The sequence below is a fragment of the Nocardioides caricicola genome (assembly GCF_039541135.1).
Lineage (GTDB): Bacteria > Actinomycetota > Actinomycetes > Propionibacteriales > Nocardioidaceae > Nocardioides > Nocardioides caricicola.
Window position 1 is genome coordinate 1,013,510 of sequence record NZ_BAABFQ010000003.1, and the last position, 54,997, is coordinate 1,068,506.

The 54,997-nt window shown below is 71.8% G+C and carries 58 protein-coding genes (2 of these 58 cut by a window edge); 12 read left to right on the forward strand and 46 right to left on the reverse strand.

What is annotated here, in order from left to right; genetic code table 11:
• From ABD875_RS06735 to ABD875_RS06770, 8 genes are all read right to left on the reverse strand, one after another.
• A protein-coding gene (locus ABD875_RS06735; RefSeq protein WP_345172507.1) for an FAS1-like dehydratase domain-containing protein crosses the window boundary here: on the reverse strand, positions 1-70 show its start. It extends 428 nt beyond the left edge of the window; the window shows 70 of its 498 coding nt (coding positions 1-70); its start codon is at positions 68-70; its stop codon lies beyond the left edge, outside the window.
• A complete protein-coding gene (locus ABD875_RS06740; RefSeq protein ID WP_345172509.1) occupies positions 67-921 on the reverse strand; it encodes a RidA family protein in 855 nt (284 codons plus the stop codon). Before ABD875_RS06740 ends, ABD875_RS06735 begins: the two co-directional genes overlap by 4 nt.
• Positions 918-2,243 carry an MmgE/PrpD family protein gene (locus tag ABD875_RS06745; protein WP_345172511.1) on the reverse strand — a complete coding sequence of 442 codons (1,326 nt, stop codon included), beginning with the start codon at positions 2,241-2,243 and terminating at the stop codon, positions 918-920. Before ABD875_RS06745 ends, ABD875_RS06740 begins: the two co-directional genes overlap by 4 nt.
• A gap of 70 nt (positions 2,244-2,313) precedes the next feature.
• Positions 2,314-3,507 (reverse strand): CaiB/BaiF CoA transferase family protein, encoded by a 1,194-nt coding sequence (locus ABD875_RS06750; protein ID WP_345172512.1) that lies wholly within the window; start codon positions 3,505-3,507, stop codon positions 2,314-2,316.
• Positions 3,504-4,541 (reverse strand): LLM class flavin-dependent oxidoreductase, encoded by a 1,038-nt coding sequence (locus ABD875_RS06755; RefSeq protein ID WP_345172513.1) that lies wholly within the window; start codon positions 4,539-4,541, stop codon positions 3,504-3,506. Before ABD875_RS06755 ends, ABD875_RS06750 begins: the two co-directional genes overlap by 4 nt.
• Before the next feature lie 7 nt (positions 4,542-4,548).
• Complete coding sequence (locus ABD875_RS06760; protein WP_345172514.1) at positions 4,549-5,070, reverse strand: MaoC family dehydratase; 522 nt, start codon at positions 5,068-5,070, stop codon at positions 4,549-4,551.
• Between the two features lie 14 nt (positions 5,071-5,084).
• Complete coding sequence (locus tag ABD875_RS06765) at positions 5,085-5,726, reverse strand: alpha/beta hydrolase (RefSeq protein WP_345172515.1); 642 nt, start codon at positions 5,724-5,726, stop codon at positions 5,085-5,087.
• The gene (locus ABD875_RS06770; protein WP_345172516.1) at positions 5,723-6,049 is read right to left on the reverse strand and encodes an antibiotic biosynthesis monooxygenase; all 327 of its coding nucleotides are present in this window, start codon (positions 6,047-6,049) and stop codon (positions 5,723-5,725) included. Before ABD875_RS06770 ends, ABD875_RS06765 begins: the two co-directional genes overlap by 4 nt.
• A gap of 61 nt (positions 6,050-6,110) precedes the next feature.
• On the opposite strand from ABD875_RS06770, the gene ABD875_RS06775 reads away from it, so the two are divergent.
• Both ABD875_RS06775 and ABD875_RS06780 read left to right on the forward strand, forming a co-directional pair.
• Entirely contained in the window at positions 6,111-6,938 is an 828-nt protein-coding gene (locus tag ABD875_RS06775) for a hypothetical protein (protein ID WP_345172517.1), read from the forward strand.
• Entirely contained in the window at positions 6,935-7,804 is an 870-nt protein-coding gene (locus ABD875_RS06780) for an NAD-dependent epimerase/dehydratase family protein (RefSeq protein WP_345172518.1), read from the forward strand. The genes ABD875_RS06775 and ABD875_RS06780 overlap by 4 nt, the downstream gene beginning before the upstream one ends.
• Positions 7,805-7,871: 67 nt before the next feature.
• Here the strand turns inward: ABD875_RS06780 and ABD875_RS06785 are convergent, their stop codons facing one another.
• From ABD875_RS06785 to ABD875_RS06820, 8 genes are all read right to left on the reverse strand, one after another.
• A complete protein-coding gene (locus ABD875_RS06785; RefSeq protein ID WP_345172520.1) occupies positions 7,872-8,405 on the reverse strand; it encodes a hypothetical protein in 534 nt (177 codons plus the stop codon).
• 146 nt (positions 8,406-8,551) lie between these two features.
• Positions 8,552-9,088, reverse strand: a complete 537-nt coding sequence (locus tag ABD875_RS06790; RefSeq protein WP_345172522.1) for a hypothetical protein — start codon at positions 9,086-9,088, stop codon at positions 8,552-8,554.
• 41 nt (positions 9,089-9,129) lie between these two features.
• Positions 9,130-10,416, reverse strand: a complete 1,287-nt coding sequence (locus tag ABD875_RS06795) for a hypothetical protein (protein WP_345172524.1) — start codon at positions 10,414-10,416, stop codon at positions 9,130-9,132.
• The gene (locus tag ABD875_RS06800) at positions 10,416-11,036 is read right to left on the reverse strand and encodes a neocarzinostatin apoprotein domain-containing protein (RefSeq protein ID WP_345172525.1); all 621 of its coding nucleotides are present in this window, start codon (positions 11,034-11,036) and stop codon (positions 10,416-10,418) included. The genes ABD875_RS06795 and ABD875_RS06800 overlap by 1 nt, the downstream gene beginning before the upstream one ends.
• Positions 11,037-11,054: 18 nt before the next feature.
• Positions 11,055-13,865 carry an ABC transporter permease subunit gene (locus ABD875_RS06805; RefSeq protein ID WP_345172527.1) on the reverse strand — a complete coding sequence of 937 codons (2,811 nt, stop codon included), beginning with the start codon at positions 13,863-13,865 and terminating at the stop codon, positions 11,055-11,057.
• A complete protein-coding gene (locus tag ABD875_RS06810; protein ID WP_345172529.1) occupies positions 13,865-14,602 on the reverse strand; it encodes an ABC transporter ATP-binding protein in 738 nt (245 codons plus the stop codon). The genes ABD875_RS06805 and ABD875_RS06810 overlap by 1 nt, the downstream gene beginning before the upstream one ends.
• Positions 14,595-15,968, reverse strand: coding sequence for a type 1 periplasmic-binding domain-containing protein (locus ABD875_RS06815; protein WP_345172531.1), 1,374 nt, complete (start codon positions 15,966-15,968; stop codon positions 14,595-14,597). The genes ABD875_RS06810 and ABD875_RS06815 overlap by 8 nt, the downstream gene beginning before the upstream one ends.
• Positions 15,969-16,031: 63 nt before the next feature.
• Positions 16,032-17,972 carry a hypothetical protein gene (locus ABD875_RS06820; RefSeq protein ID WP_345172533.1) on the reverse strand — a complete coding sequence of 647 codons (1,941 nt, stop codon included), beginning with the start codon at positions 17,970-17,972 and terminating at the stop codon, positions 16,032-16,034.
• 79 nt (positions 17,973-18,051) lie between these two features.
• On the opposite strand from ABD875_RS06820, the gene ABD875_RS06825 reads away from it, so the two are divergent.
• From ABD875_RS06825 to ABD875_RS06835, 3 genes are all read left to right on the forward strand, one after another.
• Positions 18,052-18,732 carry a class E sortase gene (locus ABD875_RS06825; protein WP_345172535.1) on the forward strand — a complete coding sequence of 227 codons (681 nt, stop codon included), beginning with the start codon at positions 18,052-18,054 and terminating at the stop codon, positions 18,730-18,732.
• 102 nt (positions 18,733-18,834) lie between these two features.
• Entirely contained in the window at positions 18,835-19,659 is an 825-nt protein-coding gene (locus ABD875_RS06830; RefSeq protein WP_345172704.1) for a pseudouridine synthase, read from the forward strand.
• On the forward strand, positions 19,656-20,219 hold the full coding sequence (locus ABD875_RS06835) for a maleylpyruvate isomerase family mycothiol-dependent enzyme (protein ID WP_345172537.1): 564 nt from the start codon (positions 19,656-19,658) through the stop codon (positions 20,217-20,219). The genes ABD875_RS06830 and ABD875_RS06835 overlap by 4 nt, the downstream gene beginning before the upstream one ends.
• Positions 20,220-20,335: 116 nt before the next feature.
• On the opposite strand, the gene ABD875_RS06840 is transcribed toward ABD875_RS06835, so the two are convergent.
• From ABD875_RS06840 to ABD875_RS06925, 18 genes are all read right to left on the reverse strand, one after another.
• Entirely contained in the window at positions 20,336-21,448 is a 1,113-nt protein-coding gene (locus ABD875_RS06840; protein ID WP_345172539.1) for an HNH endonuclease, read from the reverse strand.
• 242 nt (positions 21,449-21,690) lie between these two features.
• Entirely contained in the window at positions 21,691-22,053 is a 363-nt protein-coding gene (locus ABD875_RS06845; protein WP_345172541.1) for a GatB/YqeY domain-containing protein, read from the reverse strand.
• A gap of 8 nt (positions 22,054-22,061) precedes the next feature.
• Complete coding sequence (locus tag ABD875_RS06850; protein ID WP_345172543.1) at positions 22,062-22,220, reverse strand: hypothetical protein; 159 nt, start codon at positions 22,218-22,220, stop codon at positions 22,062-22,064.
• A 29-nt stretch (positions 22,221-22,249) separates the two neighbouring features.
• Complete coding sequence (locus ABD875_RS06855; protein ID WP_345172545.1) at positions 22,250-22,408, reverse strand: hypothetical protein; 159 nt, start codon at positions 22,406-22,408, stop codon at positions 22,250-22,252.
• Between the two features lie 16 nt (positions 22,409-22,424).
• The gene (locus tag ABD875_RS06860) at positions 22,425-23,171 is read right to left on the reverse strand and encodes a maleate cis-trans isomerase family protein (RefSeq protein ID WP_345172547.1); all 747 of its coding nucleotides are present in this window, start codon (positions 23,169-23,171) and stop codon (positions 22,425-22,427) included.
• A complete protein-coding gene (locus tag ABD875_RS06865; protein WP_345172549.1) occupies positions 23,168-23,848 on the reverse strand; it encodes a hypothetical protein in 681 nt (226 codons plus the stop codon). The genes ABD875_RS06860 and ABD875_RS06865 overlap by 4 nt, the downstream gene beginning before the upstream one ends.
• On the reverse strand, positions 23,848-24,669 hold the full coding sequence (locus ABD875_RS06870; protein ID WP_345172551.1) for an SDR family NAD(P)-dependent oxidoreductase: 822 nt from the start codon (positions 24,667-24,669) through the stop codon (positions 23,848-23,850). The genes ABD875_RS06865 and ABD875_RS06870 overlap by 1 nt, the downstream gene beginning before the upstream one ends.
• Positions 24,666-25,607: a hypothetical protein gene (locus tag ABD875_RS06875; RefSeq protein ID WP_345172553.1), complete on the reverse strand. Its 942-nt coding sequence runs from the start codon at positions 25,605-25,607 to the stop codon at positions 24,666-24,668. The genes ABD875_RS06870 and ABD875_RS06875 overlap by 4 nt, the downstream gene beginning before the upstream one ends.
• Positions 25,604-26,368 (reverse strand): hypothetical protein, encoded by a 765-nt coding sequence (locus ABD875_RS06880; protein WP_345172555.1) that lies wholly within the window; start codon positions 26,366-26,368, stop codon positions 25,604-25,606. Before ABD875_RS06880 ends, ABD875_RS06875 begins: the two co-directional genes overlap by 4 nt.
• Positions 26,365-27,594 carry an aromatic ring-hydroxylating dioxygenase subunit alpha gene (locus ABD875_RS06885; protein WP_345172558.1) on the reverse strand — a complete coding sequence of 410 codons (1,230 nt, stop codon included), beginning with the start codon at positions 27,592-27,594 and terminating at the stop codon, positions 26,365-26,367. The genes ABD875_RS06880 and ABD875_RS06885 overlap by 4 nt, the downstream gene beginning before the upstream one ends.
• Positions 27,595-27,605: 11 nt before the next feature.
• Positions 27,606-28,595, reverse strand: coding sequence for an alpha/beta hydrolase family protein (locus ABD875_RS06890; RefSeq protein WP_345172560.1), 990 nt, complete (start codon positions 28,593-28,595; stop codon positions 27,606-27,608).
• Positions 28,596-28,599: 4 nt separating this feature from the next.
• Positions 28,600-29,415: a hypothetical protein gene (locus ABD875_RS06895; protein ID WP_345172562.1), complete on the reverse strand. Its 816-nt coding sequence runs from the start codon at positions 29,413-29,415 to the stop codon at positions 28,600-28,602.
• Positions 29,416-29,484: 69 nt separating this feature from the next.
• Complete coding sequence (locus ABD875_RS06900; RefSeq protein ID WP_345172564.1) at positions 29,485-30,933, reverse strand: aldehyde dehydrogenase family protein; 1,449 nt, start codon at positions 30,931-30,933, stop codon at positions 29,485-29,487.
• Positions 30,930-32,147, reverse strand: a complete 1,218-nt coding sequence (locus ABD875_RS06905; protein ID WP_345172566.1) for an FAD-dependent oxidoreductase — start codon at positions 32,145-32,147, stop codon at positions 30,930-30,932. Before ABD875_RS06905 ends, ABD875_RS06900 begins: the two co-directional genes overlap by 4 nt.
• Positions 32,144-33,025 (reverse strand): isocitrate lyase/PEP mutase family protein, encoded by an 882-nt coding sequence (locus tag ABD875_RS06910; protein WP_345172568.1) that lies wholly within the window; start codon positions 33,023-33,025, stop codon positions 32,144-32,146. Before ABD875_RS06910 ends, ABD875_RS06905 begins: the two co-directional genes overlap by 4 nt.
• Complete coding sequence (locus ABD875_RS06915) at positions 33,022-34,506, reverse strand: aldehyde dehydrogenase family protein (RefSeq protein WP_345172570.1); 1,485 nt, start codon at positions 34,504-34,506, stop codon at positions 33,022-33,024. The genes ABD875_RS06910 and ABD875_RS06915 overlap by 4 nt, the downstream gene beginning before the upstream one ends.
• A gap of 8 nt (positions 34,507-34,514) precedes the next feature.
• Positions 34,515-35,801: an acyl-CoA dehydrogenase family protein gene (locus tag ABD875_RS06920; RefSeq protein WP_345172572.1), complete on the reverse strand. Its 1,287-nt coding sequence runs from the start codon at positions 35,799-35,801 to the stop codon at positions 34,515-34,517.
• Positions 35,798-37,078 carry a flavin reductase gene (locus ABD875_RS06925; RefSeq protein WP_345172574.1) on the reverse strand — a complete coding sequence of 427 codons (1,281 nt, stop codon included), beginning with the start codon at positions 37,076-37,078 and terminating at the stop codon, positions 35,798-35,800. Before ABD875_RS06925 ends, ABD875_RS06920 begins: the two co-directional genes overlap by 4 nt.
• Positions 37,079-37,224: 146 nt before the next feature.
• Between ABD875_RS06925 and ABD875_RS06930 the strand changes: the two genes are divergently transcribed.
• On the forward strand, positions 37,225-37,923 hold the full coding sequence (locus ABD875_RS06930; RefSeq protein WP_345172576.1) for a GntR family transcriptional regulator: 699 nt from the start codon (positions 37,225-37,227) through the stop codon (positions 37,921-37,923).
• Between the two features lie 8 nt (positions 37,924-37,931).
• Here ABD875_RS06930 and ABD875_RS06935 read toward each other — a convergent pair whose 3' ends face one another.
• Together ABD875_RS06935 and ABD875_RS06940 are read right to left on the reverse strand one after the other, a co-directional pair.
• Positions 37,932-38,300 (reverse strand): nuclear transport factor 2 family protein, encoded by a 369-nt coding sequence (locus tag ABD875_RS06935; RefSeq protein WP_345172578.1) that lies wholly within the window; start codon positions 38,298-38,300, stop codon positions 37,932-37,934.
• The gene (locus ABD875_RS06940; RefSeq protein ID WP_345172580.1) at positions 38,297-39,919 is read right to left on the reverse strand and encodes a nitrilase-related carbon-nitrogen hydrolase; all 1,623 of its coding nucleotides are present in this window, start codon (positions 39,917-39,919) and stop codon (positions 38,297-38,299) included. Before ABD875_RS06940 ends, ABD875_RS06935 begins: the two co-directional genes overlap by 4 nt.
• Positions 39,920-40,022: 103 nt before the next feature.
• Here ABD875_RS06940 and ABD875_RS06945 point away from each other — a divergent pair, with 103 nt between their 5' ends.
• Positions 40,023-41,393, forward strand: a complete 1,371-nt coding sequence (locus ABD875_RS06945) for an MFS transporter (protein WP_345172582.1) — start codon at positions 40,023-40,025, stop codon at positions 41,391-41,393.
• Here ABD875_RS06945 and ABD875_RS06950 read toward each other — a convergent pair.
• Positions 41,390-42,775: a serine hydrolase domain-containing protein gene (locus ABD875_RS06950; RefSeq protein ID WP_345172584.1), complete on the reverse strand. Its 1,386-nt coding sequence runs from the start codon at positions 42,773-42,775 to the stop codon at positions 41,390-41,392. The two genes, ABD875_RS06945 and ABD875_RS06950, sit on opposite strands and share 4 nt — an antisense overlap.
• A 73-nt stretch (positions 42,776-42,848) precedes the next feature.
• On the opposite strand from ABD875_RS06950, the gene ABD875_RS06955 reads away from it, so the two are divergent.
• Positions 42,849-43,448 carry a TetR family transcriptional regulator gene (locus tag ABD875_RS06955; protein ID WP_345172586.1) on the forward strand — a complete coding sequence of 200 codons (600 nt, stop codon included), beginning with the start codon at positions 42,849-42,851 and terminating at the stop codon, positions 43,446-43,448.
• Between the two features lie 57 nt (positions 43,449-43,505).
• Here ABD875_RS06955 and ABD875_RS06960 read toward each other — a convergent pair whose 3' ends face one another.
• The 8 genes from ABD875_RS06960 to ABD875_RS06995 form a co-directional block, all read right to left on the reverse strand.
• Positions 43,506-44,081: a hypothetical protein gene (locus ABD875_RS06960; protein ID WP_345172588.1), complete on the reverse strand. Its 576-nt coding sequence runs from the start codon at positions 44,079-44,081 to the stop codon at positions 43,506-43,508.
• Complete coding sequence (locus ABD875_RS06965) at positions 44,078-44,722, reverse strand: isochorismatase family protein (RefSeq protein ID WP_345172590.1); 645 nt, start codon at positions 44,720-44,722, stop codon at positions 44,078-44,080. The genes ABD875_RS06960 and ABD875_RS06965 overlap by 4 nt, the downstream gene beginning before the upstream one ends.
• Entirely contained in the window at positions 44,722-45,930 is a 1,209-nt protein-coding gene (locus ABD875_RS06970; RefSeq protein ID WP_345172592.1) for a CaiB/BaiF CoA transferase family protein, read from the reverse strand. Before ABD875_RS06970 ends, ABD875_RS06965 begins: the two co-directional genes overlap by 1 nt.
• Positions 45,931-46,046: 116 nt before the next feature.
• Positions 46,047-47,075, reverse strand: a complete 1,029-nt coding sequence (gene ilvC / locus ABD875_RS06975) for a ketol-acid reductoisomerase (protein WP_345172594.1) — start codon at positions 47,073-47,075, stop codon at positions 46,047-46,049.
• Between the two features lie 28 nt (positions 47,076-47,103).
• The gene (gene ilvN / locus ABD875_RS06980; RefSeq protein ID WP_345172596.1) at positions 47,104-47,658 is read right to left on the reverse strand and encodes an acetolactate synthase small subunit; all 555 of its coding nucleotides are present in this window, start codon (positions 47,656-47,658) and stop codon (positions 47,104-47,106) included.
• Positions 47,658-49,409, reverse strand: a complete 1,752-nt coding sequence (locus ABD875_RS06985; RefSeq protein WP_379187634.1) for an acetolactate synthase large subunit — start codon at positions 49,407-49,409, stop codon at positions 47,658-47,660. Before ABD875_RS06985 ends, ilvN begins: the two co-directional genes overlap by 1 nt.
• Before the next feature lie 266 nt (positions 49,410-49,675).
• Positions 49,676-50,353, reverse strand: coding sequence for a 4a-hydroxytetrahydrobiopterin dehydratase (locus tag ABD875_RS06990; RefSeq protein ID WP_345172598.1), 678 nt, complete (start codon positions 50,351-50,353; stop codon positions 49,676-49,678).
• Positions 50,350-50,766 (reverse strand): VOC family protein, encoded by a 417-nt coding sequence (locus tag ABD875_RS06995; RefSeq protein ID WP_345172600.1) that lies wholly within the window; start codon positions 50,764-50,766, stop codon positions 50,350-50,352. The genes ABD875_RS06990 and ABD875_RS06995 overlap by 4 nt, the downstream gene beginning before the upstream one ends.
• Before the next feature lie 121 nt (positions 50,767-50,887).
• Here ABD875_RS06995 and ABD875_RS07000 point away from each other — a divergent pair, with 121 nt between their 5' ends.
• The 3 genes from ABD875_RS07000 to ABD875_RS07010 are packed head-to-tail and all read left to right on the forward strand — an operon-like array spanning position 50,888 to position 54,288.
• Positions 50,888-51,619 (forward strand): hypothetical protein, encoded by a 732-nt coding sequence (locus ABD875_RS07000; protein ID WP_345172602.1) that lies wholly within the window; start codon positions 50,888-50,890, stop codon positions 51,617-51,619.
• Between the two features lie 25 nt (positions 51,620-51,644).
• Positions 51,645-53,648 carry a sensor histidine kinase gene (locus ABD875_RS07005; RefSeq protein ID WP_345172603.1) on the forward strand — a complete coding sequence of 668 codons (2,004 nt, stop codon included), beginning with the start codon at positions 51,645-51,647 and terminating at the stop codon, positions 53,646-53,648.
• Positions 53,641-54,288 carry a response regulator transcription factor gene (locus ABD875_RS07010; protein WP_345172605.1) on the forward strand — a complete coding sequence of 216 codons (648 nt, stop codon included), beginning with the start codon at positions 53,641-53,643 and terminating at the stop codon, positions 54,286-54,288. Before ABD875_RS07005 ends, ABD875_RS07010 begins: the two co-directional genes overlap by 8 nt.
• Here ABD875_RS07010 and ABD875_RS07015 read toward each other — a convergent pair.
• Positions 54,257-54,844, reverse strand: a complete 588-nt coding sequence (locus tag ABD875_RS07015; RefSeq protein WP_345172608.1) for a CPBP family intramembrane glutamic endopeptidase — start codon at positions 54,842-54,844, stop codon at positions 54,257-54,259. The genes ABD875_RS07010 and ABD875_RS07015 overlap by 32 nt on opposite strands.
• A 32-nt stretch (positions 54,845-54,876) precedes the next feature.
• Between ABD875_RS07015 and ABD875_RS07020 the strand changes: the two genes are divergently transcribed.
• Positions 54,877-54,997: the beginning of a UBP-type zinc finger domain-containing protein gene (locus ABD875_RS07020; protein ID WP_345172610.1), read on the forward strand. 239 nt of this gene lie beyond the right edge of the window; only the first 121 of its 360 coding nucleotides appear in the window; it begins with the start codon at positions 54,877-54,879; the stop codon falls past the right edge of the window.

The window sequence follows — 54,997 nt, forward strand, 5'->3', positions numbered from 1 at the left end:
ACGGCTCGGGGGCGGTGTAGACCTTGGTCCTCCCCTCGAGCGCGCGCACCTCCTCGGTCAGCAGGCTCATGCACGCACCGCCAGCGGGAAGACCTCGTACAGGAACTCCGGCCGCAGCAGCCCGGCGCAGCCGGCGACCGAGGCCTGCACGTTCGGGAACATCCGGTCCCGCACGGCGCCGATGCCGGCAGCGTCACCACCCGGGCAGATCAGCTCGAGGACGTGCACGACCTCCTCGGCCGAGAAGCCGGCCTCCTCGACCACCTTCAGCACGGCGGCGTAGGTGAACTCGGCCTGCGCGACCGAGTCGTCGGGGAACAGCGCCTCCTGGGTCTCCATGTCGAGGGCGCCGAAGCCGCTCATGTAGAGCGTGTCGCCGGCGAGCACGCCCGGCATGTAGGTGAGCGTCTCGTAGCGGGTCCAGCCGGGGTTGATGTTCTTGAGCGGCAGTCGCGAGGCGGTGACGTCGAGCGCGACCAGCTGGCCGGGACGGTGCAGCCGCGACATCAGGATGCCGCCGGCGCCGGGGAACACGCCCGCGCCGCCGAGCCGGTTCTTCCGCTCGCGATGCGTACGCCGGTAGACGTCGCGGGTCTCGGGAGTGGAGTAGTCGAACGTCGTGACCGCGGCGTCGAGCGACAGCCCCAGCTCGCGCAGCTGCCGGTCGGCCTCGTCGAGGCACCAGGCGTACTGGCCGACGAAGTCGCCCTCGTGGACGACCTCCCCGCTGGCGTCGACCGGGATCACCGTCGGCAGCACGACCGCTCCCTCACCGACCGGCGGGGTGTCCTGCTCGATCCGGTAGTCCGCGCCGCCCGGCAGGTTCTCGACCACGATGGTGGTCACGGCCTCGTTGCCGGCGCGCAGCTCCTCGTAGCGCTCGAGGGCGGCGACGGCGATGTACTCGGTGGACGTGCTCAACGGTTCTCCTTGGCCAGGCGGTCGGCGAGGGTGATCAGGACGGGCAGGTCGAAGGCCTCGACGGCGGCGGTCAGCTCGGCGGCGTCCTCGGCCGAGCCGACGTTGCCGGCCAGCTTGGCGTCCAGCGCGGCGCCGGCGCTGCGGTCGACGTGGCCGGTCAGCGTCCGGCCGTCGGCGAGCGAGACGGTCACCCGGCTGGGCGCATCGGCGGCGACCCGGGCGTCGGGCACCTCGGTCACCTGCACCCGCGTCGCGAGGGCGCGCACGTCGGCGCGGCCCAGCGACTCCGGCTCGTAGGTGGCGACGGTGACCTCGCCGTCGGTGAGCAGCGCGGCCAGGCTCCACGGGAGCGAGAACTTCGCGTCGTACGCCGTGCGCGGGTCGACCTTGTCGGGGGTGCAGACGATCGCGGCGCTGTCCGGGTGCACCTCGACCGCGATCGCCTCGACGGCGGCCGGGTCGAGCGGCAGCACCTGGCGGCCGGCGTCGAGCGCGGCGTGCATCAGCTGGCACGCCGGGTAGGGCTTGAGGGTGATTCGCGTGGTCTCCCAGCGGACGCCGAGGTCTGCGGTCACCAGGCCTGCGTCGGCGTGGCCGTCCGCGAGGGCGGCGTACAGGCCGCGGTCGCCCTCGATGACGCTGTCGGGGCCGTTGGCGCCGGCGGCGGCGAGCCGTGCGGCGATGATGCCGGCCTGCGAGGCCAGGCCCGGGTGCAGCTGCTTGGTCGACGAGCCCGTCGCGAGGAACTCCAGCAGTCCCCCGGCCGAGCTGCCGGCGATGCCGAGCGCGTCGACGGTCGTCGCCTGGTCGAGCTTCATCAGCCGCGCCGCGACGAGCGCCGAGGAGAACACGCCGCACGCCATCGTCGCGTGCAGGCCGCGGCCGTGGAACGCGTGCGGCGCGGCGCCGGCGATCCGGCAGACCGCCTCGAAGCCGACGACCGCGGCGACCAGCGCCTCGTCGGCGTCGGCGCCGACCTGCTCCCCGACGGCCAGGACCGCCGGGAGCACGACGGCGGTGGCGTGCACGAGCCCCCCGGCGTGGGTGTCGTCGAAGTCCAGCGCGTGCACCAACGTGCCGGTCGCGAGCGCGGCGGCGGGCGCGGAGATCCGCATGCCCCGGCCGAGGAGCGTCGACTCGGGTGGGCCGCCGAGCCCGGCTGCCACGGTGAGCGCGGGCTCGGCGGCACCTCGGCGGGCCGCGGCGACGGCCGTGCCGAGCCCGTCGAGGAGGTGGCGGCGCGCGGTCGCGGCCACCTCCTCGGGCACGTCCTCACGGCGCAGGCCCAGGGCCCACGCCGCGAGGTCAGAGCTGACGGTCATCTTGTGGGGCCCCCGCGGAAGCGTGGGGCGGAGGAGCGAAGCGGAGGAGACACGCTCCTTCGTGGGGTGATCATCCGAAGGCGCCTCGGTCCTGGAGGTCCGAGACGGCCGTGGAGTCATAGCCGAGCAGCTCACCGAGGATCCGGTCCGCGTCCTCGTTGCGCAGCGGCGCGCGGCGGTACGTCGGCAGCTCCGAGCCGACCCGCACGGGCGAGGCGACCTGGCGCACCGTGCCGTAGCGCGGGTGCTCGGTCTCGACCAGCAGGTTGCGGGCGATCGTGTGCGGCTCGGTCATCGCGGCGGCGACGTCGTTGATCCGCGCGGTCGGCACGGCGGCGGCCTGCAGCGGCTCGACCCACTCGGCCACGGTGCGCTGCACGAAGATCTCCTCCAGCAACGGGATCAGGACGTCGCGGTTGCGGTCGCGGTCGGCGAACGTCGCGAACCGCTCGTCCGCGGCCCACTCCGGGCGGTCGATGACCACGGTCAGCCGCTGCCAGAACTTCTCCTTGGCGCAGCCGACGACGAACCAGCCGTCCTTGGCCTCGAACGCCTGGAACGGCACCAGCGACGGGTGCGCGGAGTGCCGGGTGCGGACCGGCGTGAAGCCGGCGTTGAGGTGCCAGGCGGCCGGGTAGGTCAGCAGCCCCATCGCGGTGTCGTACAGGCTGACGTCGCAGTCCATGCCGACGCCGTCGCGGCGCGCGGCGTGGATGCCGGCGAGCAGCGAGATCGCGGCCACGAAGCCGCCGCTGTAGTCGACCATCGACAGGCCGGACTTCGTCGGCGGTCCGTCCGGGTCACCGGTCAGGTCCATCCAGCCCGCGAGCGCCTGCAGCACGTAGTCGTAGCCCGGCTCCTTGCTGCGCGGCCCGGTCATGCCGAAGCCGGTCAGCGAGCAGCACACGATCGCCGGGTTGAGGTGCTTGAGGTCGTCGTAGGTGATCTTGATCTTCGCCGGCACGTCGCCGCGCAGGTTGCTGTAGACCGCGTCGCTGACCTTCACCAGGTCCTCGAACACACCCCGGCCGGCCGGCGTGGCCAGGTCGAGGGAGAGGCTCGACTTGTTGCGGTTGAACGCCTCGAAGAACAGCGAGTCCTCGCCCTCGGCGTACGGCGGCACGTAGCGGCCGACGTCGCCGCCGACGCGCGGGTCCTCGATCTTGATGATCTCCGCCCCGAGGTCGGCGAGGTGCACGCTGCCGAACGGGCCGGCGCCGTACTGCTCGACGGCGACGACACGGACGTCCTCCAACGGCTTCATGCGGTACCTCCGGTGAGCTCGGCGATCAGGCCGATGACTTCGCGCTGGGCGGTCCGGATCTCGTCCGGCGACAGCCCGTGCGTGGGCGGGGTGAGCTTGATGGTGTCGGCGACACCGTCGTACGACGCGATCTGCTCGGCCACCTGGTCGCGGGTGCCGGACAGGGTCAGCGCGTCGACCATCGCGTCCGAGACGTGGCCGGCGAGCTCGCCGGCCGTGGTGGCGCCGGCGAAGGCGTCGATGACCTTCTGCTGGTCCTCGGCGAGGCCGTGGAAGTCGAAGAAGTCGGCGTAGGTCCGCACGGTCGCGTAGAACCCGACCATGCCGGCACTGCGACGGCGCGCGACCGCGGGGTCGGCGTCGACCGAGCAGCACGACGAGGTGACGACCTCGACGGCGTCGCGGGTCCGCCCGCCCTTCTCGATGCCGGCCTCGATCTCGGGCAGGATCCGCTCCCGCAGGAACGCCGGCGACGTGAGCTCGTGGGAGATCCAGCCGTCGGCGACCTCCCCGGCGAGCCGGGTGAGCGCCGGGCCCATCGCGGCGAGGTGGATGGGGATCTCGGTGCGCTGCACGGGATAGGGCCGGCGGTAGCCGCGGATCTTCATCGGCTCGCGCTCGCCCGGCAGGTCGATCGGCGCGCCGGTGGTGCAGTCGGCCCAGAACGCCCGGATGTTGCGGACCGTCTCGCGCAGGTGGGTCACCGGCTTGTCCCAGTCGACGTGGTGCCAGTCCACGTTGAGCTTCTGGACGCCGCTGCCCAGCCCGAGCACGAACCGGCCACCCGAGAGCTCGTCGAGGTCGAGCGCCTCGAGCGCGGTGATCATCGGGCTGCGCGGGAACGCGAGCGCGATCGCCGTACCGACCCGAGCGGTCGAGGTCGCCTGCGCGACCGCGGCGGCGCTGACCGGCGCGCTGCGGTGCAGCTCGGGCACCCACACGGCGTCGGCCCCGGCCTCCTCGGCCGCCCGTGCGGCCTCGGCGAGCTCGGCCAGCGACTCGCCCCACGGGCCGTAGGTGATCTGCAGCGTCATGGGCGCGTCAGTCCTCCAGCGTCAGCGGGGTCTCGCCCACGGGGAAGATCCCCTCGAGCTGCTCGGCGCCGCGCTTGTAGACGTAGAAGGTGCGCAGGAACGAGCACACCTCCTTGCCGTCCTGGTTCAGCGTGCGGGTGCGCACCGTGACGATGCCGGCGTGCGGGCGCGAGGACGACTCGCGCTTCTCCTTGACGATGGACTCGCTGAAGAGCGTGTCGCCGGCGAACACCGGGTGGGTCATCTTGATGTCGTCCCAGCCCAGGTTCGCGAACGCGTTCTGGGTCAGGTCGGTCACGCTCTGGCCGACCGCGATCGCGACGGTGAGGGTCGAGACGACCAGCGGCTTCTTGAACTCCGAGCGCGCGGCGTACTCCGCGTTGAAGTGCATCTGGTTGGTGTTCATCGTCAGCAGCGAGAACTGGATGTTGTCCGCCTCGGTGACGGTGCGCCCCAGCGGGTGCTGGTAGATGTCGCCGACGGTGAAGTCCTCGAAGAACCGTCCCTGCCAGCCGGGCTGCACGCTCATGCTTCTGTCTCTCCTCATCGGGTGGCCGCGAGCAGGTGCTCGGCGACCGCGTCGGGCCTGGTCAGCGGGGCGTCGTGCCCGGTCGCGATCCAGGAGTACGGGATGCCGCGCTCGTCGAGGCGGCTGCGGGTGGTGCCGCAGGGGTACGCCGAGGGCGTCCCCGTGCAGAAGACGTAGGTCGCGGGGACCGTCGGCTCGCCGTCCGAGGCCGGGTCCAGCGACGGGGCGAACGGCACCGAGGTGAGCCGCTCGTTCATCCACGCCGCCGTGTCGGCGTCGAGGTCGCCGGCCGGCTCGACCGGCCGCGGCGCGATCACGGTCTCGCGCGGTGGCAGCACCGGCGGGGACGCGCCGAGGTCGACCGCGCGCTCCCCGGCGTCAGGCACAGCGGCGTCGACGTACACGACGTGGCGCACCCGTTGCGGATCGCGCAGCGCGACCTCGCGGACCACCACGCCGCCCTGGCTGTGGCCGACCAGGATCGTGTCGTCGGCGACCGCGGCGGCCACCTCGTCGACCCAGGTGTCCAGCGCGGTCGCGGTCTCGCTCAGCGTCGGCGTGCGGACCTCGTGACCGGCAGCCTCCAGCAGCGGCCGGACCCGGTCCCAGGACCAGCCGCCGCGGAACGCTCCGTGGACCAGGACGAAGGTGCTCATGCGTTCCCGGGCTCGTCCAGCACGACCTCGAGGTACTCGCGCGGGTAGGACTCGTAGGGCTTCAGGTGCTCGTACATCGCGAGCAGGTGGGCCTGGTACTCCGGGTGCTGCGTGCACTCCTCGTAGTCGGCCACGGTCTCGAAGTAGCGCAGGTGGGTGAAGTGCGTGCGGTCCTCGACGCCGCGCACCAGGCGGCGGCCGCGGTAGCCCGGGTGGTCGCGGAAGAAGCGGCCGAACTCGCCCGACAGCGCGATGTAGGCCTGGGCGTGCTCCTCGGCGGCGTCGCCGTCCTTGGTCCACGCCTGGCTGACCACCACGATCATTTTGGCTCTCCTCCCGCGGAATGCGTGACTTCGTAGATCATATATCCATATCCTCTGCGGTATGAGCAGCAGCACACAGACCAAGACCATCCACGAGTTCCTGGCCGACGCCCCGAACGTCGACCGCATGGAGCTCTGGACCGCCCTCTGGGGAATCCTCAGCGACGCCAAGGACAAGATCACCGCCGAGCTCGACGTCCAGCCGTACCCCTCGGGCCAGGGCCTGGAGTACTGGACCTCGGAGGACGGCGGGTACGAGGGCTCGCTGAACCCGTACGTCGGCGACCCGGACAACGGCGTCGAGTGGCTGGTCCACTCCTGGATCGGCAACCGCAAGAACTCGATCCTGGACATGAACCTCCAGGTCTGGCTGGGCCCGCACATCGACGTGCCGCACCTCGTGCTGGTCTTCGGCACCGTGCCGAACGTCTTCCACTTCTCCGACGTCGTCCCCCGCCGCGACCCGATGGTGGACGTGGACTACCTCAACAAGTACTTCGACCCGCAGAACCAGAAGTGGCTCGACCTGCGCGGCGACGACCGGTTCGTCTGGTCGGTCAGCCACGGCACCTACATGCGGGCGTTCAACTCCCCCATCGCGAACTCCTACATGGCGACCTGCTCGGACGCCGAGGCCGTCGAGCGCTTCGGCGAGGCCGTCCGGGACCGCGTCGACACCTGGCTGCAGTGGGTGCGCGAGGCCCAGCCCGTGCCGGTCGAGGAGCGCGCCGCGCTGCGCGAGCGCGACCACAAGGTCCGCGAGTACGGCTACACGCTGGACCCGATGAACGAGCTGTCCAAGAAGTTCCTCGGCGAGCAGCGGGTCAACGAGCTCGTCGCCACCCGCGCCGGTCTCGACCAGATCGCCGCTCTCGAGGGACGCGCATGAAGGTGCTCGTGATCGGCGCCGGCCTGGTCGGCACCGAGGTCGGCGCCCGCCTGAAGGCGCTCGGCCACGAGGTCGCCGGGACCACCACGACCCCGGGCAAGGTCGACGGGCTCCGGGAGCACTTCGACGCGGTCTACGTGCTGCGCGGCAGCGACCGGGAGGCGGTCGCGGCCGCGGTCGCCGGGCACGACGCGGTCGTCGTCGCCGCCGGCCCGAACGCCCAGCGCGCGATGACGCCCGAGGACCGCGCCGCGTCGTACCGGGAGATCCTGGTCGACACCGCCGAGTCGGTCGTCGCGGCGGACGGCTCGCCGTACCTCGTCGCCCTGTCGTCGCTGTCGGTGTACGGCGACGCCCAGGACGACCTGGCCGAGGTCACCGAGGACGGTCCGGTCACGGACTCGCCCGACCCGAGCCCGACGATGTTCCTCGCGATGGAGCGGGTCTACCTCGACCGCGCCGGCGACCGGGCCGTGGTGTTCCGCTGTGGCGACATCTTCGGTGCGGGCGACCCGCCGATCGAGGCGAAGGTGGGCATGGCGCACCAGTACCTCGGCGGCTCGGTGCCGTTCAGCGGCGACGCCCTCTTCTACCGCCTCGCCGTCGAGGACGCGGCCGACGCGATCGTGCACGCGCTCGAGGCACGGATCACCGGCCTGCACAACCTCACCCACGCCGAGGTGCCGCCGACCAACGCCGCCCTCTTCGACGCGATCTCCGCGACCCAGGGCCTGCCCGCGCTGGTCTACCGCGACGAGATCGCCTCGCCGAAGCGCCCGATCTCGGTGGCCAGGCTGAGCGCGACCGGCTTCACCGCCAGCCGGTCGTACGACGCCGCCACGCTGCAGGCGGGTCTCTCCAGCTAGCAGTGGGGGTACGAGGCGAAGGCCCCGCGACCGGATCGGTCGCGGGGCCTTCGTGCGTCGGCGTGGGCTACTTCAGCCTCAGCGTGCCCATCGCGCCCGACCCGGTCGGGACGCAGCTGATGGTGAGGGCGTAGTCCGGGATGTACACCGACATCGAGGTCACGGTGACGGGCAGCGAGTTCTTGGGGTTCTTGACCGAGCCCTTGACCTTCGGGACCGCGACCGGCTCGTTGGGTCCGGCGGTGGCGTGACCCTTGCCCTTGAGCGTGGCCCTGGACGAGCCGACCTTCAGCTTCAGCGTCGCCTCGACGTCGTTGTCGATCGCCACCGGCGAGACGCCGGGCATCTTGGACATCGTGGCGCGCAGGGCGACCTTGGGGTCGCTTCGCTTGGCGCGGACGCCCGAGAGCTTGATCGTGGCGTCGTACTCGAACTCGTCGTCGAACACCGTGCAAGTGAGCGGCACGGTCTTCGACACCCCTCCCTTCAGCGCCGTGGCGGCCTGCGCCGGTGCGGGTGCGAGCGTGCTCGCGCCCAGGGCCAGCGCGGCCGTGGCGACGACGGCGACGCTGCGCCGGGCGATGGACGGGTGCTGCAACATGTGGTCCTCCTCGTGTCTCGGGTCGACCTCCCCAGTCGCGAGGCTCCCCTCCAGCGAGGTGGAACAAACGTATATCGTAGATAAATATAGGAACCCCGCAGCCGGACCGGCTGCGGGGCTCCAGCGAGCGTCGGGTGACGGTCAGGTCACTTCAGCGTGAGCGTGCCGAGCGCGCCCTGGCCCTCGGCCGGGACACACGGGATCGCGTTGCCGAAGACCACGGCCTCGAATGCCGTGACCGTGATCGGCAGCGAGTTGCTCTTGGTGGTCGCCGCACCCTTGGCCGGGAACATCTTGGCGGGTTCGCGGGGACCCTCGGTCACCAGCTTGCCCTTGCCCTTGAGCACGGTGTCCACGGTCCCGACGGTCACGTCCATCGCGCTCGTGGCGTCGAAGTTGAGCGCCAGCGGCGCCACACCGGGCAGGTCCGACATCGTGGCGACGAGCTTGACCGGCTTGGCGGTCTTCGACGCACGCGTGCCCGACAGCGTGATCGTCGCCGGGTACTCGAACGCCGTGCCGGCGAACTCGCAGTTGAACAGGACCGTGCCGGTCGTGCTGCCCTTGAGCGGCTTCGGCTTGGGCTTGGCGTCGGCGGTCGGCGCCAGGAGGGCGCTCGCGCCCAGCGTGAGGGCGGCGGCGGTGACGACCGCCGCGCCGCGGCGGGCGATGGACTGCTTCATCTGGTTCCTCCTGGTTGACGGGTTGGTGCGTACGTCGGGGTTCAGCCGTGCTTCCCACGGCGGACGACCTGGGGCACGGCGATCAGGCCCGCGGCGCCGAGCAGGGTGAAGGCACCCGCCCAGAGCACGAGGACGGGCATCGCGTCGCCGCCACCGGTCTGCGGCAGCGTGCCGCCGCCCGTGGACGGGGCGGTCGTCGGGCTGCTGGTCGAGGTCGGGTCCTCGGACTCCTCCTCCTCGGGAGCCTCGGTGCCGACGACCATCTTGCCGAGCGAGGTCTCGTCGGTCTCGCACGGCGCCTCGACGGTCAGGCCGGTGGTCACGATCTTGAAGTAGAAGCTCGAGATCGAGACCTCCATCTCGTCGCCCTCGGCCGCGACCGTGCCCTTGAGCGTCGGCACCGGGACGGTCGCCTGCGGGTCCTCGACGACCTTCGAGGCGCCCTTCAGGGTGACGGCCTCACCGCCGACGGTGGCCTCGAGCTCGACGGTCATGTCGCCGTCGATCGCCACCGGCGAGATGCCCGGGATGTCGGTCATCGTGGCGCGCAGCTCGACGTCGCCGCCCTCTTCCTCGCGGTAGCCGTTGACCGTGATGGTCGCGGGGTACTCGAACTCGGAGCCGAGCGGCTCGAGCACGCAGGAGAAGTCGACGTCACCCTTGGCCGGCGAGGCCTCCGGCGCGGTCGTCTCGGACGCGGTGGCCGTCGCGGTCGCCGTGGCCGTCGCGGTCGCGGTGGCGGTCGCCGTCGCGGTGGCGGTCGGCGTGGGCGCCGGGCCGGTCTCGATGGTGAGCGTCCCGAGCGCAGCACCGCTGGTCGGCGTGCAGGTGCCGCCCATGTTGAACGACGGCAGCGCGTACTCGAACGTCGTGACGGTCGCGGTGACACTGGTCGCGGCCGTGGTGAAGTCGCCGTACGTCTTCGGCACCGGGAACGGCGCGCCGGCGGTGAGCGTCGTGTTGCCGTTGCCGGCGAGCGTCGCCGCCGTGCCACCCAGGTCGAGCACGAGCTCGTCGGTGATCGCGGCCTTGCCCAGCGAGACCGGGATGACGCCCGGCATGTCGGAGAGCTCGCCGACCAGCGTGACGGCGGTGTCGCCGTCGGTCTCGCGGAACGCGGTCACGGTGACGTCGGCGACGTACTCGAACGACGGGAACTGGCCCGCGGTGCAGGTGAAGGTCGTGCTGCCGGTGACCTTGCCGAGCACGTCTCCGGCACGGCCGTCGGGCGCGGCGTCGGCGGTCCCCGCCAGCGCTACGCCCCCGAGGGCGAGGCCGCCCGCGGCGCAGAGCGCGGCACAGGAGTGGGTCAGGGCGCGGATCCGCATCAGGCGTGGTGTCCCTTCTGGCGACCCGGGACCAGCAGCACCACACCGGCGCCGATGGCGAGCATGGCGGTGGCGGCGAGCAGGATCGCCGGGATCGAGTCACCGGCGCCGGTCTGCGGGAGCCCCTCCTGGCCGCTACCGGTCGGGGCCGGTTCGGTCGTCGGCGTCTGGCTCGGGGCCGGCTCCGGGGCGCCGAAGCTGATCGCCAGCTCCACGGTGTTGGCGGCGATCGTCGCCTCGTCGGTCGCGTTCGGCAGCGGGGCGGCGGCGATCATGCACGTGATCTGGGTGCAGTCATGGCCGCCGAAGACCTCCTTCACGGTGATCGTGAACGAGGCGACGTTGCCGTTCGCGTCGGCGTTGCGGAACGTCGCGCCGCCGGCGGTGTTGCAGTCCGACGGACCGGAGTAGCCCTCGATGCACTGGCCGATCGCGATGCTGGGGAGGTTCGGCTCGAACCCGGATCCCGAGACGGTGACCGTCTGGCCGTCGGTCAGCCCGGTGAGCTGGCTGACGTTGAGGGTCGGCGCGGCGAAGGCGGGCGCGGCGACCAGCGTCACCAGCAGCAGCGCTCCGACGACGGCGAGTCCTCGCATCAGCGGCCTCAGTGGGTTCTTCACGTCATCTCCTTGGGGTGGTCAGCCGTTGGTGGCGGCCAGGTGCAGGCCGGAGCGTTGGATGGCGGCCTGGTCGGCGCCGAGGTAGGACCGCACGACGGCGGGGTCGTTGCGGACCTCGTCGGGCGTGCCGGTCGCGATGACACGGCCGAGGTTCATGGCCAGCATCCGGTCCGAGAGTCGCGAGAGCAGGGGCAGGTCGTGCTCGATGACGACCATGGTCGTGCCGAGCTCCCGGCGGATCGCGAGCAGCAGGTCGCCGAGCGCCTCGCTCTCGCTCTGCGCGATGCCGGCGCTGGGCTCGTCGAGCAGCAGCACCCGCGGCTCGAGCGTCAGCAGGCAGCCGAGCTCGACCACGCGCCGGGTGCCGGTCGAGAGCTCGCCGACCGCGTGCGACGCGTGCCGGGTCAGCCGCATCCGCTCGAGGATCTCGTCGGCGGCGGCCGCCTTGGCGCGCTCGCTGGTGGGGACGCCGAGCGCGGACTCCCAGAGCCGCGTCGGGAGCGCCCGCTCCTGGGCGACCATCAGCGTCTCGCGGACGGTCAGCGTGGGGAACAGGGCCGCGTCCTGGAACGAGCGGACCAGGCCGTGCTGGGCGCGCTGCTCCGGGGTCGCGCGGGTCACGTCGGTGCCGTCGAAGACGACCGTGCCGGTGTCGGGCCTCGTGAAGCCGGCGACCATCTCGAAGCAGGTGGTCTTGCCGGCGCCGTTCGGGCCGATCACGCCGAGGATCTCCCCCGCCGCCACCTGGAAGTCCACGTGGTCGACGGCGACCACGCCACCGAAGCGGCGCGACAGGCCGGCGACCGTGAGGATCGGCCTGGCACCGCCGGACTCCGGCGCCGGGGCGCGGTCGAAGAGGCCCTCCAGGTGCGGTGCCTGGTGCAGCGGGGACGACGTGTCGGCACCCTCGGTCACGCCGTGGCGGGCGAGCATCGGGTCGATGCCGTGGCGCCGCGCAAGCGCGTCGTACAGGCGCTCGCGGCCGCTGACGAGGATGCCGCCGAGTCCGTCGGGCAGGAAGATCACGACCAGCAGCCAGCCGACGGCGAGCGCGGCCTCGCCGCCCATGCCGAGGCCGTACATGGCCGGCATGCCGACCATGATCAGCGCGCCGATGAGCGGGCCGAGGGTGACCGTGAGGCCGCCGACCACGGTGACCGCGACGACCTCGATGCTCGCGGAGGCCGGGAACGAGTTCACGGTGAGCTGCGACTGGCCGTGCCCGATCACGATGCCGCCGAGGCCGGCCAGTGCGCCCGAGACGGAGTAGAGCTGCAGCATCCGCATCCGGTTCGGCACGGTGAAGGCGCGAGCCGCGTCCTCGTTGTCGCGCAGCGCCTGGAGCTGCCGACCGAAGCCGCCGTGCCGCAGGTTGTTGGTGACCCACAGCCCGATGCAGAGCACCAGCAGCGCGAACAGGTAGTAGTCGACGGCGTACTCGAGCGGGTAGTCCCACCAGGTCGGCTTCGCCGGGGCGATGCCGTCGCCGAGGAAGAGCTCCTGGCGCAGCAGCCAGGTCGAGGTCGCCAGGGCGAACGCCAGGGTCGAGACCGCGAGCGCGAGGCCCTTGAGCCGCATCGCCGGGATACCGACCAGCGCCGAGGCGACCGCCGCGGTGATCACGCCGCACAGGAGGCCGAAGAGGAAGTTGTCGGTCGACTCCGCGACGTGCACCGACGCCGCGGCCGCGATGCCGGCGTACGCGAACTGGCCGAGCGACAGCTGGCCCGAGACCCCGGTCAGCAGCCCGACGCTGAGGCCGACGAGGGTGTAGCCACACACCAGGGAGAGGACCGACGCGGTGTCGTTGCTGACGACGTAGGCGACGCCGACGGCGCCGGCGATGCCGAGCGCGACGAGGACCCGCGGCAGCCAGACGATGGCGCGGACCTGGCGGTACTGCGCGGGCAGCGGCGGCAGCACGACCCGGCGCCACCGACCCTTGTCCTGGCCGGCCCGGCCGAGCTGCGGCTGGCGGAGCAGCGCGACCACGATGATGAGCGCGATCACGACCGTGACGAGGTCGCGGGTGTCGGGGTTCGACAGCAGGATCTGCTCGACGACGCCGATGCCGAGCGACGCCCCGAGGGCGATCGGGATCGACGACATCCGCGCGATCACCGCGCCGGCGAGGCCCTTGAGCAGCAGGTCCGGACCGAGGCCCTCCATGCCGGCACCGGCGGTCGTCGGCGTCACGAGGATCGCCGAGAACGCCGCGATGCCGCCGGCGATCGCCCAGGCCAGCGTGGCCATCCAGCGCGCGGGGATGCCCTCGAGCCGGGCGGTGTCCGGGTCGTCGGCCGCGGCCCGGATCGCCATGCCCATGCGGTGGTGCCGCAGGAACCAACCGAGGCCGGCCAGCAGCACCGGGGCGAGCACCAGCATCGCGACGTACGGCGTGCCGATCGGCAGCTCCTGGATCTCGAACGTGGGCAGCAGGGTCGGCTCGGGGAACGTGAAGCCGCTGACGCCGTCGCTGTTGATCAGCAGCGACATCACGAGGATCAGCTGGGAGAGGCCGAGGGTCGCGATCATGCCGACCAGGCTCGGCCGGCCCTCGAGGCGCCGGACGACGACGACCTCGATCGCTCCCGAGAGCACAGCCGCGACGACGATCGCGACCGCGAAGGCGACCCAGTACGGCAGGCCCCAGTCCACGACGAAGAGCGCCAGCACCGACGCGCCGAACGCGCCGACCGAGCCGTGCGCGAAGTTCACGAACCGGCTGGACCGGTAGACGAGGACCAGGCCGACGGCGAGCAGGCCGTAGGTCAGTCCGGTGAAGAGACCGATGACCAACCGGTCGATGCCGAAGTCGAAGCCGCCCATCAGCTCGGCACCGCCACGTGCCCGCCGAGCATCAGTGCGCGCACCCGCTCGGGATCCTGGGCCAGCTCGGCGGCGGTCTCCTCAGCGATGATCTCGCCCTTCTCCATCATGTAGACGCGGTCGACCAGCGAGAGCGCGACGTTCACCGACTGCTCGACGACGAGCACGGCGCTGCCGCGCTCGTTGAGCCGGCGGACCAGGTCCATCAGGCCGCCGACGACGACCGGCGCGAGGCCGAGCGAGAACTCGTCGATCACGAGCACCTTGGGCTCGACGACGATCGACTTGGCGAGCGCGAGCATCTGCCGCTCGCCCCCGGAGAGCGTGGAGGCCGGCTGGTTGCGGCGCGCGTGCAGCCGCGGGAACACCGCGAGCGCGGCCTCGACGGAGTCGCGCGTCCAGCGCTTGTCCTTCGTCGCGTACCCGTGCATCGTGAGGTTCTCGGTCACGGTGAGCGACGGGAATGTCGCCTGACCCACGACCTGGCTGAGGCCGAGCCCCACCCGCCGACGGGTGTTGTAGCCGGTGACGTCGATGCCGCCGAGCGTCACCGCGCCGGTGTCCGGCTTCAGCAGCCCGGCGATCACCTTGAGCAGCGTGCTCTTGCCGACGCCGTTCGGGCCCAGCAGCGCGACCATCTCACCCGCGCCGACCGTCAGGCCGGCGTCGAACAGCACCTGCACCGGGCCGTAGGAGGCCCGGATGCCGGTACAGCTCAGCGCGGGTGCGTCACTCATCGAACGGGACCTCGTCACCCACGTAGACGAAGTTCTCGACGGTCTCGTCGTACTTCAGCACCCGGTAGCCGCCGATCGCCGCGCGACCACCGCCACCGAGGGCGTTGCCGGGGCCGGACGCGCTCTGGAAGTCACCGCCCACGCGGTCCACCGCCTGCGCCCAGGCGGCGGCGTTCAGGTCGCCGTCGATGGAGTCGGCGCCCATCTTCAGCAGCCGGACCGCGTCGCAGTACGGCAGCGCCACGCGGGCCGACTCGCGCGACTCGAACGTGATGCCCGCGGCGGAGTAGATGTCGACGCACGCGGTCTCGGCCTCGCCGGTCGGGAAGGGGAACTGCGAGTCCGGCACGTCCTGCGGCGGGTGGAACCCGATGCCGACCATCCCGTCCATGATGTCGGGAGGGATCGTGTCGGGGTTCTTCACGAAGAACGACGGGTTGTCGAAGCTGGAGATCGCGTAGCGCGGCTTGAAGCCGTCCTGCGACCCGGCCACGGTCGCGAACACCGACGCCATCCGCGAGCCCCCGAGGAACATCACGCGCTCGATGGCCTTGCTGCGGAAGGTGATCGCGCCCTGCTCGAGTCCCTGGAACAGGGTGCCGGTGTCGGTGGTGTCGACCCACGCGACCTCCGGCTCGATGCCGTGCTCCTTCAGCAGCGGGACGGCGAGGTTCTCGATCGTGTCGCGGTTGACCGGCGAGTCGGCGGCGACGACACCGATGCCCTCCTCGCCCTCGAAGAAGCCCTGCTCGTCGAGGACCTCGACGTAGGAGTTCACGAAGGCGGTGTACTCCGGGAAGCTCGCGGTCCAGAGGTACGGCGAGTACTCCTCGAGGTAGTCGGTGCTCATCGCGTAGAGCGACGCGTCGAGCACGAGCGTCTGCCGGTCGGCGTAGCAGGGCCGGGCGTTGGTCTGGTACTGCCCGGTCATCACGACGGCGAACGCCTGGTCGTCCTGGGTGATCTGGTTGCACAGCTGCTCCTCGGCAGCCGGCGAGTCGGCCTGGGCGTCGTACAGGCGGAACACGGCGTCCAGCTCGCGCCCGCCGATCCCGCCGTTGTCGTTCACCCAGTCCTCGAGGGCCTGCAGCTGCGCCTCCTGGTCGCCGACCGAGGCGGTGTTGAAGCCGGTGAACTTCTTCACCGCGTCGAGGTCGACGGCGACGAACACGACCTTGACCGCGTCGTCGGTGACACCCGGGCCGGGGCCGGCGGTGGCCTGGGTGGCGAGGTCGGTGCCGCTGGCGGTGTTGCCGCCCGGCATCATCGTCCCGCAGCCCGCCACGGTGAGCGCGAGGGCTCCCACGACCGCACCGAGGCGCACCAGCGCCGACCGGTCCCGGAACCAGCTCTGCTTGCCCGTCACGAGTGACTCACCCCTGTGTCCTCAACGTGCCCCACACCCCAACTCCTAGACAATATACGATATCTACGAAGCCTGGGAAGGCTTCTCAGGAGCGCGGCGCGCCCACCACTTCTCGGCCGCCTCCAGGTCGACGACCGCTTCCAGCGGGACCTGCTCGAGCGGCGGCGCGATCGGCCGGCCCGCCACGAGCGGGGTGCCGTCGCGGTGCGCCCACCACGCGGTCGCGGCGGCCAGGTCGACGACCGAGTCGTCCCCGGTGGCCGCGATGGCCGGGCGGTACGGCGCCGGGAGCTTCGCCGCCCGACGGCGACGTACGCCCCAGACGATGAGGACGGCGCCGAGCACGTTCAGCGCGAACAGGCCCCAGGGATAGGTCTTCCACTCCAGGCTGAAGGCGCCGGTCTCGCTGTCCCCGACCTGGCCGACGACCTGGTAGGTGCCGAACGCCGCCATCGGCAGCTCGAGGGGCACCGTGACCACGACCTCGGCTCCCGGCTCGAGGACCCCCACCTGCGCGTCGACGATCTCGGGCTCCAGGTCCGTCGACCGGCCGACGGAGACCCGGACGACCGGGTCGGTGACTGTGGTCTCGCCGACGTTGGTGACGAGGAACAACAGGTCGCGGCGGACGGCGCCGCCGAACAGCTCGGCCAGCGTGGCGTTGCCGTCGAGGCGGGCTTCGGTGACCGTCAGCTCCTCCTCGCCGACCGGTGCGACGACGGGCGGCTCCTCGCCGGGGACCTCGATGACCGGGACGTCGGTCGGCGGCGGGATGTCGACGGGCGGCTCGACCGGCACCTCGACGGGAGGGACGACCGGCGGCACGACGACCGGCGGCTCCACCGGGTCGACCGGATCCACCGGAGTGGTGCCGATCTGTCCGGAGAACGCGTAGCCCGCACTGAGCCCGTTGCCGGCCTGGGTCGCGGTGATGGTCTCGGTGGCGGGGTCGCTGACGACGAACGTCGCGGTGAAGCCCCCCGCGCCGTCCGGCGTCGCGGTGGCCGGGGCGTCGGAGGTCGGCTCGCCGTCGGCGTCGTACCCGCGGACGGTGACCTTCTTCTGCGGGTCGAACTCGGTGCCGGTCAGCTCCACCGAGGTGGTGTCGGCTCCCGGCGTCTCGGCCGCGGCGAGCGCGGGCTCGCCGAGCAGCGTGAGGTCGGCGCTCGCGCTGGTCGCGCCGTCGGTCACCTCGACCGTGCCCGTACCGGCGGCCAGGTCGTCGGGGACCAGCAGCTCAGCGCGGCCCGTGCCGTCCTGGCCGATCCAGATGCGGACGTCGCGACCGCAGGTGGCCTCGTCGCACAGCCGGGCGACGGCCGCCGCGGAGGACGGGAAGCCGGAGGCGTCGACGACGACCTCGTTGCCGGCGCGCGCCGCGGTGGTGACCTGCTGGCCGACCACCCGGGCCACCTCGGCGCCCGAGGAGCCCACCACGGTGAACGGGGCGGTGACGTCGGTCGGCAGCGGCTCGGTGGCCGGGTTGGCCCCGCCGGGGACTCCCTCGGTCTGACCGTTGCAGGTGACCGCGACCCCCTCGGCCGGGACGTCGAACGTGATCGACGCGAGCCGGACCACGTGGTCGCCCGCGGCCCCCACCGGGACCTCGCCGCGCACCACGACGTCGCGGACCGGCTGCCCGGCCTCGGCGGCGTACTCGACCGTGAGCGGGGTCTCGACCGGCGTGCCGTCGACGTCGATGAGGAAGGACGCGGTGCCGACCGCGGGGAGGTCGGACACGACCGGACCGCTGGAGAGGCCGATCACGACCTCGCGCGTCCCACCCGGGGTCGTCGCGCCGGTCGTGCCCATCAGGACCTGGCCGTCCTCCACCGTCCACGGCTCGAGCTCGGTCGAGACGTCGGCGTACGGCTCCGGGACGTAGGTCCAGCAGCCGCCGGTCGGTGCCGCCGCGGCCGCTCCCGTCTGCCCGACGAGGACCACCCCGGCGCCCGCGGTCACGCCGACGAGGAGCAGCGCGGCGGCGGTGCGGGCAGTCCTCATGCGGGGCATCCTCCATCGCTTCGACTAGGGGCGGAGCGGAACCGAGGTGCCGCAACGACGCGATGATATATTCCAGCACATGTCTTCGGGGCTCGGATCCGCACTTCGGTTCACGATCCGTCTCGGCGCCGAGCTCGCGATCACCGCGGGCGTCGTCCTCGCGGCGTTCGTCTTCTACCTGCTCGTGTGGACCAACCACCAGACCGCGCAGGCGCAGGACGACCTCCTCGAGGACTTCCACGCCGAGCAGGCCGACGCCTCCAAGGGCGGCGGCAAGGGCGCGGTCGAGAAGCCGGAGTCCGGCGACGGCCTCGGCGTGTTGCACATCCCCGCGCTCGGCGAGGACTGGGAGTGGGTCGTGGTCGAGGGCGTCACCGACGACGACCTGGCCGACGGCCCCGGCCACTTCCCCGGGACCGCACTGCCCGGCGAGGTCGGCAACTTCGCGGTCGCCGGCCACCGCTCCACCCACGGCGAGCCGTTCGCGAACCTCGACCAGCTCGAGGTCGGCGACCCGATCGTGGTCGAGACGGTCGACGGCTGGCTGACCTACCAGGTGATGTGGGAGCGGATCCTCGCCCCGTCCGCCACCGAGGTGCTGGACCCCGTGGCCGGCCACCCCGGCGAGAAGGCCGAGCAGCGCACGATGACGCTGGTGACCTGCCACCCGCGCTGGGGCTCCAGCGAGCGGTTGGTGATCGGCACCCAGCTCGTCGAGCGCCGCGGGCCGACCGCGGGTCCGCCCGACGTCCTGGCCTAGCATCGGCGGGTGCCGCCCCGCTCCCCGTTGCCCCAGCGCCACGGGCTGAACGCGGCGTGGGTCCGCACCCTCGACCGGCACCAGCCGGCGCCCTGGCCGACGATGGGCGACTGGTTGCGCGATCGGCTCAAGGCCGGTGTGGACATCGGCGGGATGCTCGCGGCCGAGCGGTTCGTGTACGACGACCTGCGACCGGTCCGCGAGGACGACCCCTATGTCCCGCAGACGTTCGTGTGGTTCCACCGCGACCTGCGCGACGAGCCTCCCGTCCCGGGCACGCTCCCGGTGCTGCACCGCGACGAGCGGCTCGTGGTCGTGGACAAGCCGCCGTTCCTTTCGACGATCCCGCGCGGCATGCACGTGCGCGAGAGCGTCGTCGTGCGGCTCCGCGACGAGCTCGACCTCCCCGAGCTCTCGCCGGTGCACCGGCTCGATCGGATCACCTCCGGCGTACTCGTGCTGACGACCGCGCGCCGGTGGCGCGGGCCGTACCAGTCGATGTTCGAGCACAGCACGGTGACGAAGACCTACCGCGCGCTCGCGCCGTTCCGCGAGGACCTGGCACTGCCGCTCACCGTCCGCAACCACATCCGCAAGGAGCGCGGCGTCCTGCGCGCCGAGGTGGTGCCCGGCGCCCCGGTCAACGCCGAGACGTTGATCGAGCTCGAGTCGGTCGACGGCGCGCTGGCCGTCTACCGACTGTCGCCGCGCACCGGCCGCACCCACCAGCTCCGCGTGCACCTCAACGACCTCGGCATCCCGATCGTCGACGACCCGCTCTACCCCACCGAGCTCGACGTCTCGATCGACGACTTCAGCAGGCCGCTTCAGCTGCTGGCGAGCGAGATCGAGTTCGTGGATCCGGTCGACGGCGCGCCACGGCGCTTCGTCAGCGATCGAGAGCTGCCACTCCTGCCGATGAGTTGAGATCCGCCCTCGACGACGAGCAGTGGGAGGCGCCGTCGCTTTGCGAGGGCTGGTCGGTGCACGACGTCGCCGCCCATCTCGTCGACTCGGCTCGGACGACCCGGGTCGGCTTCTTCCTCGGTCTTGCGCGCGCCGGCTTCGACTTCGACCGGCAGAACGCACGGGGTGTCGCGCGTGAGCGAGGAGCCTCCCCCGCAGACACGCTCGAGCGGCTGCGCTCCGTCGCGTCGCGCACGTCGCGGCCGCCCGGCTCGGTCGACACCCGCTTGGTCGAGGAGGTCGTGCACGGTGAGGACATCCGACGTCCGCTGGGGATCCATCGCGACTACCCGGACCTGGCCGTCTCCCGTGCCCTGCAGCTGCAGGCGCGGACGCCCGCCTCCTTCGGCGGCGCCAAGAAGCTCGTCTCCCGCGTCCAGCTCGTCGCGACCGATGCCTACCTCGTCGTCGGCGACGGGCCCGAGGTGCGCGGCCCGGCCCTGTCGTTGCTGCTCGCGGTCTCGGGGCGCAGCGGCGCGCTGGCCGAACTCGACGGTCCCGGCGTCGCTTCGCTGGTGTGACGCCCGACGGCCTGCGCGGGGTTGCGGAGGCCAGGCGGCCTGCGGGTCTGCTTCTGGTTCCGCTTTCTGGTTTTCGGACAACGGGGTCGCCGGAGTCTGTGGTCACCGTTGACTACCTATTGGCGTCGGTGGAAAGCGACTGAGCCGTCGAGTCTGTACGTGGTCTCGTAGCCGGTGTCGTGGGCACGTTGGTGGTGCCAGTGGCACAAGGTCACGGCGTCTCTGACGTTGGTGTGGCCGCCGTCGGCCCAGCGGGTGTGGTGGTGGGCGTGGAGTCCGTGGGTGCGGTCGCAGCCTTCTGCGCGGCAGCCGCGGTCGCGGGCGACCATCGCGAGTCGCATGGCGCGGGTGTGGAAGCGGCGGCCGCGTCCGACGTCGAGGGGCTCGGAGTCGGCGCCGAGGACGACGGGGATGATCTCGGCCTCGCAGAGCAGGCGGCGCGCGGCGCTGGGGCTGATCTTCTCTCCGGTGTCGAGGGTCCCGGCTTTCTCGACGCGGCCCATGAGTGAGTCTTCGTCGATGAGGACGAGCATGGTGGCGTTGAGGCCGCCGTTCGTGGGGAGCTTCTTGGCCGGGAACCGCTGGATGTAGTCGCACAGCGCTTGGCCCATCGCCTCGGGGCTGAGGCGCTGGTGCTCGGCGCCAGCGATCGCGAACAGCGCCTTGCGCAACGGTGCGCCAGCCAGGGCGGTGGGGATGGTGAACCGGCCATGGGTCTTGCCATGGCCGTCGTCGTACATCGACAGGTGACAGGCCTTCGCGGCTGCCTTCTCCTCGGCCTCGAGGATCGCCGCTTCACGGGCGTCGGCCTCGTCAGGGGCGATCACCTCGAACAGGTGCTTGCCCAACACGCGCAGGGCTTTCGCGTCGTGGTGGGCCGCCTCGGCCAGCAGGTGCGCCTCGGCCCTTTCGGTGTCGACGTCATCGGAGAGCTGGTCGACCGCGTGGATGATCACCCGGGCCTGGTCGGCCAGCACCTCGCCGTGCGCGAGGGCATCGCGCGTGAGCGGGTGCTGCTCCAAGGAGTGGCCGAGCTTCACGGTGCCCGCCGCGACCGGCCGGGTCGTGTTCGTGGTGTGCGCCAGCCAGGTCGCGGCTGAGGACGCGCCGACTTCTTGCCCGACGTGGAGGTCGTCGGCGTGGGCTGCGACGCGGGCTTTCAGCTCGGCCAGCTTCGCCTCGGCCCGGGTCAATGCAACGAGGGTATCGGCGGTCTCGGCGGCGTCCATCGACCACACCGAGGAGTCGGCGACGGCATCGAGCTCGGCGTGGACATGCGCGGTCGCCACCGACACTCGGTGTCTCGGGGTGGCGATCGCTGTCATGGTTCAACCCAAGCACCGACCACCGACAGTCAGACCCGAGAATCCCCTTGTCTTGCTGGGATGTGGAGAACTTTCTGAGATTTTACCTTCGCCTTCCGGTGGTGGTTTCGAGGCTCGCTGGCGCTCGCACCTCAACCACCGAAGCGTCACTCCAGGTACCGCTCCAGCAGCGCTGCCTCGGCCCGAAGTGCACCAGCCGCATCGCCAGCCCCACGGGCGTCGAGGTCGTCGGCGGCGGTGAGGCGCTCGTCCCGCTCCCCCGCGACGACAGCCCGCACGGCGTCTGGGTCGAGCTCGCGTCGGGCGACGTCGGCGGCGCCGAGACCGGAGACGGCGCCGGCGATGGCACCCTCGGACCGCAGGCTAAGGGGCGTGTCGTCGACGTCGGGCTGGGCCTCGGCGTTAGCGATCGCCGACAGGACCGTGCGCAGGACGCGGGCGGTGTCCTTGTCCCGGGCACGCAACGCAGCGGCCAGGTCCTCGCGCACCCGCGCCTCGACATTCGACACGCCTGCGCCTACATCGTCCCGCGGTCGTAGAGGTTGCCCTGGCCCCGGCCCCGTTCGAAGTCCGCGCTGACGCCGGGGGCGCGGTGGCGGGACCGGCCGCTGCTCCACCAGACGAGCGCCAGCACGAGCAGGGCGACCACGACGGCGGCGATGATCCAGTACGTCATGGGCGTCTCCTACCCACGACCAGGCGCACCTAGTCCCCCACCGCGATCCGGTCGAACGGCAGCAGCGGCTCGACGGCGGGGAACACCCAGACGAGCAGGACCCACACCAGGATCCCGGCCAGGACGAGGGCCTCGATCACCTTCAGCCACAGGGGGCCGGGGAGCAGGCGCCAGAGCGCGGCGTACACGTGAGGAGCCTAGAGCTCAGTGGTCGCGCAGGAGCGAGCCGTAGCCGTACAGCTTCTCGTCGATGCCGTTGTCGCGCAGCGCCATCCACCAGGTCGCGGCGTTGATCGCGATCACCGGCTTGCCCAGCCAGCGCTCGGCCTCGTCGGCGAGCTCGGTCATGCAGAGGTTGGTCCCGCACTGCACGATCGCGTCGACGTCCGGCCCGTCGACCTCGAGGATCGCCTCACGCAGCGTCTGCTCCGACACGTGGGCGATCGACACCGCCGACGGGCAGCACAGGCCCTTGATCGTGCCGACCTCGAAGCCGAGCTCGGTGAAGAACTTGCGGACGTTGGCGTCGCCGATCGGGGTGTACGGCGTGACCACGCCGATCTTCTTGGCGCCGAAGAGCTTCAGCGCCCGCTCGCAGGCCTCGGCGCCGGTCGCGACGTCCAGGCCACCCGAGAGCTCCTTGATCTGCGCGACGAACTGCCGGTTGCCCTCGACACCGTCCCAGAACGTCTCCGCGCTCATGCCCATCACCATGTAGTCGGGCTGCATGGTCATGATGCCCTCGACGCAGTCGGCCATCGAGGCGCGGATCTGCTCGAGCAGCGCCTCCATGCCCTCGTCGTCGCCGATCCGGCCGTCACGGATGAGGATCCGGCCGTAGTGCGACGTGACGCCGGGGACCCGCATCATGTCGAACTCGGGCTGCACGATCGTGTTGGTGCTCGGGGCGATCACGCCGAACTTGCGGCGGTAGCCGAGGCGGTCGGTCACTGCTGGGCTCCTGCACTGACGGGCGTGGGCTCGTCGGCCGGCGCCACGCGCTTGCGCAGCCCGATCGCACCGAGCAGGAAGCACAGCTGGACCACGGAGTTCGTCAGCTGCTCCGCCCACTGCACCTCCTCCGACTGGTTCGGACGGGCGGCCAGCGGCGGCAGCACGAGCGTGCCGACGATGTAGACGGTGTAGAACACCATGCCGGCGGTGAACCCGAACCGGCGCGAGAGGCGGATGCCCAGGATGCCGACGAACACCGCACCGATGGCCGCGACGACCAGCAGCGGCCAGGTGTCGCCCACCGACAGCGCCAGGACGGCGCCGACACCGGGGACGACCAGGAACGGCCACCACGGCACCTGCTGGCCGCGCCAGACGCCGACCAGGGCGCAGGCGATGCCCGCGAAGCCGAACGCGAGGCAAGGGAACAGCATGCCCTCGAGGAACGGGTAGTCCCGGCAGGGCTCCGCGGCGACCAGCGTCTTCCAGAGCGCCTTGCAGAAGCCACCCAGAGTGACCAGCGCGCCGGCGAGCAGCGCCGGGATCCGGACGGCGGGCAGCACCCGGCCGGCGGCCTGCGCGAGCACCACGGACCCGGAGCCGGCGAGCAGCACCGGGACGAAGTCCTCGATGGCGAGCGCCAGGCCGTACTCGGTGCAGGGGTCGACCGCCATCAGGCAGCACTCCCCTGGGTCTCGGGCGCGAAGATGTCGCGCTTCTTGAACCCGGCGGTCGCGAACCGGCCGAAGGCCTTGGCCTTGGTCAGCCAGGCCACGCGGGTGCCGGACTTGGTCGCGGCGAGCACGCCGTCGGCGAGGTACGGCGTCACGGTCTCGACCCGGTCACCGAGGATGTTGAAGATCTTCTTCGCCTTCTCCATCGCCTCGGGCTGGCCGTCGTAGTCGTCCATGAGCAGGTCGGTCGCGACGATGCCGGGCGACAGGAACCCGACCTTGACGTTGGTGTCCTTCGCCTCCTTGACCAGCGTCTCGGTCAGGTAGGTCACGGCCCGCTTCGAGGCGCCGTACGCCGCCATCCCGGGCTGCACCTGACCGGTCGAGCCGAAGCCCTCCATGTTCCAGATCCAGCCACCGGCCGGCTGCTGCTGCAGCCCGGCCATCGCGACCACGCTGCCGTTGGTGGCGCCGAACAGGTTCGTCGCCACCACGGACGCGACGGTGTCCTGCGAGACCTCGGTCAGCGGGCGGCGCGGCGCGGAGATGCCGGCGTTGTTGATCCAGATGTCCACGTGGCCGTACGTCGCCACCGCGTGGTCCCAGAGCGCCTGCACCGACTCGCGCGACGTCACGTCGGCGGGGATGCCGGTCGCCTTCTGGCCGGCGTCCAGCTCACCGAGCGCCTTCGTCACCGCGGCCTCCGACCGGCCACAGATCACCACGCGGCAGTCGCGGGCGACGAGCTCCTTGGCCAGGCCGAGCCCGATGCCGCGGGTGCCGCCGGTGACGACGACGACGCGGCCGTTCCCGGACGTCACGCGCTCTCCCAGGTCAGCAGGCCGTGCACGAAGTGCGTGGTGGTCTCGCCGCTCATCAGCTGCCAGACGACCGCGAGCTCGCGGGTGTCGGCGTCGATGAGCACCTCGCGGCCGCGGATCTTCTCGACCCCGCGCGAGTCGGCGTTCATCAGGTGCTGCGTGGTGAACAGCGCGCGGCCGTAGGAGATCGCGTTGCCCCAGACGTCGGGACCCTCGTACTGCGTGCGGGCGCCGTCGCGGAGCCGCTCGAAGCCGTAGCTGCGCTCGACGTCGCCGGTCCAGGTGACCTGCTGGCGCGCACGGCGCAGGGACAGCGGGTCGTGCTCGATGACCACGTCGACCTTGCCCGCGTCGCTCTGGTCGACCGGGTTCACGAAGAGCTCGCCGGTCCAGGCGCCCTTCTCCTTGGTCGGCAGGACCTGCGGGCGCGAGCCGCGCTGGGTCTCCAGCGCGATCCACTCGTCGACGAACTTCTGCGTCTCCGGGTTGGTCTTGTGGTCGAACGTGCGCTTGTAGACGCCGTTGAAGACGGCGCACACGGCCCAGCCGTCGTGCAGGACCGAGGAGTAGACCTGGGTCTCACCGTCGGCGAGCACCTGGTTCCACGTGCGCAGGTCGGCCTGCCAGCCCGGCGAGTAGTAGTTGGCCTCGACGAACAGGCCGTAGGGCTGGCCGGTGCCGTAGAAGTCCGGACCGCAGTAGACGCGGTTCTGGTCGGAGTCGACGATGCCGAAGTCGAAGTGCGCGCCCAGCTCGAAGCGGTTGCGCAGCGGACCCGCACCCTCCAGCGAGGTGTGCATCCAGTACCGCGACACCCCGTCCTCGACGACGCTCGCGCGGTCGACCCGCTCGAAGCCGACGTGGTTGCCCTCGGCGTCGAAGAGACCCGGGCGACCGTGCCACTCCCCCTCGATCCGCTTCTGCCACTCGCTGCTCACGCGGACACCTCTTCCCCAGAGATCTGCGGAATCGAGTTGTCGAGGAGCAGCGTGCGCACGGCCTCGGTCTGCTCGGCGCCGATGAGCTGCTCCACCTGGGCCCAGACCTTGTCGACGTCGGGGCTGAAGACCAGGGCGCGGTTGCGCTCGTCGCGCGTCGGCAGGTCGGTGTCGGACACGTCCGCGAGGACGGCGTCCGGCACCTCGCCCTCGACCAGGCTGAACCAGTGGTCGAGGTAGGCCTTGACGGCGCCGTCCATGCCGCGGAACGCCTCCTCGTCGGCGCGCTGCACGAGCATCCACGGCGACATCAGCGAGAACTGGCGCGGGCCGATCGCGGTCTTGGTCAGGCCCGGGCGGTTGGTGACCTCCTCGAACGTCGCGTCGAGCGGGGTGTGCGCCCAGTCGAGGTACGCCAGGTGGGTGCCGATGTCCACGCGCGGGATCAGGTCGAGGTGGAACGCGTAGGTGCCCTGGCCGAACACCGAGTCCAGCGTGAAGTGCGGGACCGGCACGCCGGCCGGGCTGAACGCGAACACCATGTGGCTGTCCAGCCCGATGGCCGGGACCGCGAGACCGACGTACACGGCCTTGGCGATCCGCTCGCCCGTGAACACGCGAGCCTCGCCGACCGGGCCGAACGCCTCGGAGACCAGCTCCAGGAGCGGGCCGCCGTCGGCCGCGGGCACCTCGGTGAGGTTGCCGCGCTCGACGATGGTGTCGAGCGTGTTGTGACACAGGGTGCCGGACAGGCTGGTCATGCCTTGATCTCCTCGATGGTCGAACCGGAGTTGCCGGTGGTGTCGGTGCGAGGTACGTCGCCGCGCGCCTCCCGGGCGTCCACGCCGGACTTGATCTGGCGGCTGCGAACCTCCTTGAAGTTCCAGGCGCTCGCCAGCTCGGGGACCTCCTTGCGGATCGGCGACGGGATGACCCGCGCCTCGACCCGCGCCGGGCCCTCGCCCACGATCGTGTTGCCCTCGACGCTCCAGCCGGCGTCGATGAGCTCCTGGCGACGGCGGCGGTAGAGCACCGCGTTGTAGTCGCTCTTCACGTGCAGCTCGTCGGACAGGTCGAACGGCAGCAGCTCGGGGCGGACGTCGTCGACGATCGCCTGGTCCTCGTAGAGCACCTTGAACACGCGGCGCCGGGCGTCGCGGTCGGCCCACTTGCCCTTGAAGAACGTGCGGAGCGCGACGAACTTGACCAGCGTCGTCTCCTCGTCGATCGGGATGTTGACGTCGAAGATCTTCAGCTCGCCCATGGGCGTGCCGACGTCGAGCAGGATCATGTTCGGGAGGTACCAGGTCGTGGAGACCGGGACCGGCGGACGCTGCTGGAGGTCCTTGGTCTTGTTGGGGTTGAGCATGCCCCAGATGCCCTTGGAGTTCGGCGGGTTGAGCACCACCGACACCTTGCAGTGCCACGGCGAGCTCTCGATCTCGAACTCCGGCACCTCCGGCTTCTCCTTGTTGCCGAACACGCCGCCGTGCACGAACGGGGTGTGCGCGACGTCGACGCCGTTCTCGAGGATCCGCTCGTAGTTGGACTTCCAGAGGAACGAGCCCGTGACGGCGCGGTAGGTCTCGGTGTCGTCGATGTCGGACCAGTCCGGGATCGGCGGCCGCTCCTCCTCGGGCAGGTCTCCCATGTAGACCCACACGAACATGTACTTCTCCTGCACCGGGTAGGAGTCGATGCGGGCCTTGCGCGGGATCCCCTTGTCGGGGTGCGCGGGGATCTTCTGCACCTCGCCGTTCGGCTTGTACTCCCAGCCGTGGTACGGGCAGACGATGCAGTCGCCCTTGATCTCGCCGCTCGACAGCGCCGCGCCGCGGTGGACGCAGAGGTCCGACATCGCGACCACCGAGTTGTCGCTGGTCTTGCGGTAGAGCACGAGCTGCTGGCCGAGGACCTTGACCTTCATCGGCTTGCCGGGCAGGACGTCGTCGCTGAACTCGACGGCGTACCAGAAGTTCTTGAACATAGGGGTTCCTCCTAGCGGCGACGTACGTCGGCGATGTCGGTCGGATGGGTCTCGGCGAGACTCTCGAGCCGCTGCTTGGCGGCCGGGTCTCCGGTCAGCTGGACCTTCAGGAAGGTCGTGACCACGTCGGTCAGGACCGAACGCAGGCGCTCGGGGTCCGCGTCGGTGGGGGTCTCCAGGAAGCCGCGCGCGGTGGACGGGTCCTCCGGGTGGGCGGCCAGCAGGTGCCCGGCACCCGCGAGGTTCACCAGCCAGGACTCGGTGGTCTCGGGCAGCGCCTCGCGCCAGGTGCGCTCGATCGGGTTGTGGTCGGGCGAGGTCGGGTCCTCGCCGTAGCGGATCGCGCTCGCGGCGACGACGCCGTCGTTGGTCCCGGCGATCAGCATCGTCGGTGCGCTGACCGGGACCGGGAGCAGCATGCCGGGCGGGTAGCCGAGCATCTGCGAGGCCATGGTGTGGGCGCCGTAGGTGACCACGGCCCGCACGGTCGGGAACCAGCTCGGCCGCGCCGACTGGAGCACGACGGTGCCGCCGGCGGAGTGCCCGAACAGCGCGACCTTGTCGAGGTCGAGCAGCCCGGCGAGCTGCCCGGACTCGTTGAGGGCGGCGACCGCCTCCAGCACCGGCGCCAGCGCCGGGGTCGTGGGCCGTTCGCCGTAGTGGTCGGGCCCGGCGGCGACGATGTCGACGCCCGGCGTCAGGCCGTACTGGCCCGGGAACAGCTCACCGACCCAGTCGTAGCCGACGACCACGAAGCCCGCCGCGACCAGCTCGAACGCGAGCCAGCGGTACGAGTCGGCCGCGACGTTGACGCCCGAGACCAGCACGACGACCGGGAACGGCGCGCCGTCCGGGTCGGCCTGCAGCATCCCGCTCATCTCCTCGACGGAGTCCTGCGGCGGGCGCGCCGGGTAGCGCACGGTGATGTGCACGGTGTCGTACGGCGCCTCCGCGCCGGGCACCCGGGTGGCGGTGCGCAGGCTGCGGACCAAGGTCGTCATGCGCTCAGGCCCAGTCGAGCGGGCGCGGCAGCTGCCGGTCGCCACCCCACAGGGCGCGGACCAGCGTGTCGGTGAGCTCCTTGCCGAAGAACCGGTCGCCCATCTCGTTGGCCGGGTCGCGGTCGGCGATGTTGCGCCGGGTGGCCAGGTCGTCGGCGGCCAGCGCGGCCTGCTCCTCGGCGGGGACCCGCTCGGCCTCGTCGACCCAGCGCAGCCAGCGGTCGAGGTGGTCGTGCGCGAGCTTGGTCACCACGTCGGTGGTGCGGCTGTCGGTCGGTGCCGTGTAGGCGTGCGCCATCGGCGACAGGCTGGCCCGGACGAAGCCGCTGCGGCTGACGAACGGCGCGAGGAAGTCGTTGTCCTGCTGGACCTTCTCCCACTCCGCGTTGAGCGGCCCGAAGTACGTGTCGTACGAGTCGGTGTCGGTGAGCAGGTTGGTCCGCGGCACCGAGTCGACGAAGATCCACGCCTGCGGGAACGCGCCGAGCGCGAGGCCGAAGTGCGGGACCTTCACCTGCGGGCCGAGCCAGATCGTCAGGTGGATGTTGGCGAAGCCCAGCTTCGCGTTCTCCATGTGGGAGTGGATCATCCAGTCGATCTCCGGGCCGGCGTACCCGCGGATCCGGCCGGTCGGGCCACCGTTCTCGCCTCCGAAGCTCTCGAGCACCTCCGTGGAGGGGTCGCGGGTGAGGTCGAAGCGCTCGGCCACCTTGGCCTGGAGGCCGTCGACGAGCTCCATCCAGGTGCCGAAGATGTCCGTGATGTCGGTCGGCGGGGCCTCGTCGTAGAACTCCTGCACGGACTTCAGGGTCTGGCTCATCGGGCTCCTCGCTTTGCCTTCGGACGGAACAACACGGGAACTATATATGATCTATGGCACGCGCAGGAGTCAGACCGGGTACGCCGAGGCACCGAGTCCCGAGCCGCCCGGCCGGAACGCTCCCGGCGCGTGCACGACGCACGTCTGAGTGTGCTCCAGCAGCCCCTCGTCGCCGTACTCCCGCCCCCATCCCGACCGCTTGATGCCGCCGAACGGCGCGCGCAGCGCCATGCCGGTCCGGTTGTGCGTGTTGACGAACGTGAAGCCGGCCTCGAGCCGCGTCGCGACCGCGAACGCGCGGTCCTCGTCGGCCGACCAGACCGACGCCCCGAGGCCGAGGTCGCCGGCGTTGGCGCGCGCGACCGCCTCGTCGACGGTGTCGTACGCCAGCAGCGGAACGGTCGGGCCGAACTGCTCCTCCGCGACCAGCCGGTCGGCGTCCGAGGCACCGAGCACGAGCGTGGGCCGGAGGAAGTGGCCCCGGCCCAGGTCGGTGTGGGCGTCGGTCCCGCCGAGGACCAGCGCCTCCGCGCCGGACGCCACCGCGTCCTCGACCAGGCCGCGCACCCGGGACGCCGACGCGGCGGTGACCACCGGGCCGAGGGTGACCCCCTCGAACAGGGGGTCGCCGACCCGCAGCACCCGGTCGGCCGCGGCGCGGTAGGCGTCGACGACCTCGTCGTAGCGCCGGCGCGGCACCAGCAGCCGCTTGACCGCCATGCACACCTGGCCGGAGGTGGCGAAGCTCGCCATCACCAGGCGCTCCATCGCCTCGGGCGTGAGGTCGGCGTCCTCGAGCAGGATCGCGGGGTCGTTGCCGCCGAGCTCCATCAGGGCCGGCGTGAGGGCCTGCCCGGCGATCGACGCCAGGGCGCGGCCGGCGTTCTCGCCGCCGGTGAACGCGACGCGGTCGACACCGCGATGGCCGACCAGCGCGGTCGCGGTCTCGGCCTCGCCCTGCACGACCTGCACGGTCCCCTCGGGCATCCATCCGCCGAGCAGCTCCACGACGCGCGCGATCGCGAACGGCGCGAACGGCGACGGCTTCACGACCACCGCGTTGCCGGCCACCAGCGCGGGACCGAGCTTGAGGACCGCGAGGATGACCGGCGCGTTCCACGGCGTCACCGCCGCGACCACGCCGTACGGTCGGCGGCGCAGCAGCAGCCGGCCCGCCTCGTCGTCGATGACGTGGTCGGCGAGCAGCTCCGGCGCGCGGTCGGCCGCCCAGCGCAGCACCGCCGCGGAGAACAGCAGCTCGCCGCGGCAGTCCCCCAGGACCTTGCCGGTCTCACGCGCCATCAGCTCGGCGAGGGTGTCGACCTCGGCGACGATCCGCTCGGCACCGGTGCGGACGGCGGTCGCCCGCGAGTCCACGTCGAGCGCGGCCCACTCGGGCTGGGCCTTGCGGGCGTTCGCGACGACGAGGTCGACCTCCGCGGGCGTGGCCGCGACGACGTTGCCGACGAGCTCGTCGTTCCGGGCGGGGTTCTCCCGCTCGATGATCGCCCCGGTCATGTGCTCTTCACACCGACCATGTCCACGACGCCGACGCCGCGCAGCGAGTTGATCATCGAGGTGTTCAGCAGGTGCTTGCGCATCCGCTCACGGTCGGAGGCGAGGTCACGCAGCTCGTCGTGGTACGCCTTGATCGCCTCGGGGTCGTCCTGGCGCAGCTTCTCCCAGTTGTCGTGGGTGATCGTCCTGACGTACGACAGCGCGACCTGCCGGCGCGCCTCGCACGCCTCGTCGAGCTCCTCGAGCGTGCCCTCGCCCTCGATCAGGGCGAGCAGGGCCTTGGTCTCGACGTACGCGTCGTGCAGGCCGCTGTTCATGCCCATCCCGCCGAGCGGGTTGTTGATGTGCGCGGCGTCGCCCATCAGCAGCAGCCGGCCCTTGCGGAACGTGTCGGCGACGCGCTGGTGGACCCGGTAGAGCGTGGTGTGCAGGACGTCCCAGTCCCGGCCGAGGTCGGCCACGCCCCGCAGCCGCTCCTGGATCCGGGCCGGGTCGCTCTCGACCTCGTCCGGCGTGTCCTGGTCGGTCGGGAAGAGGATCCGCCAGTGCTCCGGCGTGCGCAGCAGCACCAGCCACTCGGTGGGGTCGAAGACGTAGTTGACCGCGGAGATGCCCGGCAGGATCGACTCGAGGTCCTCGGTGGTGGACGCGACCAGGAACCGCTCGGGGTAGGTCATGCCCTCGAAGGTGAACCCGGCGGTCTGGCGCACCTGCGAGTTGGCGCCGTCGGCGCCGAGCACCCAGTCCGCCGTGAAGGTGTCGCCGGCCTCGGTGGTCACCGTGGCCGTCGTGCCGTCGGTCGTGGCCTGCACGACCCGCTGGCCGAAGTGCACGGTCACGTTGGCCATGCCCTGCAGGACCTCGAGGACGATCGGCGTCAGCTTGGACTGCTCGAGCTGGACCCGGAACGGGAAGCGGGTGTCCTCGGACAGCACGCCGAGGTCGAGGTCGGCGATCGGGCCGGTACGCCGGTCGCGGTACTGGAAGCCGGTCGACACCAGGCCGCGCTCCATCAGCGGCTCGAGCACGCCGAGGTCGTCGAGCATCTCCAGGCTGGGCGGGTGGAACGTCGACGCGCGCGACTCGCCGGCCAGCGACTCCCCCGCCTCGAGGACGGTCACCTGCACGCCGCCGCGCGCCATCAGCAGCGCCGCGGTCATGCCGACCGGGCCGGCACCTGCAACAACGACGTGCGTCTTCTCCGGGGAAGTCATGAGGCATCTCCTGCGGCGTACCGCTGCTCGAGGGTGAGGAGGTCGGGCAGGCCGAGCAGCTCGGTGAGCTCGCTCCAGCCCAGCCGGGCGACCTGCCCGGCGTCGCCGTGGGCCGCGACCGCGGCGTACACGGCGACCTGCGCCTGCGCGGCGGCGAGCAGCGCGGACACGGGGTGGATCACGACGCGGACGCCGAGGTCCTGCAGCGCGGACCAGTCGGGAGCGGCGCCGGTTCCGGCGGCCTCGGACCGGTTGAACACCATCGGCGGGCAGCTCGTGACGGCCTGCGCGACGGCGGCGATGTCGTCGATGCCGGCGCCCTCGACGAACACCGCGTCGGCGCCCGCCTCGGCGAAGCCGACGCAGCGCTCGATGGCGGACCCGATGCCCTCGACGCCCAGGGCGTCGGTGCGGGCCACGACCACGATCTCCGCCTCGGCCTCGACCATCGCGCGGACGCGAGCGACGGCCTCGTCGACGTCGATGACCTGCTTGCCGGCGAGGTGGCCGCAGCGCTTCGGCGCGACCTGGTCCTCCAGGTGCAGGCCGGCGATCCCGGCGGCGGCGTACGCCCGGGCCGTGGCCCGCGCCTGCAGCGCGTTGCCGTAGCCGGTGTCGGCGTCGGCCAGCAGCGGCAGGCCGTCGAGGGCGGGCACGACGCTCTGCGCGACGCGCACGATGTCGGTCGCGTGCACGTAGCCGAGGTCCGGCAGGCCGAGCTGCACCGCCGAGGCGACCGCACCCGACAGGTGCGCGCCGACGACTCCGGCGCGTGCGGCGAGGCGCGCGCTGACGGCGTCGTGCACGCCTGGGAAGTGGACCAGGTCGGGCCCGGCCAGGATCTCCCTGAAGCGCTGGGCCGACGTGGGACGAGTCATCGCCCGTGCAGGGCCGACATGCCCTCGACGCCGACGACGCGGGCGCCGGTGAAGATGCGGATCGTCTCGACGGTGCCCTCCTCGCCCAGGCCGGAGAAGCCCCAGGCCGGACGCGGCGACATCAGGTGCAGGCTCATGATCGTCGAGCCGTTGACCTTGACCTCGCCGGCACGGACCTTGCGGGCCAGCGCGAGCGCCCGGTCGGTGTCGGTGCCGACGACGTAGCCCTCGAGCCCGAACGGCGTGCCGTTCGCCAGCGCGAGCGCCTCCGCCTCGGTCTCGTAGGTGTGCACGGTGGCGACCGGGCCGAACACCTCCTCGGTCGCGGCGTCCGACGGGACGCCCGTGAGCAGGGTCGGCGCGAGGAACGCGCCCGGGCCGCCGGGCAGCGGCGTGCTCGCGTGCGCGACACCGCCGGCGCCCTCGCGGTCGGCGATCTCCTCGCGCAGCCGGGCCAGGTGGCCGGAGTGCACGATCGGGCCGAGGTCGGTCTCGGGGTCGAGCGGGTCGCCGACGTTGAGGGCCGCGAGCCGCTCGAGGGTGAGGCCGAGGACCTCGTCGGCGATCGCGGCGGGCAGCACCAGGCGGCCGAGCGCGCGGCACCACTGGCCGTTGAGCGTCGTCAGCAGGTCGGCCGCGGCGCGCGCGGCGGCGGCCGGGTCGGCGTCGGGCATGATCACCAGCGGGTTGTTGCCGCCGAGCTCGAGCTGCAGCGCGGTGAAGTCCTCGGCGCAGGCCGCGGCGACGGCCTTGCCACCGAGCGCGCCACCGGTGAACGAGACCGCGCGGATCCGCGCGTCCCGCACCAGCCGGCCGCCGACGGACGAGCCGCCCTGCACCAGCTGGAAGACGCCGGGGTCGACGTCGTGCTCGGCGAGCACCCGGCCGACGACCCGGGCCAGCTCGGTCGTGCCGTACGGCGCGTACTCGCTCGGCTTGAGGATGACGGGCGCGCCCGCGGCCAGGGCGCTGGCGACCTTGTGGGCCGCCATCGGCGCCGGCGCGTTCCACGGCACCAGGCACAGGGCCGGGCCGAGCGGCAGCCGGTGCACCTCGACGGTGTTGCCGGCGTCGGAGGTCAGCTGGTCGGACAGCACGCCCGCGCGCAGCATGCCGGCGGCGAGCCGGAACGCTCCCGGGACGATGATGCCGACGATCGAGGTCTGCCGGATCGGCACGCCGGTCGCGAACGACTCCAGCGCGCACAGCCGCTCCAGCTCGGGCTCGAGTGCATCGGCGACCGCCTCGAGGATCGTCGCCCGGCCCTCGGGGCCGAGGTCGGCCCAGCTGCCGTTCTCGTACGCCGCCCAGGCTGCGGCGGCTGCCTGCTCGACCGACTCCGCGTCGGACTCGGCGGCCGCGCCGACCGTCGTACCGGTGTAGGAGTCCTCGAGCTTCAGGTCGAGCGCACCGGTCGGGACCGACCAGGTGCCTGCGACCAGCTGGACGGCCTCGGGCAGTTCCAGGCGGGTGGTGGTCAAGGGTGCTCCTACTTCTTGAAGCTGTCAGTGGTGGTGAGGCCCGCGTAGCCCTCGTCCTCGACAATCATCTTCGCCAGGTCCAGCTTCCCGCGCTCGGCCGGGAACGCCTGGACCAGCCCCATCGCGGTGTCGCGGACGGCGCGGCCGATCTCGTTGCCCAGGAGGGCGCCGGACGTGCCGCACATCTTCAGCGCGGCCAGCGAGACCTGGTGGGCGTGCTCGCAGATGGCGCCCTTGGCGAGCTTCCAGCTCTTCACGACCTCCTGCTTGGGCAGCATCGGCGGGTCGCTGGCCTCGAGCTCGATCTGTCGGCGCAGCCACAGGTGCGCCTCGGCGAGGTGCTGCTCGCCGTCCCCGATGAGGACCTGGTGCATCGGGCTGGACGCGATCGGCTTGCCGGTGTCGGCGAACGTCGCCGACATGGTGCGGCCCATCGCGTAGTCCCAGACGCCCTGGGCGATGCCGGCGTAGATCGCGGCGATCGCGATCTGGTTGCCGACCCACGAGCCGCGCGACATCGAGGTGGCGCGGGTGAACGCGCCGGGCACGGCCAGCGAGAGCTCGTCGGGGACGAAGCAGCTCTCCATGACCAGGCCGTTGTTGTCGGAGGCGCGCATGCCCAGGCCGAGCCAGGCCGAGCGCGGGCGCGAGCCCTCGGTCTCGCGCGGCACGAGGAACAGCGTCAGCGCGTCGAGACCCTCGACGTCCTCGCGGCGGGCGGTGACCAGGTAGTAGTCAGCCGTGCCGGAGAGGCAGCCGAACGACTTCTCGCCGTTGAGCAGCCAGCCGCCCTCGGTGCGGGTCGCGGTGGTGCGGATCAGCACGTTGGCGTTCGAGGCCTTGACCGCCTCGCTGGCGAAGTTGCCGATCGCCTTCTGCTCGGTGCCCATCAGGTGCAGCACCTTCTCGGCGAAGGCGCGCACGACCGGCGCCTCGTCCTCGTCGTAGAGGCCGGCGTCGAGCGCCGCCAGCGGCAGCATGCCGCGCGAGGACGACGAGCAGTGGAAGAAGAAGGCCAGCGCGGTCGAGCCACAGACCGTGCCGAGGGTGTACGTCGTCGCCGCGAGGTCACGCAGCCCGCCACCGAGGCCGCCGTACTCCTCGGGGACGACCAGGCCGAGCAGGCCCGCGTCGGCGAGCAGCTTGATGTGGCCCTCGGGCAGCGCGGCGGACTCGTCCGCGGACTGGGCGGCAGCGGCGATCGCCGGCAGCACGGACTCGACCCGGGCGGCGCGCTCGCGCTCCGCGTCGGTCAGGTCCGGAAGGAGGTACTCAGCGGTGAGCTTGCCCGTCATCCTGCGGCTCCTACGGGGTTGGTCGTGACCGGCTCGGTCACGAGGTCAGGGGTGGTGACGCCGGTCGGCGCGAGCGCACGGCGCAGCGCGTCGGCGGCGTTGTCGACCCGGTCGGCGTCGGCCGGCGAGTCGACCTCGACGCCGCCGAACAGGCGCACGAGGTCCTCGGTGGCGACGGTCCCGTCCAGGCCGGACAGGGTGGTGTCGAAGTGGTGGACGCCGCTCTTGAGCGCGACGATCGCCTTGACCAGCCCGAGCCGGTCGTGGTTGCGCAGGTGCATCCGCAGCGGCACCGGCCGGGCCAGGCCGACGGCGTCCTGCAGCAGGGAGCGCACCCGCAGCGGCGTCGCGGTGTCGCCGGTCTCGGACAGGCCGATCTCGGCGACCCCGGCCGCGGACAGTGCGACGACCGAGCCGAGCACGACGTCGTGGCGCGCCGGCGCGAACGCGTCGTCGAGGATCACGACCACGTTGCTGGGGGCGCCGTCCGCGATCGCGAGGACCCGGTCGAGGTCGGCGAGGTTCGACGGGTCGACGGTGACCTCGACGGTCGACAGGCCGAGCTCCAGGGCGCGGTCGCGCTGCTCGATCGTGCCCACCAGCGCGGTGCCGCGCTCCTTGAGCTCCTCCGGCACGCCGACCGGTGGCTCGTCCCGGGTGAGGTCGAGCAGCCGGACCCGCACGCCCGCGGCCGCGAGCTCACGGACGGTGTCGAAGATCGCGCTGATCGGGTGGGAACGGGCCCGCAGCGACGCGACCACGCCGCCGTCGGCGACGGTCGCGGCGGTCGGCAGGACGTCGGCGAACTGGCCCCAGCTGCGCGAGTGGAACAGCAGCGGCGCCGTACGCGGCGCGGCGTGGCCGGCGACGACCTCGCCGACGAAGATCGTGTGGTCGCCGCCGGGGTACTCGTGCACGACCTTGCAGTCGAGCCACCCCAGGGCGGAGTCGAGCAGCGGGACGCCGGTCTGCGCGGTCGTCCAGCTCTCGCCGGCGAACCGGTCCTCGACGTCGGGCACCATGCCGGCGAAGCGGCGGGCCACCTCGGCCTGGTCCTTGGCGAGCATGTTGATGCCGAACACGCCGCTGCTCGCGATCAGCTCGTGCGAGTAGAGGTGGCGGGAGAGGCACACCGACACCAGCGGCGGATCGGCGCTGACGCTCGAGAAGGAGCTGGCCGTCATCCCGTGGCGCACGCCGTCGACCAGCGTCGTCACGACAGTGACACCGCTGGGCCATTGGCTCAGCACGTTGCGGAACGTCGACGGATCGACCATGAACACCTCCCTGGCGGTAGAGAATATACGATATCCGATAGGCGCGGAAGCGCAACGGTGCCGTTGACGGGGTTTGCTGCGTGCGACGATGTGGCTACCGGTGATCAGCTGCTCGCCGGAAGGACGACCCAGGGAGAGAAGAAACGATGGCTCGACGCCCAGGAACGGCAACGCCGGTGCGGCCGATCGCCCACCAGTCGCTGGTCGACCGGGTCACCGACGAGCTGCACCGCGCGATCCTCAACGGGGACATCCAGCCGGGTTCGGCGGTGTCGATCGTGGAGCTGTGCGAGCAGTTCGACGTCTCCCACATCCCGGTGCGCGAGGCGCTGCGCCGGCTGGAGAGCGAGGGGCTGGTCAGCCTGCGCCCCGGCCGCTCCGCGCTGGTCGCCTCCCTCAGCCCCGAGGACCTCGCCGACATCTACCGGCTGCGCAAGCTGATCGAGGGCGACCTCGTCGTGCGCGCGATGGCCACCATGTCCGACGAGCGGCTGGCCCTGGCCCAGGACGCCCTCGACGAGTACGCCGAGATCGAGCGTGAGCCCGCGGCCCTGGCTGCCGCACACCACGCGTTCCACGCCGCGCTCATCGACGACGCCGCCGGCGCCGCGGACCGGAGGGTGCTCGACCTGTTGTGGCACGCCGCCGACCGCTACCTGCACCTCCTCATCGGTGGGCTCGACCGGGGCGCGGAGACCACCGAGGGCCGGATCGGGGAGCACCGGCACCTGCTGGACCTCGCGATCGCCGGCAAGACCGACGAGCTGCACGCGGCGTGGATCGCGCACCTCGAGGCGAGCGAGCACGCCCTGGCCGCGGCGCTCGAGCAGCGCGTCGAGGCCTGACCTGCCGCTCAGCCGAAGAGTGCGTCGGCCGCCCGCGAGTCGGCGTACTCCTCGAAGCGGGCGATCCTGCCGTCGCGGAGCGTGACCACCAGGCAGGTGGGGACCCGCACCAGCGCGCCGGCCGCGTTGGTCCCGACCGTGGTCGCCTGCAGCACCCAGCCGCCGTCGAACACGTGCATCCGGACGTCCTCGACGCGCAGGTCGGCACCGGCCTCGACCTGCCGCGTGCGGGACGGGGTCCGCTGGACCTCCGCCTCGCGCTCGCCGATGTTGTGCCACGTGGTGACACCCTCGGCGTAGAGCTCGTCGTCGGCGCGGCGCCCCTCGAGGAACGCCGGCAGCCAGCGCTCCGCGACGGCCCGCGCCTCCTCGATCACCGGCCGGCGACCAGGACCTGGGCCAGCTCCCACGGGCGGCCGTCGACCAGATCGGTGCCCTTGCTGACGAACCGGTTCACCGCCTGCGCCGGGCGCAGCGTGGCGACCTCGACCGGGCCGGTCGCGAGCACCGGGTCGGGCCGGCTGATGATGCCCGAGAACGGACCGCGGTCCGGCGCCCACAGCGTGAAGTCGGCCGACAGCGGGAACAGCGCTCCCCCGCCCTGCTCGCCGCGCCGGCTGGCAACCGCGACGTTCAGCCGGTTCTCCGCCGCCCGCTCGAGCAGGAGCGGATCGAGGTCGGCGCCGGCCTGGGTCGTGAACGGGACCGCGACGACGTCGACGTCCTGCAGGGCCGCGAGGCGGAACGTCTCGGGGTAGAGCGCGTCGTCGCCGACGATGATCGCGAGCCGGCCCCAGGGCAGGTCGACGACCGCGATGCCGTCGCCGTGAGCAGTGGCCCAGGGCGTGCGCGCGCAGGGGTGCAGGGTGGGCTGGCGCAGCACCACACGGTCCGCGGCGAGCACGAGGCCGAGGTGGGCGTCACCCTCGGCGACGCTGGTCGCGACCAGGGTGTCGGTGCCCGCGAGGGCCGCCGCGATCGCGTCGCGGTCGACGTCAGCGAGCTCGGGCAGGACGACCAGCCCGGCGCCGGTGCCGATGGCGTCCTTCAGCAGCGCCAGCACGTCGTCGCCGTCGGCGGGGCTGACGACGGCGGTGAGCAGCTCGTCGGCACCGGCGGGTCGCTGGCGGCCGCGGGGCGCGTCGAGGATCGGGCCGTAGATGTCGGGGCGGCGCGAGCTCATCACGTCGGTGCCGTCGGGGCGGCGCTTGTCGTCGGCGAGGTCGACGTCGATGTCGGCGACGACCACGGCCTCGCCGGTGCGCGGCGCCATGGCGACCACGGTGCCGTCGGGCGCCACGATCTGGCTCTCCCCCGCGCCGTGGAGGCGCTCGGCCGGGACCCCGACCCGCTCGGCGACCATCTGGATGCTGCGCTCGGGGACCAGCGGGCCGACCTTGTTCGCCGCCACCACCCAGACCCGGTTCTCGACGGCGCGGACCGGGATGTGCAGCGAGGCCTCGTCGAGGGCGAACGAGTTCAGGCTGTTCAGCAGCACCTGGGCACCGCCGACCGCCAGCATCCGCGGGGTCTCGTTGATGACGCCGTCCATGCAGGAGTACAGCCCGACGCGGCCGAACGCGGTGTCGATCACCGGCGACGGGGCGATGGCGGGGTCGAGGTGGTCGCGCTCGCTGCCCATCAGCACCTGCTTGTCGGTGACCCCGAGGATCGTGCCGTCGGGAGCGAACAGGATGTTGCTGCCGGTGGTGCGGCCGTCCTCCCTGGCCAGGGTCACGTTGGCCATCAGGTGGAGGCCGTGCTCGGCGGCCTTCGCGGCCAGCGCGGCGACGAACGGGCCGTCGAGGGTGAGCGCCTTGCTCCGCGCGTGCGCGCGGTCGTCGTACCAGGAGACGTGGTTGCAGAACTCCGGCAGCACCACCACGCGGGCGCCCTCGGCGGCGGCCCGGTCGGTCATCCGCAGGCAGGTCGCGAGGTTCTCGTCGACGTCCTCCGTCACGGCGAACTGGACGGCGGCCACACGCAAGATCGACATTCACCACTCCTATATATGATCTACGCTCTAGCTCAAGCGTGGCACACGAACCCCTCGAACAGTAGGAGCAGGCCGGATGTCGGAAGCGACACGGGATCAGTCCGTGACACCGAAGGGCGGCGTCGTGGAGGTGGCGGCGTTCCGGAACAGGCCGCCGGTCGCCGTCGACATCGAGCGCGCCGCGCCGTTCGGGTGGTGGGCCGCGATCGTCATCGCCCTCGTCGCGTTCGTGGACCGCGTGGAGGTCAACCTGATCGCGGGCGCGCTGCCCAAGATCCAGGACCACTTCGGCTTCAGCGACACCTGGGCCGGCGCGATCCCGACCGCCGCCTCCCTCGCGGGCGCCCTCCTCGTGCTCCCCGCCGGCCGCCTCGCCGACCGGGCGCCCCGCGTCGTGACGATCTCCGTCGTCGTGCTGATCTGGGCGCTCTGCTCGGTCGCGAGCGGCCTCGCGACCTCGTTCCTGATGTTCTTCGTCGTCCGGGTCCTCATCGGCAGCGCCGGCCAGCTCTACAACCCGCCGGCCTCCTCGCTGCTGGCCGACTACTACCCGGGCCGCAGCCGTTCCAAGGCGTACGGCTTCGAGCGCGCGGGCTACTACATGGGCCTGCCCGCCGGCGTCATCCTCGGCGGCGCGATCGCCGACGCCTACGACTGGCGCACGGTCTTCTTCGTCGCCGCCATCCCCGGCGTCCTCGTCGCCGCCCTCGTGCTGACGGTCAAGGACCCGATCCGCGGCGTCGGCGACCGGATCGAGCAGGCCCGGCTGGGCGACGGCCGGGTCGCCGAGACCCAGCACGTGGTCGACACCCGGTCCATCTGGGCCCAGACCGCCGACCTGCTGCGCATCCCGACCCTGCGCGGCGTGACCGTCGCCCTGGCGATGCTGTCCCTGGGCGTCGCCGGGCTGTTCTACTGGATGCCCACGTTCCTCGTCCGCGTCGAGGGCGTGAGCGAGGCGACCGCGTCCTCCCTCGCCGGGGCGGTCGGCGGCACCGGCATCGTGGTCGGCATCGTGCTCGGCTCGAAGTTCGGCGACAAGTACCACGGGCTGCGGCCGGGCTGGCGGATCCAGGTCTCCGCGATCTTCCTGCTCGTCGGCGGGCTCGGCCTCCTCGGCGCCGTCGTCCTGCCCGGTGTCGCCGTGCGCAGCTCGATGATCGCGCTGGCCTGCGTCGGCTTCGCCGCCGCGATCCCGAACATGACGGCAGCCAACGCCGACGTCGTGCCCGCCAACGGTCGCGGCATGGGCTTCGCGGTCCTCACCTTCCTCGTCACCCTCGGCGGCTCCGCCGGACCGCTGCTGATCGGCGTGGTCTCCACGCTGCTCGGCGACGTCTTCGACCTCGATAAGGCCCAGTCGCTGCAGTACGCGATGCTGACCCTGCTGCCGCCGGTGTTCATCTGCATCGGCGTAGCGGCCCGGATCCGCAAGACCTACGACGCCGACGCCCAGGCAGCCCTGGCCGGCTAGACCCGCTTGTGCGCGCGGCCCCCGAAGTGCAGGTACGTCGGCGCTGCTGACTCGTCGACCGGGTTGAAGAAGACCGCCAGCAGCGCGGCGTCGGCGATCGGCAGGTCGAGCAGGAACGAGTCGTCGCGCTCGACCCGCACCAGCGGCAGGTCGTTCATCGGCGGCATGTCCCCGAGCTCCTCACGCGTGATCATGAAGCTCGCGACCAGGGAGCCGTCATCGGCCGCGGCGACCTCGAGAGCGACACCCTCACGGGAGTAGGTGCCGACGTACCGGCTCGGGTCGGCGACCACCTGCGAGTCGAGCGGCTCCGGGTCCTTGCGGAGCGTGGCGCCGAGGCGCTGCTCGAACAGCCAGTCCGCCAGCTCGCGGTACATCGTCAGCGCGCTCTCGACGTTGGTCTGCAGGCAGAAGCCGAAGCGCTCCTCGGGCGCGATCCGCATGAAGGCGTTCTGCCCGAGCGAGTTGCCGTCGTGGCCGATCACCCTCACGTCGCCGACATGGTCGAGGATCCAGCCGAGGCCCCACGACTCCCCCAGCACGGTGTCGTCGACGAGGTCGATCTGCGGCACCTGGGCCGCCGCCACCAGCTCGGCCGACAGCAACCGGGTGCCGTCCGCGGCCACGCCGCCGTCGAGGTGCAGCTTCGCGAACCGGATCACGTCGCCGGCGCTGGCGACCAGCGAGGCGCCCATCGGGCCGCACGAGCGGTAGAGCCCCCACTGAGGGCTGACCATGAGCGAGTCCGGGTCCTCCGGGTTCGGCACGTGGCCGACGGAGTTCGGGTGCCCGATCACCTCCTCGGCGAAGACCACCGAGCTCTGCAGGCCGAGCGGGTCGAGCAGCCGCTCGCGCAGCGCGGTCTCGAAGACGGTGCCGCCGACGACCTCGACCAGGCGACCGAGGATCGAGTAACCGCTGTTGCTGTAGCTCCAGATCCGCCCGGGCTCGGCGATCTGCGGCAGGTCGCGGATCTCGTCCAGGTAGCGCGGCAGCGCGTCGTCCCCGCGACCGGTGTCGATGAAGACGTCGCCGTCGAAGCCGCTGCTGTGGCGCAGCAGGTCGCGCACCGTGACGGTGTCGCGCGCGTGGACGTCGCGCACCTCGAAGTCCGGGAGGTAGGTCTTCACCGGCCGGTCGAGGTCGACCTTGCCCTCGTCGGCGAGCATCAGCACGAGCGTGGCGGTGTAGAGCTTGCCGATCGACCCGGGCAGGAACAGCGCGTCGGTGCGCACCGGGCAGCCGGTGCGGATGCTGAGCACCCCCGCGGCCACCTCGGTGATCGTGTCGCCGTCGAGCACCGCGAGCTGCGCGCCGGGGACCTGGTGCTTGTCGATGAGCTCGACAAGCAACTTCTCGAGATCGGGCTGGGTGAGCGACACGGTTCCTCCTGGGGTGCGTACCTACAGTGTAGGTACTGTTAACCTACAGCGTAGGTTTGTCAAGGGAGGCGATGTGGCACTGACCCGGGAACGGATCCTCGAGACCGCGGTCCGGCTCGCCGACCGCGACGGCCCGGACGCGGTGACGCTGCGCAAGATCGCCGCCGAGCTCGGCGTGCACGTCACCTCGCTCTACAACCACGTCCCCACCCGCGACGCGGTCACCGACGGGATCGTCGAGCTGCTGCTCGACGAGGCGAAGCTGCCGACCGGACCGGTCGCGTGGGACGACTGGGTGCGTCAGTACGTCGACGGCGTCGTCGGGATCGCCGCCACCCACCCGGGCGCGTTCCACGCACTCCAGCAGCGACCCGTCCAGGGTGCCCGCGCGGCGGCGTCGTTCGAGGTGGCGATGGCGGCGTTCACCGAGGCGGGCTTCAGCACCAGCGACGGCTTCGCGGCGATCAAGTCCGCGTCCTACCTCGCGCTGATGATCGGCATGGAGCGCAGCATGGTCGCACGCGGCGAGATCCTCGAGACCCATCTCGACGAGCTGCCCGAGGAGTCGTTCCCGCTCGTGCGGGCCATCGAGAAGGACGTCGCCGACTACGAGTACGTCTGGACCTTCGGGGTCGAGACGCTGATCGCAGGCCTGCGCTCCCGGCTGGCCTGAGCCGGTCGCCCGGCACACCGACGACCGCCTGGTGGCGTTCGGCCACCTGGTGAGGGTTCAGCCCCAGTGACGTACGACGGCGGTGCCGGTGAGACCCGGGACCACCTCGCCCGACGCGACGTGCGCCCACCGACCGTGGTCGGTCCAGAGCACGTCGACGTCGTTCGGGAAGGTCTGCTCGGCGAGGTCGACGTGCACCGACACCGACCCGGACATCCGGTCGCTCGGCGCGCGGCTCAGGTCGACGGTGACGGGCGCGGTGCTGATCGCGCCGGCGTCGTCGGCCGCACCGTCGGTCCAGCCGCCGCCGGGGCCGGAGAACCACACGAGTGCGCGGGTGCCGTCCTCGACCGAGGTGGCCGACCGCGTCGCGCGCGGCTCGACGAGCAGGTACGAGCCCTTCGGGGCCGTGTGGCCGCTGATCGACAGCGCGCCCGCGAGGATCACCATCTCCTCACCGGCCGGCTGGTGGCCGACGGCGTCGCGGCTCCATGCCGGCGGGAACTCGACGAGCACCGTGCGGGTGTTGCGCTCCGCGCTCGCGTGCAGCATCACCATCCGGGCCGGCTTGTCCGAGCCCGAGATGGCGTGCTCCGTCCAGCTGAGGTCGCCGTTGAGGTCGGTCGTGGTCATCTGGTCGCTCCTGAGGTCTGGCCTGAAGTCAGGTAGTCGACGACGTCCGCCTCGGGGAGGACGTCGGCGTACTTGCTGTCGAGGTCGAAGAGGTTCTGGTCCTGCGTGGCCTGGTCGCGATCGCCGCACGCGTCGGCGGCCACGATCGGCCGGAAGCCGTGCTGCAGCGCGTCGAGCGCGGTGGCCCGCACGCAGCCGCTGGTCGAGAAGCCCAGCACGATCACGGTGTCGACGCGCTGGGCGTTGAGGGTCGCGGCCAGGCTGGTGCCGAAGAACGACGACGCGTACTGCTTGGTCACCACGACCTCGCCGGGCAGCGGTGCCGGCGCCTCCGGGAAGGCGGCGTACGGCGAGCCCTCCTCGAACACCGAGAGCCCGGGCACCTTGACCGCGAACCAGCCGGCGTCGGCGCCGCCGGGCGCGATCTTCACCGCGGTGAAGACCACCGGGTGCCCGCCGGCCCGGGCCGCGTCGACGATCCGGGCGGCGCTGGCGCGCGCGCTCTCGAACCGGCCGTCCGAGTCCGTCAGCGGCCCGTCCAGATAGGCGCGGACGACGTCGACGACCACGACCGCCGGGCGCTCGCCGAAGCCGATCCGGCCCCGGAAGCCCACGGCCTCGTAGTCGGCGTCGCGGTCCATCAGATGATCCCCCGGGCCGTGAGCCCGGCGCGGGTCGCCTCGTCGAGGCCCAGCAGCTCGCCGTACACCTCGTCGTTGAACTGGCCGAGGTCGGCGCCGGTCCACCGGATCGAGCCGGGCGTCGCCGAGAGCTTCGGGACGACGTTCTGCATCTTCAGCGTGCCGAAGGTCTGGTCGGGCACCTGGACGATCGACTCGCGGGCCTTGAAGTGCGGGTCCGCGAGCATGTCGGCGGCCTTGTAGATCCGCCCGGCCGGCACGCCGCCGGCGTCCATCATGTCGAGCAGCTCCGCCGCGTCGACGGTTGCTGTCCACTCCGAGATCAGCTCGTCGAGGTGGGTCTGGTCCTTGCCGCGGCCGACGTGGGTGGAGTACGGGTGCCCCGGCTCGGACCACTCCGGGTGCCCCATCATCGCGAACAGGCGCGAGGAGACCGAGTCCTGGTTGGCCGCGATCAGGATCAGCTGGCCGTCCTTCGTGGGGTAGACGTTCGACGGCGCCACGTTCGGCAGGATCGCGCCGGTGCGCTCGCGCTGGTAGCCGGCCTGGTCCCACTCGGTGACCAGCGACTCCATCATCGCCAGCACGGACTCGTAGATCGAGGCGTCGACGACCTGACCCTCCCCCGTGGCGTTGCGGTGCTGCAGCGCCGAGAGCGCCCCGACCGTCGCGTGCATGGCCGCGAGCGAGTCGCCGATCGAGATCCCGGCGCGCGACGGCTGCCGGTCGGGGTCGCCCAGGATGTACCGCAGGCCCCCCATCGCCTCGCCGATCGAGCCGTAGCCCGCCCGCGAGGAGTACGGCCCGGTCTGGCCGTAGCCGGTCACCCGGACCAGGATGATGCCCGGGTTGACCTCGCGCAGCCGCTCGTAGGAGAGGTTCCACTTCTCGAACGTGCCGGCCCGGAAGTTCTCGACGATGATGTCGGACTTCGCGACCAGCTGCAGGAAGAGCTCCTGGCCCTCCTCCTCGCGGAGGTTGAGCGTGACCGTGCGCTTGTTCCGGCCGACGACCGGCCACCACAGCGACGTGCCGTCGGTGCGTCCCCACTGCCGCATCGGGTCGCCGGTCCCCGGTGCCTCGACCTTGATCACGTCGGCGCCCTGGTCGGCCATCAGGGTGGCCGCGAACGGCCCGGCCAGCAGCTGGCCCGCCTCGAGCACGCGGACGCCGGCGAGCGGCCCCGGGAGTGGCGCTGGAGTCGTCATGCGCCAGATCGTATATCAGATATACCGCGCCGCGAGGCGGGTCCCGCACCCCGAAATGACGAGTCGTCCGCCTCTCACGGGCCCAGAGGCAGCCGAGAGGCGGACGACCCGAAGCGTCAGCGGGTGGCGGTGCCCTCGGTGTAGTCCGAGTCGTGGCTCTTGACCCACGCCATCAGCTTGCGCAGCTCGCGACCGGTCTGCTCGATCGGGTGCTGCTCGCCCTTCTTGCGCAGCTCGTTGAACTCCGGCGAGCCGTTGTCCATGTCGTCGATGAAGCGCTTGGCGAACGAGCCGTTCTTGATGTCGGCGAGCACGTCCTCCATGTTCTTCTTCACGTCCGGGGTGATGACCCGCGGGCCGGAGACGTAGTCGCCGAACTCGGCGGTGTCGGAGACCGACCAGCGCTGCTTGGCGATGCCGCCCTCGTACATGAGGTCGACGATCAGCTTGAGCTCGTGCAGGCACTCGAAGTAGGCGACCTCCGGCTGGTAGCCGGCCTCGGTGAGGACCTCGAAGCCGTACATGACCAGCTGCGAGGCGCCGCCGCAGAGCACGGCCTGCTCGCCGAACAGGTCGGTCTCGGTCTCCTCGGTGAACGTGGTCTTGATGCCGCCGGCGCGCAGGCCGCCGATGGCCTTGGCGTACGACAGGGCCAGCGGCCAGGCGTTGCCCGACTCGTCCTTCTCGACGGCGACGAGCACCGGGACGCCGCGGCCGTCGACGTACTCACGACGGACCAGGTGGCCCGGGCCCTTCGGCGCGACCATGAACACGTCGACGCCGTCGGGCGGGGTGATGAAGCCGAAGCGGATGTTGAAGCCGTGGCCGAACACGAGGGTGTCGCCGGCGGCGAGCTGCGGCGCGATCTCCTCGGCGTACAGCTTCCGCTGGTGCTGGTCGGGCGCGAGGATGACGATGACGTCGGCCTCCTCCGCGGCCTCGGCCGGGGTCACCACGCGCAGGCCCTCGGCCTCCGCCTTGGCCCGGCTCTTCGAGCCCGGCTGCAGACCGACGCGGACGTCGACGCCCGAGTCGCGCAGGGACAGCGCGTGGGCGTGGCCCTGGCTGCCGTAGCCGATGACCGCCACGTTCTTGCCCTGGATCAGGGACAGGTCGGCGTCGTCGTCGTAGAACATCTCAGCCACGGGGGCTTCTCCTTCTGGTTGTGGTGCTTCAGACCGCTGCGGGCGGTGCAGGGATGGACACCGGGCGCAGGTTGCGCTCGGAGATGGAACGGGAGCCGCGACCGATCGCGACCTGGCCGGACTGGACGAGCTCACGGATCCCGAACGGCTGCAGGAGCAGCAGCAGGTCGTCGAGCTTGTCGGCGTTGCCGATCGCCTGGATCGTGACCGAGTCGGGCGCGATGTCGACGACCTTGGCGCGGAACAGCTGCACGGTGTCGAGCACCTGGCCGCGCGTCTCGAGGTCGGCCTTCACCTTGACCAGGATCAGCTCGCGGTTGATCGACGCGGCCGGGTCGAGCTCGACGATCTTGATGACCTCGACCAGCTTGTTGAGCTGCTTGGTGACCTGCTCGAGCGGAGAGTCCTCGACGTTGACGACGATCGTCATCCGCGAGATCTCGGGGTGCTCGGTCGGGCCGACCGCGAGCGAGTCGATGTTGTAGCCGCGGCGGCTGAACAGGCTGGCGATCCGGGCCAGAACGCCGGGCTTGTTCTCGACGAGCACCGACAAGGTGTGGCGGGTGTTCACAGGGGCACTCATCACAGCTCCGTCTCGGCGTCGTCGTCGAAGCGCGGCGCCAGGTCGCGCGCGTACTTGATGTCGTCGTTGCTGGTGCCGGCGGCGACCATCGGCCACACCATCGCGTCGCGGTGCACCCGGAAGTCCACGACCACCGGCACGTCGTTGATCTCCATCGCCTTGGTGATGGTGGCGTCCACGTCGTCCGGGCTCTCGCAGGAGAGGCCCACGCAGCCGTAGGCGTCGGCGAGCTTCACGAAGTCGGGGATCCGCTTGGAGTGCAGGTCGGTGTTGGAGTAGCGCTCGTTGTAGAACAGCGACTGCCACTGCCGGACCATGCCGAGCGACTCGTTGTTGATGATCGCGACCTTGATCGGGATGTCGTTGATCGCGCAGGTCGCGAGCTCCTGGTTGGTCATCTGGAAGCAGCCGTCGCCGTCGATCGCCCACACGGTCGAGTCGGGGCAGCCGACCTTCGCGCCCATCGCGGCGGGAACGGCGTAGCCCATCGTGCCGAGGCCACCGGAGTTGATCCAGGTGTTGGGGTTCTCGTAGCCGACGAACTGCGCGGCCCACATCTGGTGCTGACCGACGCCGGCGGCGTACACCGCCTCCGGGCCGGCGATCGCACCGAGCCGCTCGATGACGTACTGCGGGGCCAGGCTGCCGTCGGCCGGCTTGTCGTAGCCGAGCGGGTACTTGGCCTTGACGCCGGAGATGAACTGGACCCAGCCCTCGAAGTCGCCGGTGTGGCCGAGGTCGGCCTCCGCCTTCAGGGCGACGACCAGGTCGCTGATCACCTCGCGGCAGTCGCCCACGATCGGGACGTCGACCACGCGGTTCTTGCCGATCTCGGCCGGGTCGATGTCGGCGTGGATCACCTTCGCGCCGGGCGCGAACGAGTCGAGGTTGCCGGTGACCCGGTCGTCGAAGCGCGCGCCCAGGCTGATGATCAGGTCGGACTTCTGCAGGCCGGCCACCGCGGCGACGGTCCCGTGCATGCCCGGCATGCCGAGGTGCTGCGGGTGGCTGTCGGGGAACGCACCCCGCGCCATCAGCGTGGTGACGACCGGGATGCCGGTGAGCTCGGCGAGCACCCGCAGCTCCTGCGCGGCACGGGCGCGGATCACGCCGCCGCCGACGTACAGCACCGGGCGCCGGGACTCCAGGATCAGCCGCGCGGCCTCGCGGATCTGCTTGGAGTGCGGCTTGGTCACCGGGCGGTAGCCGGGCAGGTTGAGCTCGGTCGGCCAGGCGTACGTCGTCATCGCCTGCAGCGCCGACTTCGCGACGTCGACGAGGACCGGGCCCGGGCGGCCCGTGGAGGCGATGTGGAAGGCCTCGGCGACAGTGCGCGGGATCTCGGCGGGGTCGGTGACCAGGAAGTTGTGCTTGGTGATCGGCATCGTGATGCCGCGGATGTCGGCCTCCTGGAACGCGTCGGTGCCGATCATGCTGGCGCCGACCTGGCCGGTGACCGCGACGATCGGGACCGAGTCCATGTGCGCGTCGGCGAGCGGGGTCACCAGGTTCGTCGCGCCGGGGCCGGAGGTGGCCATGCAGACACCGACCCGCCCGCTGGCGGCGGCGTACCCCTGGGCGGCGTGGCCCGCACCCTGCTCGTGGCGTACCAGGATGTGCCGGATCGAGGAGTCCATCAGGGGGTCGTACGCCGGGAGGATGGCCCCGCCCGGGATGCCGAAGATCTCGGTCGTCCCCGCGGCCTCCAGCGACCTGATCAGGCTCTGGGCGCCTGTCATCTGCTCGCTCATCGATACTGCTTCCTGTTTGTGGTGTCCATTGTCCTAGTCGAGGGCAGTCGTCGTTCCTCCGCCTGCCTTCTCCCAACAAAAAACCCCTCGGCCCGGCAGGGGCGGCGAGGGGTGACGTGCGCGCGGAGTCGCTGTTGACTCAGCTCGCACGCCGCGTGGCTACAAGAATGTCCTTGCGCATGGCACCACCGTAGCCGCCCGACCCAGCCGCCCGCACCCGAGTGCGGCACGCGTCCCAACATACAAGACGGCGGTCTCAGTCCGTGTCACTCCGCGGAGGCGGTCTCACGACCGTCCGCGGTGCACACGCAGACCTTGTTGCCGTGCCGGTCGGCGAGCACCCAGAACGCCGGGACGAACTCCTCGGTCACCAGCGTGCCGCCGGCGTCGAGCGCGGCCTGCACGCGCTCCTCGGCGACCTCGCGCGGGACCACGATGTCGAGATGGAAGCGCTGCTGCACCTCCCCCGATGCCTCGGGAGCCTCCTGGAACCACAGGGTGTTGTTGCGCCCGCCGGGATCCATGACCTCGGGCCAGCTCTGGGGCCGCTCGTAGCCGAGGACGGCCTGCCAGAACGGCAGCACCTCGTCGGCGTCGGGGACGTCCAGCGCCAGCTCCAGGGTGGACACGTCGCGCGGGGCGGACTCGACTCCGAGCTCGGCGGCGATCTCGGAGATCCGCCGCGCCAGCGCGACGTCGCGGCTGGTCACGCCGTGCACGTCGTGGCTCTGCAGGTCGACGTCGACCTGCGGATAGGTGAGCACCACGTCGGGGTGGTGGTCGGCCTCCTCGGCCGCCTCGGTGATCCGGGTGACCAGCTCGAGCCCCTTCGTGAAGCTCCCGGTCCGGAACCGGGCGTGCAGCTTCATCAGGAAGAAGCGCCAGTCGTCGAGGCCCTCAGCCGCCACGGCCGGGTAGCGCAGGACGGTCTTGGGGTCGGTCATGGGAGCACCACCTGTCCGATCGGTCCGGGGTTGTACGCGATCTCCCAGCGGTAGCCGTCGGGGTCGCCGAAGTAGCCGGTGTACCCACCCCAGTCGCGCTCCACCGCGTCGTGCACGGGTTCGGCGCCCGCCGCCCGCGCGGTCGCGAGCACGGCGTCGACGTCCTCGCGGGTCGGCACGTTGTGCGCGAGCGTGATCGGGGCGACGCCCGCGCCGCGCACGATCGGGCCGACCTCGGCCTCGAACTGCTCGTCGACCCAGAGCGACAGCACGACGTGCTCGCCGACCTGGATCATGAGCACCTCGTCGGCCACGTCGAGCGCGGCCTCCCAGCCGAGCCCGTCGACGTAGAAGGCACGGGTCCGGTCCAGGTCGCGCACCGCCAGGGTCACGAAGCTGATCCGCTGGTCCACGCCTCCACCTTGGCACACCCCGCCGACAAGGCTCCCGAGAAGTCGGGACGCCCTGCCCTGCCGGTTGGGACATCGGGTGACGGAGCCTTCCCCCATCAGTCCCCGAGCGGAGGAGATGTCCGTGTCCAGCACCGTCAGCAGCACCGTCGGCAACACCGCCACCCGCGACGAGCTCGACGCCCGCCCGCGCCGGGTCGCCCCGACCGTCGCCCGCACCTGGGCCCTCGTCGGCGCCGGGGCCGGCCTGGCCGGCATCGTCGCGATGCAGGCGTCCTTGTCCGTCGACGCCGTCTACAACGAGGAGTACGCCGGCAACGCCGAGACGATCACCGACCGGCTGGGCGACTTCGTCCCGAACATCCTCGTGCTCCACTTCGCGACGATGGCCGCGGCGGTCCTGCTGCTGGTGTTCGCGGCCGGGCTCCGGCGCCGGCTCGCGGCGCGGGCGCCGAGCGGCAGCCTGCTGCCGGGCGTCGCCGCCGGCGGCCTGCTGCTGACCTCCGTGGCCGCACTGATGGGCGGCGCCTTCACGACGGAGATCATCTTCGGGCTCGAGGAGACCGAGGTCCCGATCGACCCGGAGTTCGCCGCCGTCGTGGGGCACTGGATCGGCACGGTGCCGTGGCTGTGGATCGGCGCCGGCGTCACCGGCGTCACCGTCGCGGTCGCCGGCCTCCGGCACCAGGCGGCGCCGCGGTGGATCGGCTGGGTCGGCGCCGTGCTCGGCGGGATCACCCTGCTGTTCGGTCTCTCGCCGCTGCAGTACATGGCCGGTTTCACCGGTCCGGTGCTGGTCCTCCTGCTCGGTCTCGGCTTCGGCTTCGGGGATCGCCGGTTCCGCACGGGACGCTGACGGGTCACCTAGAGTGCCCGCTGACATGAGCGCGGACACCACCCCCTCCACCGCCCCTCCCCGACCGGTGATTCTGCTCACCGAGGGCGGGACCCGGCAGTACTCCGGTGTGGGTCGCGCCCGGGCGGCCGCGGCGATCGCCGTGGTCTCCTGGGCGCTGGCCGTCGTCGCCGTGGTGCTGATGTTCGTCGGCCGCCCGGTGATCGACGAGCTGCTCTGGTTCTTCGTGGTCGACGCGTCGGTCGCGTGCGTCTACGGCACGGTCGCGGCGGTGACGCTGAGCCGGCGCGCCCACCCGGTGCCGTGGCTGCTCGGCCTGGCCGCGGTGGGCGGCGGGCTCGCGGCCTTCGGCTACGCCTACGAGGTCTGGTCGGCCCGGCCCGGAGGCCTGGAGCCGAACGAGACGCTCGCGATGCTCCAGAACACCGCGTGGGTGCCGGGCACCATCGCGCTGTTCCTGGTCGTCCCGTGGCTGGTGCGCGACCACCCGCTCGGCTGGGAGTGGCTCGGGGTGCTCGCGGGCAGCGCCGTGACCACGGCGATCACGCTCGCGGCGGTCTTCGAGTGGGAGCAGATCCTCTCGCTCTTCCGGGTCTCGATCGGGCTCGGTCTCCTCACCGCCGCTGTCGTCGAGCTGCGGCACCGCTTCGGCCCTGCCGAGGAGCGCAACGGCCTCGGCTGGCTCGCGCTCGGGACGACGATCCTCGCGGTGTCGTTCGTCCCCGTCGTCTCGCCGCAGACCTGGCTGCCGTTCTGGACGACGCCGATCCTCCACCTCGTCTCGCAGACGATCTTCCCCGCGGCGGTGCTGGTCGCGGTGCTGCGCAACCGCATGTGGGGCCTGCGCCTGGTCGTCAGCCGCGCGGTGCTCGCCGGCCTGCTGGCCGCGGGCCTGCTCGGGCTCTACATCGTCACCACCCTCGTGCTCACCCGGCTGCTGCCGTCCAGCGACGGCCTGGCCCACCTCCTCGCCGCCGGTGCCGTGGCCGTCGCCGTGCAGCCGGCCCGGCTGGTCGCGGCGCGCCGGGTGCACGCGCTCGTGTACGGCGACGCGACCGATCCCTCACGCGTCGTACGCCGCCTCGGGTCGCAGCTGGTCGGCAGCACGTCGGTCGAGGAGCTGCTCAGCGGCGTCACCGAGGACATCGGTCGCTCGATGCGCCTGGAGTCGGTGACCGTCGACGCGGAGGGCATCGACCCGGTGCGGTGGGGCCGGCCCACCGAGGCGCCGACCAGCGTGGACCTGCGGCACCGCGGCGAGCGGGTCGGTGTGATCGAGGTGTCCCCGCTCCCGGGCGAGGCGCTGTCCGCGCGCGACCTCACGACGCTGCGCGACCTGTCGTCGGTCGTCGCGGCGGCCGTCGCGGTCGCCCGGGCGGGCGCCGACCTCGCCGAGATGCGGCTGCGGCTGGCCGCCGCGCGCCTGGAGGAGCGACGCGTCCTGCGCCGCGAGATCCACGACGGCCTCGGTCCGTCACTCGCCGGCATCCGGCTCGGCCTGCAGGGTGCCCGCAACCTGCTGGCCACCGACCCCGAGGCCGGGCAGGTGCTGCTCGCCCGCCTCCAGGACGAGGTCGACGCGGCCACGAACGGCGTCCGCAGCCTGTCCCACCACCTGCTGCCGCCGGTCCTCGACGAGCTCGGACTCGGCGCCGCACTGACCGAGCTGGCCGGGCGGTACGACGGGTCCGGGCTGCACGTCGACGTCGAGTGCGACCGGCTCGAGGGTCTCGACCCCCAGGTCGCGGCGGCGGCGTACGGGATCGCGAGCGAGGCGACGACGAACGTCGCGCGGCACGCGGACGCGACGCACTGCTGGATCTCGGCGGTCCGGCACGTCGACGGATTCCTGCTCCTCGTCATCGCCGACGACGGCCGGGGCGTCTCCGCGGACGTCACCCCCGGCGTCGGCAGCCGCTCGATGCGCGAGCGCGCCGAGGAGCAGGGTGGCTCGCTCGACGTGCGCCCCCGCCCCGGTGGCGGCACCGAGGTCCACGCCACGATCCCGCTGGAGGTCGCCCGTGCCTGAGCGGACGCTCCGGGTGGCCGTGGTGGACGACCACCCGGTGTTCCGGCTCGGGATGGTCGGCCTGCTCGCGTCCCTCGACGGGATCGAGGTGGCCGGGCAGGCCGAGAACGCCGCGCAGGCGCTGGCGCTGGTCGACGAGGCCGTCGACGTCGTGCTGATGGACCTCCATCTCGGCGACGACTCGGGCATCGAGACCACCCGCGACCTGGTCCGCAGGCTCCCCGGCCTGGCCGTCCTGGTGATCACCATGGACGAGGACGACGAGTCGGTGGTCGCGGCGGTGCGCTCCGGCGCGCGCGGCTACCTGCTCAAGAGCGCCTCGCCGACCGAGGTCGAGCGCGGCATCCGCGCGGTCGCGAACGGCGAGATGATCCTCGGCCCGCAGGTCGCGATGCGCGCGATGGCGACGCTGACGTCGGGCCGGACCGCCGTCAGGGTGCCGTTCCCCGAGCTGTCGGACCGGGAGCGCGAGGTGCTGGACCTGCTCGCGCGCGGCTACGACAACGCGACCATCGCCCGCCGGATGGTGCTGTCGCCGAAGACGGTGCGCAACCACGTCTCCAACGTGCTCACCAAGCTCGGCGTCGCGGACCGGGCGGCCGCGATGATCAAGGCCCGCGACGAGGGTCTCGGCGGGTGACCACCAGTACCAGCGCGATGACCACCGCCCGGCCGACGAGCGAGAACGCGGTGCCCTCCGGGCCGTAGTCGCCGCCGCCACTGAGGTGCCAGAGGCCACCGCTGAAGTCGTCGGTGCCGCTCATCGTGAAGCCGAGCACGCTCGACTGGACGACGTTCCACGTGAAGTGGATCCCGACGCCGAGCCAGATCCGGCCGGTGCGCAGGTACGCGAGGCCGTACATCACGCCACCCAGGACGGTGCTCAGCAGCGAGAGCGTCGTCGTGTCCTCGGTGGTGACGAGGTGCAGCAGCCCGAACAGCGTGGACGACAGCACCAGCGCGAGCGCGGCCGACTCGGTCAGCCGCACCAGCCCGCCGAGGACCAGCGCCCGGAACACGAGCTCCTCGACCACCGCCGCGACCCCGAGCACGACCAGCCCCCGCAGCAGGACGTCGGCGTGGGGCTCGAAGCCGCCCGCGTCGACGTCACCGGCCGCCGCCATCAGCGCGACGGTGACGGCGATGCCCGTCGTACCGATGCCCGCTCCCAGCAGGAGCTCGCGGCGTCTGCTCACGCCGGACACCGTAGGGCGCGTACCGTCGGGGCATGGCCGAGCACGCCGACCGCCCCGACATCGATCCGTCCGTCTCCCCCAGCGGCACCGGCTGCGTGGAGTGCGAGGAGGAGCGCGGCTGGTGGGTGCACCTGCGGCGCTGCACGCAGTGCG

What these genes read in the sequence shown, in the direction of transcription:
- ABD875_RS06795 (WP_345172524.1), bottom strand. Translation starts at nt 10,416, where the DNA reads ATGCGGATCCGCGCCCTGACCCACTCCTGTGCCGCGCTCTGCGCCGCG.
- ABD875_RS06880 (WP_345172555.1), bottom strand. Translation starts at nt 26,368, where the DNA reads ATGACCAGCCTGTCCGGCACCCTGTGTCACAACACGCTCGACACCATC.
- ABD875_RS06820 (WP_345172533.1), bottom strand. Translation starts at nt 17,972, where the DNA reads ATGAGGACTGCCCGCACCGCCGCCGCGCTGCTCCTCGTCGGCGTGACC.
- ABD875_RS06775 (WP_345172517.1), top strand. Translation starts at nt 6,111, where the DNA reads ATGAGCAGCAGCACACAGACCAAGACCATCCACGAGTTCCTGGCCGAC.
- ABD875_RS06925 (WP_345172574.1), bottom strand. Translation starts at nt 37,078, where the DNA reads ATGGTCGATCCGTCGACGTTCCGCAACGTGCTGAGCCAATGGCCCAGC.
- ABD875_RS06900 (WP_345172564.1), bottom strand. Translation starts at nt 30,933, where the DNA reads ATGACCGGGGCGATCATCGAGCGGGAGAACCCCGCCCGGAACGACGAG.
- ABD875_RS06765 (WP_345172515.1), bottom strand. Translation starts at nt 5,726, where the DNA reads ATGAGCACCTTCGTCCTGGTCCACGGAGCGTTCCGCGGCGGCTGGTCC.
- ABD875_RS06785 (WP_345172520.1), bottom strand. Translation starts at nt 8,405, where the DNA reads ATGTTGCAGCACCCGTCCATCGCCCGGCGCAGCGTCGCCGTCGTCGCC.
- ABD875_RS06805 (WP_345172527.1), bottom strand. Translation starts at nt 13,865, where the DNA reads ATGGGCGGCTTCGACTTCGGCATCGACCGGTTGGTCATCGGTCTCTTC.
- ABD875_RS06970 (WP_345172592.1), bottom strand. Translation starts at nt 45,930, where the DNA reads ATGACGACTCCAGCGCCACTCCCGGGGCCGCTCGCCGGCGTCCGCGTG.
- ABD875_RS06920 (WP_345172572.1), bottom strand. Translation starts at nt 35,801, where the DNA reads ATGACGGGCAAGCTCACCGCTGAGTACCTCCTTCCGGACCTGACCGAC.
- ABD875_RS06770 (WP_345172516.1), bottom strand. Translation starts at nt 6,049, where the DNA reads ATGATCGTGGTGGTCAGCCAGGCGTGGACCAAGGACGGCGACGCCGCC.
- ABD875_RS06960 (WP_345172588.1), bottom strand. Translation starts at nt 44,081, where the DNA reads ATGACCACGACCGACCTCAACGGCGACCTCAGCTGGACGGAGCACGCC.
- ABD875_RS06790 (WP_345172522.1), bottom strand. Translation starts at nt 9,088, where the DNA reads ATGAAGCAGTCCATCGCCCGCCGCGGCGCGGCGGTCGTCACCGCCGCC.
- ABD875_RS07005 (WP_345172603.1), top strand. Translation starts at nt 51,645, where the DNA reads ATGAGCGCGGACACCACCCCCTCCACCGCCCCTCCCCGACCGGTGATT.
- ABD875_RS06840 (WP_345172539.1), bottom strand. Translation starts at nt 21,448, where the DNA reads ATGGACGCCGCCGAGACCGCCGATACCCTCGTTGCATTGACCCGGGCC.
- ABD875_RS06760 (WP_345172514.1), bottom strand. Translation starts at nt 5,070, where the DNA reads ATGAGCGTGCAGCCCGGCTGGCAGGGACGGTTCTTCGAGGACTTCACC.
- ABD875_RS06890 (WP_345172560.1), bottom strand. Translation starts at nt 28,595, where the DNA reads ATGACGACCTTGGTCCGCAGCCTGCGCACCGCCACCCGGGTGCCCGGC.
- ABD875_RS06830 (WP_345172704.1), top strand. Translation starts at nt 18,835, where the DNA reads ATGGGCGACTGGTTGCGCGATCGGCTCAAGGCCGGTGTGGACATCGGC.
- ABD875_RS06810 (WP_345172529.1), bottom strand. Translation starts at nt 14,602, where the DNA reads ATGAGTGACGCACCCGCGCTGAGCTGTACCGGCATCCGGGCCTCCTAC.
- ABD875_RS06910 (WP_345172568.1), bottom strand. Translation starts at nt 33,025, where the DNA reads ATGACTCGTCCCACGTCGGCCCAGCGCTTCAGGGAGATCCTGGCCGGG.
- ABD875_RS06850 (WP_345172543.1), bottom strand. Translation starts at nt 22,220, where the DNA reads ATGACGTACTGGATCATCGCCGCCGTCGTGGTCGCCCTGCTCGTGCTG.
- ABD875_RS06930 (WP_345172576.1), top strand. Translation starts at nt 37,225, where the DNA reads ATGGCTCGACGCCCAGGAACGGCAACGCCGGTGCGGCCGATCGCCCAC.
- ABD875_RS06750 (WP_345172512.1), bottom strand. Translation starts at nt 3,507, where the DNA reads ATGAAGCCGTTGGAGGACGTCCGTGTCGTCGCCGTCGAGCAGTACGGC.
- ABD875_RS06965 (WP_345172590.1), bottom strand. Translation starts at nt 44,722, where the DNA reads ATGGACCGCGACGCCGACTACGAGGCCGTGGGCTTCCGGGGCCGGATC.
- ABD875_RS06885 (WP_345172558.1), bottom strand. Translation starts at nt 27,594, where the DNA reads ATGTTCAAGAACTTCTGGTACGCCGTCGAGTTCAGCGACGACGTCCTG.
- ABD875_RS06755 (WP_345172513.1), bottom strand. Translation starts at nt 4,541, where the DNA reads ATGACGCTGCAGATCACCTACGGCCCGTGGGGCGAGTCGCTGGCCGAG.
- ABD875_RS06825 (WP_345172535.1), top strand. Translation starts at nt 18,052, where the DNA reads ATGTCTTCGGGGCTCGGATCCGCACTTCGGTTCACGATCCGTCTCGGC.
- ABD875_RS06745 (WP_345172511.1), bottom strand. Translation starts at nt 2,243, where the DNA reads ATGACCGTCAGCTCTGACCTCGCGGCGTGGGCCCTGGGCCTGCGCCGT.
- ABD875_RS06895 (WP_345172562.1), bottom strand. Translation starts at nt 29,415, where the DNA reads ATGAGCCAGACCCTGAAGTCCGTGCAGGAGTTCTACGACGAGGCCCCG.
- ABD875_RS06780 (WP_345172518.1), top strand. Translation starts at nt 6,935, where the DNA reads ATGAAGGTGCTCGTGATCGGCGCCGGCCTGGTCGGCACCGAGGTCGGC.
- ABD875_RS06985 (WP_379187634.1), bottom strand. Translation starts at nt 49,409, where the DNA reads ATGAGCGAGCAGATGACAGGCGCCCAGAGCCTGATCAGGTCGCTGGAG.
- ABD875_RS06940 (WP_345172580.1), bottom strand. Translation starts at nt 39,919, where the DNA reads ATGTCGATCTTGCGTGTGGCCGCCGTCCAGTTCGCCGTGACGGAGGAC.
- ABD875_RS06990 (WP_345172598.1), bottom strand. Translation starts at nt 50,353, where the DNA reads ATGACCGACCCCAAGACCGTCCTGCGCTACCCGGCCGTGGCGGCTGAG.
- ilvN (WP_345172596.1), bottom strand. Translation starts at nt 47,658, where the DNA reads ATGAGTGCCCCTGTGAACACCCGCCACACCTTGTCGGTGCTCGTCGAG.
- ABD875_RS06905 (WP_345172566.1), bottom strand. Translation starts at nt 32,147, where the DNA reads ATGACTTCCCCGGAGAAGACGCACGTCGTTGTTGCAGGTGCCGGCCCG.
- ABD875_RS06865 (WP_345172549.1), bottom strand. Translation starts at nt 23,848, where the DNA reads ATGGCGGTCGACCCCTGCACCGAGTACGGCCTGGCGCTCGCCATCGAG.